The following is a 56339-nucleotide window of genomic DNA, read 5'->3' on the forward strand; positions in this document are numbered from 1 at the left end:
AGATACCGAAAAAATCTGAATAACTTTGGGCACAGACCGAAATATAGTGATAAAAATGGTACATTATTTCAGAATGAATTCTGGATTATTGTGAAAACTGGTTTCTGAATTAATGTGCTCGGTTACATCAATCCCTCATAGTTAAGATAAAAACGCCGCACAACCGAAACCATTTCTCCGTTAGAAACAAGGTTTCAATCCCTCATAGTTAAGATAAAAACTCATACCACCGAGATACGGTTGTTTTTGCCATTCGTGGTTTCAATCCCTCATAGTTAAGATAAAAACAAAAGACGCTCGTAATATTGATAAACAGCATGACTTGTTTCAATCCCTCATAGTTAAGATAAAAACACAAATTGGAATCTGCAGCAAGTGATTTTCTTGAATGTTTCAATCCCTCATAGTTAAGATAAAAACCCAAAAAATTGCTTATATTTTAAAAGTTCTTCATACTCCTAAGATTTCCTTTTTTCTATTCAAACAAAATATCAATTTTCTTAAAAGTACTGTTTTCACTTGATTTCTTTTATTCCCTTCATATTTATCTAAATTTGAAAATGTCGTCGACCTCCCAGAGTTTTAACGTTACTGAAGGTCGACGACTATAAAATGTGGCTTAATGTCGATTTCAAACAATTACGAATATTAAGGGAAGTATATCCAACACTAACGTTATACATAGATTACATTAAAAAGACAAAACTATCCAACCCCCTTCTCCCCCTTTAATCAATTGTCAAAACTTGACTAAATCCAGATTTCTTCAGTTGATCCTCGCCTCATCCAATAACGCACCTACATCATCCGGAAAGTAAGAATTAGATGAAATCATAATGTCAACATCATTTAAAACTAACACTTCCATACATCAATTTAGCTATAGACCAATCGGATGAATAAAAACCGTCAAAGTCCAAACCATTAAACAAACATCATATCCAATTACACTTTACTCTTCCGCTTCAAATATGCCTCTTCCATCCCAAGCACTTGATTAATGAGCAACTCCATCTCTTCTAAGTCTTCTCGATTCACAACGGGATCTAAATCTGACCATTTGACTTGATAAACAAAATAGTAATCTGTAATTTGTCTAAAAATAACGAGAGAATTTGGAAACTTTGAGAAATACGCTTTAATATTGTATCTTCTTGTGTAACCCCAATCTAAAAGTTCCATAGCATCACCTACATAATAGGTTAGACGATAACACATCGAATGCCAACTACAACACATCAAGAACAGATGAAACTTTTAAACGATCCAAACGTAATACCATTAAGGGAGGCGTTCACAATGAGTGAAACAAAAAAAGGTTGTATAAAATGTGGATGTACAGAGGCTGGTTCAAAGGAGATTTCCACTACTGGAACAGGCTTATCGAAAATGTTTGATATTCAAACCAATCAATTTTTAGTCATTTATTGCAAAAACTGCGGATATTCGGAGTTTTATAACAAAGAAGCTTCTTTAGGATCCAACGTATTAGATCTTTTCTTTGGTGGGTAATTGATAAAACATCAGAACGTACGAAAAAAACGAACAGGTGAGCACTAGATAGTAATCGCTCACCTGTTTGTGTTTTCATCAAACACGGTTATTATTGATGAGTGTTTTTGTTATAGTCTTTTGCAAGTTTTTCAAACACTTCTTTATAGGAGAGACCAGACTGTGCATTTTTCCTTTTTACTTCCTCAATATCCGTACCGACAACTGTATATTTTTTCTTTTCCATCGAATCACCTCAAAGGTAATTTCCCCAAACATGATTCGGTTATTCTTCTCCTGCCTGTAAATCGCAAACCTTTGTTTAGTTCTCCATATTCTATCAATAAATCCAGATAGGAAACCATTCGCTAGGTCATTACCTTGATAGATTTGATGTTCATTTTGACAGCCTTTTTGATCACCTATTCAATACTCTCCGCAAAATAGCATCTCGGTTTATATGAGTCTAGTTTAAACGATCAATCAAAAATTAGAGCCCCTAATAAAATAAGCAATTGAGATCAATTATCAAATATATTTCCTAAAACAGGTGACAAATGACCTATAAGTTCGAGAACACATTTAATAAAATAAACCGTTCATATTATTTCAATATAGATAAATCGACCCTGACAGATCGTAGTCTCATCATAACCTTTTCCTAAAAACCTTAACACATTACGATTTACCTATACCAAAATGATCAAAAAACGGTTGATCATATTACTATTTTAAAATAAAATAACAACATAGAGATGAAATTTTCTGAAAACTAAAGGAGGTTGAAAGTTATGGCAATCGCATTAGCAATTTTAAAATTTTTAGGTGGAGTAATTCCTTTAGTAGAAGAACTTATTAGAACACTCGCTTAAATGCATTTTGTCACATAACGTTGACTGTAAGAATGGTAAAACCCACAAATCATTTTGATTCTGTGGGTTTTACCAATTGTATAAACATATTTAAAAATTTTCTCGTAAAATATCATATTTCCCCGAAAATAATTGTCGAAATTTAAGAATTTGCTTTTTCTATTTCTTCAATAAGGAGGGATAGCTCCGTCCAACGCTCCATCGCTTGTTCTAGTTCTTCTTCAACCGCTTTTTGTTCCTCAAACAACGATTGAATTCGTTCGAAGTCACTTCCAGCTGCTGCAATTTCTTTATCTAGTTGCTCTTTTTTACTTTCCAATGCTTCGATGCGGTCCTCGATACCTTCCCATTCTTTCTGCTCTTTGTATGATAGCTTTTTGCGACGCTCTTTCTTTTGTGGTTCCTTTTGAACAGGTTTTTCTTTCAGTTGCTCTTGTTGCTTTTTCATTTCCAAATAGTCCGAATAGCTTCCTTGGAACCGGCTTATCATACCGTTTCCTTCAAATACAAGCAAGTGATCGACAACCCGATCTAAAAAGTAACGGTCATGGGATACGGTGACGACGACACCTGGAAATTGGTCTAAATAATCCTCTAGTACCCCTAATGTTTCGGTATCAAGGTCATTTGTCGGCTCATCTAGAAAAAGGACATTTGGCTCGGCCATTAACACGCGTAATAAATAAAGTCGTCTGCGCTCTCCACCTGAAAGCTTGCGAATATAGGTCCATTGATGGGAACGAGGAAATAAAAATCGCTCAAGCATTTGTTCAGCTGTAATGATCTCTCCATCCACTGTTTTAACAACCTCTGCCACTTCTTTTATATACTCCACGACACGCAAATTCTCGTTCATTTCTTCATGTCCTTGCGTATAGTACCCAATCGAGACCGTTTCTCCAATATCGATCGCTCCAGCATCTGGTTCAATTCTTCCTGCTAACATATTTAATAACGTTGATTTCCCCGTGCCATTTGGTCCAATAATGCCAAGGCGCTCACCCGGTGTCAGTAAATAGCTGAATTGGTCGACAAGCTTTTGGCTGTTATACGCCTTTGAAATCCCTTCTACTTCAATCACTTTTTTACCGAGACGCTTTGAACCAATCGCAAAGTCGAGCTCACCTTGTGTGACAACATTTTTATCTTCTTGAAGCTTTTCGATTCGATCAATGCGTGCTTTTTGCTTTGTCGTTCTTGCTTTCGCCCCGCGGCGAAGCCATGCGAGCTCACGACGTAAAATGTTTTGGCGCTTCAGCTCATTTTGTACCGCTACCGTTTCTCGCTCCGCTTTTTTCTCTAAGAACATTTCATAGTTTCCGTCATACGTATACAGATTTCCTTTATCTAACTCAAAAATTCGGTTCGTCACCCGATTTAAAAAGTAACGATCATGCGTGACCATTAAGATCGAACCTTTGTATTGGGCTAAATATCCTTCTAACCATTCAATCACTTCATTGTCTAAATGGTTTGTTGGTTCATCTAATATGAGCAAATCCGCTGGTTGGATTAATGAACGCGCAATCGCAACCCTTTTCTTTTGTCCGCCTGATAAATGCTCAACCGTTTGAGTAAAATTCGTAATGCCTAAGCGAGTTAAAATCGTTTTGGCGACTGTATTCGCTTCCCATGCTCCTAACGCGTCCATTTGCTGTTGGATGCGAAAAAGCGCTTCTTGTTTTTTCACATCCTCAGGATAACGTTCAAGTTCAGCTAGCGCCTTTTCATAGGAACGCATCGTTTTCATGACGTCTGAGTCTCCATAGTAAATCGTATCAATCACCGTTAAGCTTGGATCTAATTCAGGCTCTTGCGCTAAATATTCAATTCTCATGTTGTTGGAATGTGTTTTCGTTCCCTCTTCAACGGATTCGATATTCGCTAGTACTTTTAATAATGTCGATTTCCCCGTACCATTTGCACCGATGAGACCGATCCGTTCTTTTTCCGATATGGCAAAAGAGATATAATCAAATAACACTTTTTCACCGTACGTTTTATATAAGTTTTCTACTAATAAAATACTCATCTAACTTCCTACCTTTTCTAGTCGTTTCTAATTTATTAGTATAGCAGATGTTTGTCCAAGCAATTGAATAAAAACACTCATTATATATAGTATATCTTGGTATGAGGTGAAACGTATGCTTAAAAGGTGTATTCTTTCTACCGCTTCTTCATTCCTTGGAACGCCGTATCAGTTTAACGCAAAACCATACGAAACGGATACATTTGATTGCAGCTCCTTTACCCAGTATGTATATGGTCAATGCGGAGTCTATTTACCCCGAAACTCACGACAACAATTCCAAATAGGGACTTTTGTTCCCATTGATAAAATATCGTTGTGCGATCTTCTTTTTTTCACAACAAAAAAACGGCAGAACCTTCATGGTATTGACCGCATTGGACATGTAGCCATTTATTTAGGTGAGGGCAAAATGATTCATACGTATCCGAAAGGGAAAAAAGTAAAAGTGTCGTCCTTTACAGAAAATTGGCGAAAGCTTTACATTGGTGCAAAACGTGTCATACGTCAATAGAGCCCTCCTGTATAAAGGCTCGTTAAATGATAAACAATCTCATCAATTGTAAAGTTCTCCTTTTCCACAAGCTCCCACATGAACATTTCGTTTGCATAAAACCATGTTCTCGCAACGAGGGTTGGGTTCAATGCCGGTTTTGCTAATCCCTTTTCTTGAACATGTTGAACATCCTTTGTAATTGATTGGATAAAGCGATCGCGAATCTTGATCCACTTTTGTTCGACGACGGCTGAACATCCAATCGCTTCCTTCATAACTTTCATCATTTGACGTTCTTTGATCCCAAGCTCTAGAAAAAGCTGAACTTGACGTTGAATCATTTGAAAAGCTTCTTCTTTTGTCGAAGGTTCAAATGGGAGATCAGCCACCTCGTAGAATGTTTTCATGACATGCTCCATTAATTCTATAAATATTTCATCTTTATTTTGAAAATAAACGTAAGCGGTTCCGTATCCCGTTTTCGCTTCTTTAATAATTTGTGAAATCGTTGTCTTTTGAAAGCCTTGCTCTAAAAAAACTTTAAGACCGGCATCTAATAACTTTTGTCTCGTCTTTATTGCTTGCTTTTGACGAGGTGATAACTGTTCGGCATCCATCTACATCTTCTCCTATTATTCTCATTTACTGACATTATATCATTGACATAATGTCAATCAATATTTATAGTTAAACTATTAGAAAAATCCAGAATATTTGTGTTGGGGTGAAAAAAATGAGCTTGACGCGTGAGGACGCCATTCAATTAGATCAAAAGGATGAGCTATCCGCCTTCAGAAATGAATTTTATATCCAAGAAGGCACTATTTATTTAGACGGAAACTCGCTCGGCTTATTATCGAAACGAGCAGAACAATCTCTTCTCTCCGTCTTAAATTCTTGGAAGTCGTATGGAATTGACGGTTGGACGAAAGGAGAGCATCCTTGGTTTTTCTTATCTGAATCGCTTGGGGAAAAGATGGCTCCACTCGTTGGTGCTGAACGTGATGAAGTTATTGTAAGCGGTTCCACGACTGTGAACTTACATCAATTAGTTTCCACCTTCTACAAGCCTATTGGGAAGAAGACAAAAATTTTAGCGGATGAACTAAACTTCCCTTCCGATATTTATGCACTGCAAAGTCAAATTGAACTGAAAGGCCTTGACTATTCCGAGCATCTCGTTCGCGTGAAAAGTCGAGATGGACAAACACTTCATGAAGAAGACATTATCGAAGCGATGACAGATGATATCGCCCTCATTGTCCTACCAAGCGTGCTATACCGAAGTGGGCAACTATTAGACATAAAACGTTTAACAGAGGAAGCACATAAACGTGACATTTTAATCGGCTTTGATTTATGTCATTCGATCGGTTCGATTCCTCACAATTTAAGTGAATGGGACGTAGACTTTGCCTTTTGGTGTACGTATAAGCATTTAAATGGCGGCCCGGGTAGTGTCGCGGCTCTTTACGTCAATAAAAAGCATTTCGGTAAAAAACCAGGACTTGCCGGTTGGTTTAGTTCAAGTAAAGATAAGCAATTCGATATGGAACATACGCTAACACCTGCGGATCATGCTGGTGCCTTCCAAATTGGAACACCACACCTTTTAAGTGTTGCACCATTAATTGGATCGCTTGAACTATTTGAAGAGGCGGGAATTGAAAACATTCGAAAAAAGTCTCTTCAATTAACACAATTTATGACAGATTTAGTTTTACAAGAGTTGAAGGAATATGAATTTACAATTGGCCATCCTCTTGATGACAAACAGCGCGGTGGTCACATCTTCCTCGAACATCAAGAAGCAGCGCGTATTTGCAAAGCATTAAAGGATGCGAATATTATTCCAGATTTCCGTGCACCAAATGGAATACGCCTTGCACCTGTAGCTCTTTACAACACGTTTGAAGAAGTGTGGCAAACAGTGCAAACATTAAAAGACATTATGAAGCATAAACACTATAAAAAATATGAAAATAAACGAGATGTGGTGGCCTAGCTATGTGGATCGACATTTCACAAGTACTACACAATCAAATGGCCCACTGGCCTGGAGACACACCGTTTACGTATGAAGTGGCTTTTTCAAAAGCGGACACCGGCTCTGTCAATATCGGGAAAATCACAACAAGCTTGCATACCGGTACACATGTTGATGCACCGTTTCATTTTGATGACAACGGGGAAAAAATTATTGATTTAGATGTGAATGGATTTATTGGAAAAGCGATGATGATTGATGTTTCAAACTTTGAAGCCATTGGACCGGATCAATTAAAACATGTGCCCTTTAATGGGGCAGAACGGTTATTGCTAAGAACAACGTTACAACCAGTTCCAAACACATTTCCAAAGAAAGTACCACACTTACTGCCTGATCTCGCACCGTTTTTACAAGAGCAAGGCATTAAGCTGCTCGGTGTTGACATCCCTTCTGTTGATCCATTGGATAGTAAAGACATGGAAACACACCATGCCCTTCATAAGCATGGAATCGTTATAGTAGAAAACCTCGTTTTACACCACATTGAACCGGGAAGCTATGAATTCATTGCTCTTCCTCTTGCCATTCAAGGAGCAGATGGAAGTCCCGTTCGAGCTGTTGTAAGACGAATAGATGATAAAAGCCAATAAACTTAAATTGAAATGGAGGATCAATAATGAGTAAGCATCTTTCAGAAATGGAAAAAGAGAGCGGTATTCAAACAGATTTTAAAAATCGAATGACATACGGTGAATATTTAAGTTTAGACAAAATTTTATCCGGACAAAATCGGCTTTCCGACCACCATGATGAAATGTTATTTATTATCATTCATCAAGTGAGCGAGCTATGGATGAAACAAATTCTCCATGAATTACGTGAAGCGATTCAACGAATTGAAAAAGATGACTTGGATCCTGCCTTTAAAATGCTTGCCCGTGTATCCAAAATTCAGTCGCAAATTATTTCAGCTTGGGACGTTCTGTCAACCCTTACTCCTTCTGAATATATGGAGTTCCGTGATAAACTCGGTCAAGCATCAGGATTCCAATCGTATCAATATCGCATGATTGAATTCGCTTTAGGGTATAAATCCGAGCATGTCCTTAAAATTTATGAAAAGGACGCAAAGCTGTTAAAAGAGTTACAAAAAGCATATGAAGCACCAAGCATTTACGATGTTGCGATCAAACAACTGGCAAAAGCAGGTTTTGACATTCCAAAAGAGTTCATCGAGCGAGATTACACGAAGCCTTATAAAGGTCACCCATCGATTGAATCAGCGTGGCTTAGCGTGTATAAAGATGTAGAGAAATATTGGAGCTTGTATCAACTTGCCGAAAAGCTAATCGATATCGAAGATTGGATTCAACAATGGCGCTTCCGTCATATGAAAACGGTTGAACGTATTATTGGACACAAAATGGGAACAGGTGGATCTTCAGGCGTTACCTATTTAAAGAAGGTACTTGATCATAGTTTCTTCCCTGAATTATGGGACATTCGCACAAAATTGTGATATAGTTTGTAACTAGTTGTAGGAGACGATTTCTTTAAGGTAGCAACATGTCAATAAGACAAGCTGTTTTGAAGTTGATTCTTAAAAACTTCCGAACAGCTTGGTTAAATAGAATTGTCGTTGGTTTTTCCGTATAGACTTTAACACTTTAACAAGTCTTCACTTTATTACAAAAACTTAGTAAAGGGGTTTGAAAGGATTGGATGGGAGAAACGATCAGTGGTCCTCTAGAATTGGATTTATTCTTTCCTCAGCAGGTGCCGCCATTGGTCTCGGTGCCATTTGGAAGTTCCCTTATGTAACGGGTATGAGTGGTGGAGGTGCCTTTTTTCTTATCTTCATTGCCTTCACTTTATTAATCGGCCTGCCAATGCTCATTTCTGAGTTTATAATCGGACGAGGTGCCGGAAAAGAAGCGATTAGCGCTTATCAAAAATTAGCGCCGAATACACTTTGGGTATGGGTAGGACGACTCGGGGTCCTCGGATGCTTTTTACTCTTATCCTTTTATAGCGTTGTCGGCGGTTGGGTTCTTATTTATACTGGATTATCGATTCCCGGTATGATTATTCAGAACGGGGCTAGCTATCCAGATTTATTTGGAGCAATTACGTCTAGTCCATCCATTACATTTTTAGGATTATTCCTTTTTTTGCTAATTAATATTATCGTGTTATCTTTCGGGATTCAAAACGGAATTGAACGGGCAAACAAATACTTAATGCCGCTTTTATTTCTATTTTTTATCATTTTAGTCGTACGTTCACTCACATTAGACGGGGCGATGGAAGGTGTTCGCTTCTTCTTAACCCCAAGCTTTGAAAATATTACAAGTGAAGCGATTCTTTATGCACTTGGCCAGTCCTTTTTCGCTTTAGCTGTCGGTTTTTCATGTATGGTCACATATAGCTCCTATTTGAAAAAAGACGTCAGCATCCCGAAATCTGCCGGTTGGGTCGTATTTATGAACATCTTCGTTTCACTACTTGCTGGTCTAGCCATTTTCCCAGCTGTCTTCTCGTTTGGGCTTGAACCAGCTGAAGGACCTGGACTTTTATTTATTGTACTTCCAACTGTATTTAGTCAAATGCCGTTCGGTGAATTGTTTTTAAGCTTGTTTTTACTATTATTCTTATTTGCAACCTTGACAAGTGCGTTTAGTTTACTCGAAATTATCGTTTCTGCTTTTACAGCAGATGGGAAGCGATCGCGTCCGAAAGTTACTTGGACATCCGGTCTTGTCGTGTTTATCGCTGGAATACCGGCTGCACTTTCCTTTAGTACACTTGCAAACTTTCAGCTATTCGATAAAACCGTCTTTGACTTAACAGACTATTTAGTTAGTAATCTACTCCTTCCAATTGGTAGTATTTTAATCGCTCTTTTCATTGTTCACAAAATGGATAGGGAGCTTGTAAAACAAGAATTTTCACTTGCAGGTAATCTAAATCCAACCTTTTACGCAGTGTGGAGATGGCTGATGAAATGGCTTGTGCCAATCAGTATTGTCATTGTTTTTATCAATTTAATCACGAACTAGGTTTTTAGGGCCAGCGAAATGCTGCCCTTTTTCTTTTGCATAATGTATAATGCTTCCAGCTCTAATCTCAATCGTGATAGAATAATCCTAAAAAAACATAAAGGGGAGAATATGAATGGCCGATTTAACGGATTGGAAAAATGGTGCTCGCGGGCGCAAATTTATAACTTCTTTTAGCGGAGGAAAGGATAGTGTCTTAGCTTTATATAAAGCAGCAAAGGTTGGAGAAGCAGTTGGATTGATTGTTATGCTAGAAGAAGAAGGAAAACGTTCCAGATCCCACGGAATGCCTCCGGAGCTTATACGTGCCCAAGCTAAATCTATAGGTTTACCCGTATATACTGCAGCTGCAAGTTGGACAGATTATGAAAAAGTATTTATGCAACTTCTAGAAAAAGCAAAAAATCAAGGAGCAGAAGTGTTAGTAACTGGTGACCTCGATATGCCTGCTCATGGCTGTTGGCATGAAAAAGTTACGAAGAATGCTGGATTAAAGCTTGGGATGCCTTTATGGGAAATGAATCATCGTGAAACTGTTGAAGAGTTCATAAATCTAGGATTTGTCACGTTAATTGTAACTGTTAATTTATCATTAGGAATGCGAGAAGACGATTTAGGGCGAACGTTAACGCATGAATACGTAAAGGAGCTTGAAGCTCGAGGTATTGACCCATGCGGAGAAGGTGGAGAATTCCATACAACAGTCATAGATGGGCCGATTTTTAAACATCCAATTCCAATTCGTAAACGAGAGATTATTAAGGACGGGGAATATGCTTTTTTGCCTTTGGAGTTAGATCAGATGTCTGATATGGTTACATTATAAGTACCAAAAATACAGTTTCCACCTAGGAATACAGGATCTCGTCCCTAAATTTGCAGGTTATGTCTGTTGTTGGGCTCTTCAGCCTATTTGCAACTAAAAAACGGAGACACAATATAATGATTATTAAGGCCAAGATTACAAAAAGGGGCATCCAAGGTCGTATATCACATGAAAATTGATTCACACGACAACCAAAAACGGAGACACTTAAAGATTGTGAATTTTTTATTAGCACACTTAAGTCGACTTTATATGGAGAGACGAGCATGATACCTTTGTTAGGTGCGAAACCCTTAATTCTTATTCCGTTATCTGTATCTATTTTAAAAAGACACCATCTTATTCAAGAATGGTGTCCACAATCATTGCAAGCTGGTCCATCACTATTAAAAAATGGGGCTAATACTTTTTCACACTGGTAGGCAATCCTAGAGTAGCATTAATGTATCTGACAAAGTGTATTTAAGTACTTCACTCTAAAAGTATTACTAAATCATCCATTGTTTCTCTCAAACTACTTAATCTAACTGTAAAAATTTCAATATATTTCTCCTGCTTAGGCACTTGCCATTTTGGGAAATGAGCCTCCTCTGTTTTTGGATAAAGGAGCACACATTTGTCCGAAGCTTCGTAGGAGGTTATATAGGCATACATTTGATATAAGTCGCTTTGTTGGTATTGGAGTCGACCTTTATGAATGATGCTTTTCCATTTTGTGTCGACAATCATTTGAGCTCCCTTTCTTGTAATCACAAAGTCGGGCTTCAGCTTAATGTTTTCCTGACCGGAATGGACATTTATAAGTAGTCTCTTTTTATCATGCTGTGTTTGAACTTCTATATCTCTTCCATGTGCAACAAAACGGAATGCAGATTCGATATAATATTCAAAAAGCTGATTCATTTCAAACAGTAAGGAAAAGCTTTTTTGGTTGCTGAATTTAGACGTCATCATATCATTCGATAAAATCATCTTCGCAAGGTTAAATACTTGCTCAAAGCGACGATTTTGCCGATGGAATGTTACGTTGTCCAATTGATTTTTTTGAATCTGTACGTCTGTTACATGTTGAAAAGTATCCATTAAATAAAGTGTTTCCGTCTTTAATGAACCTTTTGTTAAGTATGGTAACATCACTTTTAATGCTCTTTTTAAAATTTGATTCAATAACACATCCTCTTGGAGCTCATCAAATTCACAATAAGCCTTTACCGGTTGAAAGGCATTCCGCTTAACATGTTCATCCAATAGAAATCGACCTTTAAGTGTTAAACTGTTTTCTTGCTTCAGTTTATACTCCTTAAAAACTCCTCGTCTAACTTCTTTTAATAAGAGTTGAATATAAACTTGTGCAAAGATGTGCAGCAAATCTGCTTTTGCCAGCTCGCTTAAGGTTGATTCATTGAGTGAAACAGGGAGATTTTTTGTTACATTTAACATGTTCAAGAGAGCTTCTCGATTGTTTTCTTCGCTCGTCTGATCGATTGATAGTTTAGGCAAAATTTCAATTCTCACTGTAGAAAGTTGAATCACTCCGACTAGATTAATCCAGCGAATTTTTCCATACCCGATTTCAACAAAAGACATATATCTTCCTTGTATATAAAGGAGAATTTCGTCCCATTCTGTTTGATTAATATGTTCTCCAAGATGTAGCCAATCGTAAGCTTCACGAATGGTAATGGTTTTCATTATTCATAAATCCTTTGTACATCTTGAAGTTTAATGTTTTTTTTCAATCGATATTTTATTGGGAGATCCGTAAGCACCGATGAATCTTTAAATAGACCATTTAAACTAATTTCTTCACGGTATAAGATGCAGGCTTCCTCTTCTGAGTTGCCAATTCCTCCAAGTACAAGCCCAATTTTTTCCCAATCATCATAAAAATATTCTTGGAGTAAAGGTACGATCTTATTTAAAAGAATGGTATATACATCTTCTTCAGTTTCTGCATTCATAAAGTATGCATGTCCGATTGTATGATCACGATCATACAACACTTCAATTCGCTTATTGATTTTATCTAAAAGGCTCGGTAAATCAATGTTTTCGATTGGTTGCAGAAGGGATGGTTTTGGCATCATTTCTTCAAATACGAATCTACGTCTTAAAGCAGTATCTAATAGTGAGATAGAGCGATCCGCCGTATTCATTGTTCCGATAATATAGAGATTTGGCGGAAGAGAGAAGATTTCCTTGGAATAAGGCAATTGAAGCCTGATTTCATTTTCGGTTGTTAGCCGTTTGTCATCTTCAAGCAAAGTAATTAATTCTCCGAATACTTTTGACATATTTGCTCGATTAATTTCATCAATGACAACGACATAACGAGGAGCCTTAGAGAAATCAAAGGCATCCTTTTCAGTTAAAGCCTTTAACACTTCTTTCTTTTTGTCTATGTAGCGATCAGCATGTATCTTTTGTTTAATTCCTTGGTACATGGCATTGATTGCAATTCGTTTCAATGCTCCGTCTTTCGGTTTGAAGCCGCCTTTACCATCTGACCTCAGTCCTTCTATGAAGTCTTCATAGGAAAAGCTTTGATGGAACGTAACGAACTGAACTTGCCCCTGTTTTTGCAATTCCTTGTAATGCTTTTTCACATCAATTTCTTCTTGGGTACTTTCAATGATTTCAACGACATGTTTAGCTATACTGTAGGTTTTTCCTGTTCCTGGTGGTCCATAGTAAATAACATTTAAAGGTCGTTGATGGTCATTTATTGAAATAAGTTTTGGTTCAGGTTGCCCTGCTCCCACTTCCGGCTTCAGTTTATTAAATATTACTTTAATATAACTTTTCTTTTTGATTTCATGGATATGATTGCGAAACCCCCCATATCCTGGAATGATCCTTTTCTCCTGATCTACCCATTCAACAGGTACAGTATGACCTAAAATTTCATCATACTCATATCCATCGACAGCCCTTCTTTTTAGTTTGCCAATTGCATCAATTCGTAATATGTATTTTAAGCTGCCATCATCTTGACGTTCTGAATAGGTTGTTTTTATTCCGACCACATCACCTTTTTCCATTTTTAAAAAGGATACAAGTGCTTCTTTCTCTTTTTCATCCTTCACTTCTTCTAAAATATCATTTAAATCATTGCTTGCAATATTGCTGGATAGGTCTCTATTAACAACCGGTAATGAAATGATTCCCTTTTTTAAAAAAGAAGATAAATAGCTTCGATTTTCATACTGATATTCAACTAGCCAATGGCTTGTTTGACCGGCAAGGCCATAACGGTTCCAGATAAATTCACTTAGCTTCACATAATGCCAATCCTTAAATGGTTCAAGCTCTCTCAGTTTTTTATATTCTAAATGTTGCAATAAAATATAATTCTTCGGCCGTTGATTAAGCAGTTCACTTGGAAGTTCTAAATCATTTCCTAATGGGTCTAATACTTTCCTGGCATAAACATTGAAAAACTGTTCAGGATAGTAAATGTTTAAGATTTTTAACATCACCATCGGCCACACTATTAATTGCTCAATTGAAATTTCTTCTATTTTCCCTTCAGCCGCAAGTCGTAAATTCATGACGATTTGATCTCGCAATTTATGAAATTCGCTTTGAAGCTCTTCCCCAAATATGCTTTTCTTTTTGGAAGCTGCACCCATGCAATATTCTCCGCTACCGCTCCGATAGATCCCGAACTTTGAGGCGTTTCCTCCACCTATACCACCGAGAATTTCTTTATGCTCTAACCAATAAATGAATGAATCTCTTGTTGACGTATCAGCATACTCTTCAATGGTCATTTCTGGTAATGACTCGATAGGGAACCGTTTAATAAATTGTTGACGTTTTTCTTCAGAATCTCTTATATATTCTTCATCTAGTGTATACTTTTTTGCAGCTTCTATAAGTGTTTCTAATGACATCTTTTCACCTTCCATTCTTCATTTTTTACTTTCACATTTTTATTCTTTTGTACTACTTTATAAGTTTATGTAAAAATGAAATATCACTTCTTTTTTATTATTAGGCTCTGTTAAACTTTAATGTTGATTTTTAACAATATTTTAGGGAAACCCATTAAGAGTAAGGTTTCCCAATTCCTTTTAAAGTGCAACTATTAATATTTAACAATAGTTGTCACTCCAAATTCTGTTAAATATTTTTTATGACTCAACTCTTCTACCCATTTTTTAGGGTTTAACTGATAAGTTCCATATTTATTTTGATAAGTTAAACTTTCAACGTTAATAAAAATTGGTTTGGGGGCTTCCATCAATCTTCTCTGGTAATAGTCAAAGTCGTGTTGATTAGGAATGTATAATAGTTCCAATACATCTCCTGTTTCCATATATTTTTCAAGATATAATAAGAATAATTTATTACCAGCACCAGAAATTTCATAAATGTATGGCATTGTAAAGAGTCCCGCTACATATTTCCTCCATCCAAATGTATCAACTTCATTTACCCATAACCTAATAAAGTCTTCCATTCGTTCAAAGACAGTGCGATTGTTATAGTCTTCAATTTCATCAGGTATTATAAAAGGTTTGGATGAGGCTAAAAATGTAATTTCAGACATAAGCAACCTCCTATTCAATTACAATAAGTTAAATTTTGACATGCACAAACTATCATAAGTATCCTTCATTTCAAATTGCATACGTCGGATTAACCCCCGTATTTTGGACAATATTTCTCTTAATCTAGCTTTTTCTTAAAAATACGTTAAATTTCTTTTCCTTTTGTCCTTTTTCATAGTTTAGCCATTTCTTCCATTCCATCAAGGGTAAAGGCTTCGCCCGACTATCGTCGCCCTTGATTCCACTCCAGAAATAGCTTTTTACCTTTTCGGGACAAAAAGGAAGAAAAAATAGAAGGGGGGTTAAACCCGAATCTCTTTGATTTCAACGTTCTGCTTCTTGTGTTTTTCGTAAAATTCCATAGGTGATAAGTCTAGAATACTAGAATGCATGCGTCTTTCGTTATAAAATTCCATAAACTCCGTTACGACTTTATAGGCCTCTGCATACGTCTCAAATTGCCATCTTGATAAACAGTCATCCTCAAATATTCGGTGGAATGATTCAATATGAGCATTTAAATTCGGTGTTTTAGGCGGAATTCTTTCGTGCTCCAATTTGATACTTTCACAAAACTTCTGGAAGGTATGGGAAATAAACTGTGGCCCATTATCCGTTCGAATCACAGGTTTTTCCAGTTTGTCGAATTGTTGACGCTTGAATAACGCTCGCTGCATCGCTTGTTTGACATCACTCCCCGTACAACTTAGACCAATATGATAGTCGACAATTCCACGATCATAGACATCAATGATAGACATGACAAAGAAATGGCGGTCTTCCCCTTCAATAAATCCGTATTTTATGTCCGCCTCCCACAATTGATTGGAGCTGGTTATGATCCGATTTCGTGCCAGTTTTCTAGGATGTGAAACTTTCTTTTGGCGTTGAGGACGTAAAATGCCTAATTCTTTGCATAATCGGTATACTTTTTTCTTGTTAATTTTGAGCTTGTATTTTCGTCGAATCACTTGGGTGAGCTTGCGGTAACCATAGTTATAGCCATCACCGGCAATCTCCTCCAACAAAAATTCCTTGATCTGCTCATCTGAAATTTTTTGACCGTCCTCTTTGAAGGAATAACCTGGTGCTGGACGTCCCTCACTTACTTTTTTCTCTTCCACACGGTACTTCTTCTGATAGTAGTAGGTGGAACGATGAATCCCGATGATTTTTAGCACCTTTGATACAGGGTAGCCTTTTTGAATCCATGCCTCAGCTACTTCAAGTTTTTCAGTAAGTGAGGGTTTTTCTTTTTTATAAGATCTCGTAATATCGCGATTTCAAGGTCTTTTTCACCCAGTAATGTCTTTAGCTTTTCGTTTTCTTTTGACAACTCTTTCGCATCAAAATCAGGTAAAACATCAATATTTACCTCTCCGTATTTACCATTTTTATATTCACTACACCAGCGACTTACCATGTTTGGATTTAGACTATATCGTCGGGCTACTAGAGACTTATTTCCAGTCTCCAAAGCCTCTTTGATTACTTGTAGTTTAAATTCTTTTGAGTGTTTTGTTCGTGTCATGATGTCAGCCTCCTTGGTACATTAAGTAGTATAAAAGATATTACTCTTATTGTCCAAGTTCATTCCGGGGCTTATGAGACGTCATATAAGCCCTCCACGCATCTGTTACAAGTACATTTTCAAATGTTAGTTTTGAACCAATCATACTATCAACTTTAGATTTGACAACACGCCCCATACAAGCAACCTTTGAAACAGTTGCTTTTGTACGGTCTCTGGCAACAAGAACACATACCTGTTCGTGACTAATACCTCTATGTTTAGATTTTCCTCCACGCTTTCGAGGTTTTCGTTCAGAAATGCCTCATTATCCTTTTTGAGAGTATAGGAAATAGGTCTCGTCAACTTCAACGATACCATGATAATTGACCTTATTAAATATCCAGCCAGTTAGTTTAATAATAAATATGTCTATTCGTATTCGCTTTTTGTCGGCTTAACAAAAGCAGGGAAGGTTTCACAGATAGTTTCATAAGTAGAAAAATTCGGGTTGTTTGAAAGTACAACAATACTATGTCCGTCATACCCTATCCAGAATACGCTTATATTCTTATCGATTTTTACCACCACGGCTTCGCTAATCTTTCCTTCCCAATTACCTTTCCATTGACGTTCTTCCACACGAAAAAAATCTTTATTTGTTGACCAAATAACTAAGTCATTACCACTGCCAATAGAAATAAAAATAGGGATAATCTCACGAAATTGGATTACATTCTGAATTACAGTAACCGTTACGGACAATTTAGGATTATTAGACAAGTATTTATAATTAATATTCCATTTCCGACATAACTCCTCATATCCCTCTTTCCAATATGAAGGAATTTCGACACAGAAATATATAGGAAATGCTTTAATACTTTCCATCCATAAAGGTAAAAAATTATCATTACATTCAGGCAGATAAATACCGTCCACTGAAAATACATATAATGGATTTCCCTCTATGGCAAACGGGAAATGACCACCAGCATCAGGCTCGGAACTATAATAATATTTTGGAAAATATCCAATTTCTACTTCCATCTTGGTTTACCTCTTTCAAGTCTTTTTAATCCTGATTATACACTCAATTATTTAAATTCATAATTCCAGAAAATTGTCCTTTAGTTTAAGTGATAACCTTCATAACCCTTTTATCCTTACAGAATACGTATGAATTCGATTTTTAATTGAATTAAGGAACTTTTCCTTGTTAAATAAAGGAAAACGCCCTTTAAAGGAATAATTAAAATATGGGCTAAGTACTTAGTCCTGAATTTACTTAATTACCTCATAACCCTTGGTAAACACATAATAAATCGCTCTCCTTATCTCCCCTAACACCCTATTAGTAAAGTAGAAGGTCCCAAGGAAAATAGCCGCATCCATTGGGTTTTCAAGCTAGTGAAAGCTATTTTATACCTTAATAGGAAAAATAGCTTTCGCTAATATCAATGAAGAAAAAGAAATGATCAAGTACAATTAATGGTTGGATTCCTCCACTCGGGTGCGGGTTTTGCTACTCTAATATTCTCTTTTAATCATAAAAAACGAGCCACGAATTGTTCCAGCTAGTTTAGACTTTTGCCTAGCAAACTTAAACTTCCCTTCTAACTCCTTTGGTACCTCCATCCCCTCAGAAAGCTTAAAACCAACGGCCCGCTTCTTTGGGTCATCAACCGTATACATGACGTTGACCACAAGACCGTCCTTATAAAAGACGTAGGAAAATTTGATATTTTCCACTTGAAAACGCGAAGTTTCTAAAGGTTTGGCCGCAAACTCAATATCACGCTCTTCTTTCAAAATTCGGTTCACATAATCAAGTGTCTCCTGGCTTTCGTTAGCAGGTACAACCGTAAATTCATGCTTGTATTTGTTCATAAAGTAACGCGCTTCATTCGCACGTAAACCAGCAAGCGCTTCTACTACAGGTGAAGACTCTAAACCAACCATAGACACATTTTTAAAATCAACAATATAGGACATTTTCATTCCTCCAATTATCTCTTTATTTCCTAACAACAGGAAGCCACATTTCACCAAAAACTAAACTGTTTCGCTGCCCCATCACAACCGTTGCATTTGGCCCACCAACATAGGCAAAATTCTTTACTTCTGGCAAGACTTGACCAAAGGCAATGCCAGCAAGTTTATATTCAATTCATCAGCCGTCTTTCCTTCCCCTTTCACAACTAGGTATTCCCCATTAGGAATATAGATAATCTTTGATTCTCCTAGTTCTGGTACCGATGCCTCTGTCATAACGCCAGCATAATGCACCATTTTGTTATTCACCGCTTCGTTCACGGCAAAAACGTAGTCATTTGCGGCAATAGCTTTTAAAGCGTCAAGCCTTTCATCTTGGCTGAAGCCCTGCCAAAAGTCTGATTTAGAAATCGATATATATTATCATTTCATATTCTACTAATATCATTTTAACCCTGCTTCTCCCTCCAACATAATTTATGAAACTTTTTCAACCTATTATTCGTAAATGTATTGTAAGAAAATTGAGACAACAAGTTCTGATGAATGATTGTTCACACCCATTGGGTGAGGCAATATAAAGAGATTTAAAGTTTGATTGGAGGAACATGTATGTTAGGAGCATTAGGGTTTTTGTTTTTTCTTATTCCACTCTTTATTTTAGTAGTCATTGGCGCAGTCGTTTGGTGGTTCATTATGAAAACACGTTATAAAACGGCGAAATCCAACCAAGCACTTATTATTGCTGGTCCGAAGTTAGGCGATCCGAACAAAGAGACGAATATTTTTACAGACACTGAAGGTAGAGCGATAAAAATCATTCGTGGCGGCGGACATTTATTGCGCATGCATCAAACCGCAACCCCGATTGATTTAACATCATTTCAATTAAAATTAACGACACCGAAAGTGTATACGAGCGGTGGTGTTCCGATTGTAGCAGATGCTGTAGCGATGGTAAAAGTAGCCGATACGTTAAAAGGGATTGCCATTTATGCCGAACAGTTTTTAGGGAAAAAGCAGGCAGAAATCGAATCAGAAATTGGCGAAGTGTTAAGTGCAAACCTTCGCGCAATTTTATCGAAAATGACGGTTGAAGAAATTAATGAAGACCGTGAAGCCTTTAATGCGCAAGTAACAGAAATTGCCCAACAACAGTTAGATGAAATGGGCTTTAAAATTACTTCTTTAGGACTTACTGATTTACGAGATGCTGACCCTGAAAATGGCTATTTAGAGAATTTAGGGCGCCCACGTATTGCCCAAGTCCGCAAAAAAGCAGAGATTGCAGAAGCAGATAGCGACAAAGAAACACGCATTCACCGAGCAAAAGCAGATCAAGAAGCAAAAGAAGAGGAATATAAGCGTCAAATCGAAATTGCACAGTCCCAAAAAGAAAAAGATTTAAAAGACGCCGCGATCAAAGAAGAGACTGAACGTGCACGCGCAAAATCCGAGCAAGCATATGAACTAGAAAAATCCATATTAGAAAAGCAAGTACAAGAAGAGCAATTGAAGCTCATGGCTCAAAAGAAAGAAGAAGAGCTTCGAATTAAAAAGCTTGAACGCGAGCATGCTGTGAAACTAGAAGAACAAGAAAGTGAAATTCGAAAAGCAAAAGCGGATGCGGAATATTACGAAACAACAAAGCGCGCTGAAGCAGAAGCACGTAAAGCGGAAATTGACGGTGCTGCCCAAGCGGAAATTAAACGGAAGCAAGGTTTAGCAGAAGCGGAAGTCATTCAAAAACGCGGTGAAGCCGAGGCGGAAGCGAAACGGAAATTGGCTGAAGCGATTGCCAAACATGGTGAAGTTGTCATCCTTGAAAAACTAATTGACATGTTGCCTGAATATGCTGAAAAAGTCGCAAAACCGTTATCGAATATTGAATCTGTTAAAATTATTGATACAGGAAATGGTGAAGGCGTAACCTCTTATGGAAAAAGTGTAACGAATACAATGCTTCAATTGCAGGAGCCTCTTAAAGAGTTAACAGGTGTTGATTTATCTAAGCTATTAAATGATTTAGCTAATCGAGGAAATACACACACAGTCGTTCGTACTGAAGTAGCAAGTACAAGCGAAGAGAAGGTAGATAATCAAGCGAAAGAGGAATTACAGGAAGAAACAAAGGACGACCATTAATAAAAAATAGTCGAAATTTTCTCAAATAGAAAAATCCCGTCAGAAACATTAATGATTTCTGACGGGATTTTCAGCTATTAGTGTTGTTTTTTAAGAAGAAATTCTTATATATTAAATTTCTTCATCCGCTTATAAAATGTGCTTCTTGGAATATCTATTAATTTTGCAGCTAAGGTAACATTCCCTTTTGTTTTATGCAATGCCTCTATCATTAAATCTTTTTGGATTTTTTCCCGAATTGTGGATGGAGCTTGTAGCTCTGTTTTTTCAAATTTTTCATTGAATGTTGGAGTTACTTTAATGTAGGTGTCCAAGAGATGCAAGAAGTTTGGATTGTCTTCCGTTAAATCTGCAGCTACAATTTTCATCCGTTCCAATACATTGAATAATTCACGAATGTTCCCAGGCCAATCATAGCTTTTAAGTCTATTAAAAAATTCATTTGGCCACTCTATATGCCATTGATGTTTTTGGCAAAAATATTGCACAAAATAAGGAATATCTTCCTTTCTTTCCCTTAATGGCGGAACGTGTATAGGGTATACATGAAGACGATAGTATAAATCTTTGCGAAAGGTACCTTCATTGACTAGGAGAGAGAGGTCTCGATGCGTAGCCGTAATGACTCGGACATTTATAGGAATCTCATTTTTCCCTCCAATCGGAATAACTTTACGTTCTTGTAAAACTCTTAAAAGAGCAATCTGCATGTTTGGAGGTATTTCACCAATCTCATCAAGAAAAAGTGTTCCGTTGTTTGCTTGTTCAAATTTCCCTTTATATCCGTGGCGCCTTGCACCTGTGAATGCACCTTCCACGTATCCAAACAGCTCACTCTCCATCAATTCTTGCGGAATCGCTCCGCAATTAATCGCAATGAACGGACCGTCCTTACGTGAACTATTTTCATGAATCGCTTTTGCAACAAGCTCTTTCCCTGTTCCGGTTTCCCCTAATATGTAAACAGTGGCGTCAGTAGGAGCCACCCTCTTAATGTCATTTAAAACGTGGCGGAAAGAGTCACTCGTACCAACCTCGCCTTCAAAATAAATATTTCTAGAAGTCGCAGAAGGAATATATGTGTAGTTTGTGTTATTGGCCATTTCTTCTGACAATCGTAAGGATGAACCAATGACACAATTGTGAACCTCTGAATAAAGAGGCGATTCCTTTTGAATTGAAAATCCGTATTGTAACAGTTCGTTAACCTTCATGCCTAAACAGTTCCGTATTTTTAACCGGACTAACTGGCTTGCAGCAACCACCTTTTTTTCGTTATTACAAATTATAACTAGTTCGCTTGTCTCAATTAAGTCCATACTTTTTTGAGCAAGTTCTAATTCGTTTTGGCGTGCCACACCCCTTAAGTCTTGTTCAATAGCATGTGCCATAGTAGCGACCATTCCAAGCATGTAAGGATGGGTGCGGTTCAACGGGCATGACACGTCGATCACACCGAGAAGCGTTCCATCATCTTTGTGAATTGGGGCAGCTGAACAACTCCAACCATGTGAAGCGATAGAAAAATGTTCCGTTCCATTTATCATAATGGGTTCTTTAATTTGTAACGCAGTTCCAATCGCATTCGTTCCAACTTCTCCCTCTGTCCATCGAACCCCTTCAATGAAGTTGATTTTCCCTGCATCCTGCAAAACACCTTGATTTCCTGTCAAGGATAATACATACCCTTCCGGATCAATCAATAAGGCAATCATTCCTAATTCTTTAACCATGTCCTCCATTTTATTTACATGAGGCAATGAGCTATTGAGAAATAAAGAATTCTTTTCCTTTTGTACAGCCAGCAAATTCTCAGATAAAACTTCTCTTCCTTTACTTAAGTATGGATTTACATCCTTTTTCTTGCAACGATACCAAGATTCCACAACTCTTTTATTTAGACGGGATTCATCAAGCACTCCTTCACTTACAAAGCGCTTCCACATAGTTAAATAACAGGATGTATCGACCATTCCATCCTCCTAAATTCGTATTATTTTGAACGTTGAAGTTGATTTCATGGTGATTAAAAAGAAAGAATAAAGGACTGGGGAAAAACTACGAGGCTTTTCCATCATTATAGTCGATAAAGAAACCGCTTTCAACAGAGTGAAAGATTCCTTCAATGGATGGTTTCTTCATCAATCTCCGAAAATATGATGTTAAAGTCCTTAATGTGGAACTTATAAAGCGAGTTTTTTATTTTCAACCTATTGAGCTATCCCTACTTAATTAGAGATTTGAGGTGAGGGTCTTCTCGTCTAATACGATAAAAAGAGGAGACCCCGAACAGGTTCCTCTTAGAAAATCACGATCATGTAACTCTACTAAACATGTACAGGATGGCCAACTGAGCTTAGTATTGCTTCATGGATCGCCTCGGATAATGTTGGATGAGCGGCAATAAAATCTCTCATTACATCCACGGTCATTTCTGTATGTAGCATAACGGTGCCTTGTCCGATTAACTCAGTGGCATGGGGGCCTACAATTGAAATTCCAACAATTTCATTATATTGAGGTTCAATGATTACTTTTACTTTTCCAATTGACTTATTAACAATAAGAGCTTTGCCGTTTGCTGCAAATGGAAATTCTCCGACTCTAACATTTCCGTAATGGTTTCTAGCTTGCTTTTCTGTTAATCCGACGCTTGCAATTTCAGGTGATGTATAGATGCAACGAGGAACGGCTTTATAGTTTACACTCGTCTCTTTACCACAAATATTTAAAGCCGCCACCGTTCCTTCATGAAAAGCGACATGTGCAAGTTGAATTCCACCGATTACATCACCGCATGCATATATATAAGGAATGCTTGTTTGCATTTGTTCATTCACAACAATCCCTTGTTTCGAATAATCAACTCCGGTGTTCTCTAAACCTAAATTTTCCGTCTTTGGTCTTCTTCCTATTGACACTAAAACATAATCAGCTTTAAGTTCATTCATTCCATCTTGATTTTCAAAGATTGCCTTCTTTCGATCATAATCCAATCCTTTCACAGTTGTAGACGTATAAAACGTTACCCCTTCCTTTTCTAATTCTGTTTGTAGTAAAGAGGCCATGTCTTTGTCTTCACCAGGGAGAATTTGATCAGCCATTTCAACAACAGTGACGTTCGTTCCCATTCGGCTAAAAATGCTTGCAAACTCACACCCGATGACACCTCCCCCTACAATAAGCATGGAAGAAGGAATCGATCCTAGAGATATGGCATGCCCACTATGGATAACCCATTCTCCATCAAAAGGAGCAAATGGCAAGCTAATCGGTTCTGACCCTGTAGCAATAATGAACCGATCAGCTTCAACGGCTTCCTCTCTGCCATGATTCGTTACGCATAAATGATCATCTGATTGAAAAAAAGCCTTGCCCTTCATTACTTTAATTTTATTTTTCTTCATTAAATAATCGATCCCATGAACAAGCGTTTGAACAATATTATTTTTACGTTGCTGAACTTGACTCCAATTAATTCCCACATGGTTGGATGAAAGGCTTACACCAAACTGTTCGGCTTTTTTGACCGTATCATAGATTTCAGCACTTTCTAGCAATGACTTGGTTGGCATACATCCCTCATTTAAGCATGTTCCCCCTAATGAACCTTCGTTAATGAGAATAACGTGTTGTCCCTCGTGGGCAGCCGTAATGGCTGCCACATATCCTGCTGGTCCACCTCCAATAACGGCAATAGTTGTCAAAACACCACCTTCTTTCTATAAAATTCAACCTCATTCAGTACAATCTCTCATCCATAACTGTTAGTCACTTTAGACCATTGGTCGTAATTACTTTCTTTTATTTTAAAATTGAGAGCAAATTCCCCCACCTGTTTTCTTTCCTTGAGGTTGTGGGATTACTCGGCTTACGAACCGGAAAAAAGAAGCAAAATTGGCTCTTCTAAATATTGTTTAATGGTGCGTAAAAATTCGGCAGCAGGTGCTCCATCCACTACACGGTGATCAAATGTCAAATTAAGAGGCAGTATCGTCCTTCTTTGTAATTCCTCCCCTTTATAAATCGGTGTATCATAGGCAGATCCAATTCCGAGAATTCCAGTTTCCGGTGGATTCAATATCGGAGTAAAATGCTCAATCCCGTAAGCTCCTAAGTTACTAATCGTAAACGTTGACCCTTTCAGCTCATCTGTACTAAGTTGTCCTTGCCGTGCCTTACGAGCAGCATCTTTTGCTTTTTTGGATAATTGGATTAATGAGGCAGTTTCAGCATTATGAATAACAGGTACGACTAACCCTTTTTCCAAGGAAACTGCTATTCCAAGGTGAATTGAATCAAAAACCTGTATTTGATCATCTATATAAGCACTGTTCATTTCTTTATGCCGCTTGAGAGAAAGAATAACTGCTTGAGCAATAAAATCTGTAACAGTCAGTTTTACATCATAATGTTTTAGTGCTCTTTCTCCTACTTGATTTTGGATAGCAAGAAGATCTGTTACATCGGCCTTCATCGTTAAAGTTAATTGGGCACTCGTTTGTAAGCTCCCCAGCATCCGCTCTGCTATCACTTTCCTCATACCAGATACCGGAATTCTTTGTATGTGATGATCGTTATGGACTTGACGATCTTTCGTTTCGTTTTCATCCATTTTTTCACGTGTATTCAGAGCAGATTCTTCCATTACTTTTTGGACATCCTCTTTCGTAATACGGCCTCCGGGACCTGTTCCTTGAATCTTGTCAATGTCAAGCTTTGCTGCTTCTGCCATCTTCCTTGCTACTGGGGAGATTTTAGCTTTATGCTTACGAATTTTTTGAATGGATGATTGCTGCGGCTCTTTTTCTTCCGCTACCGTAACAGCCGTTTCTATTTTCGCTGCTTGTAAGTTTCGTTCTACATCGTTAATTTTTTCACCAGACTGACCGATATAACAGATGACGGTACCAGGAGGGACTCCTTGTCCCTCAGGTACGATAATATCTAAAACGACTCCTTCTGCAGGGGATTCGATTTCCATTTCAATTTTTTCTGAATTGATACTGGCGATATATTCTCCTTTCTCTACAGAATCTCCAACTTTTTTATTCCAAGCCGAGACGGTTCCTTCCTTCATAGCCATACCTAATTTGGGCATTACGACCTCTACCGCCAATTTTCCTCGCTCCTTTCATTTCTGTGAAATTAAACATTAATAAGTGTTGTATCCCCCAATAATTCCGATACGACCTTCACCACTTTCTCAGGTGTTGGTAGATAAAGGTCTTCAAGTGGTGGGGAAAATGGTACAGGTGTATGTGGTGCTGTAATTTTTTTAATCGGTGCATCAAGCGTATCAAACCCTTTATCCGCTACGAGTGCTGCGATATCAGTGGCGATGCTGCACCTTGGATTGGCTTCATCAATAATAATGAGTCGATTTGTTTTTTCAACAGATGAAAGAATCGTATCTTCATCAAGTGGTGACAAACTGCGAGGGTCAATAACTTCAATTTCAATTCCTTTTGCAGCAAGTTGATCCGCAGCCGTTAAGGCTGTGTGAACTTGCTTTCCAATTGCTACAACAGTTAAGTCAGTTCCTGTTCGCTTTACGTCTGCTTTTCCTAATGGAATCGTATAATACCCTACAGGAACATCCCCTTCCATGTTGTAAAGTGTCTTATCTTCAAAGAAGATAACCGGGTCATTGTCTTCAATAGCTGAAAGCAATAGCCCTTTCGCATCATAAGGTGTAGACGGCACAACAACTTTTAGTCCCGGGATACTCGTAAACAATGCATATAAGCTTTGAGAGTGCTGGGCGGCTGCTCTAAAACCTGCTCCGTGCATTGTTCGAATCGTAACGGGCACTTCGGCTTTTCCACCGAACATGTACCGGAATTTTGCCCCTTGATTTAATACTTCATCAAGGCAGCTTCCGATAAAATCATTAAACATCAATTCAGCAATTGGCCGTAAACCAGTTGAGGCTGCCGTCATCGCTGCTCCTATATAGCCCGCTTCTGCAATTGGAGTATCTAAAATTCGGTCGCGCCCAAATTCTTGAACGAGCCCTTTCGTAACACCTAGGACACCTCCCCATGCTTCATCGTCCTGCAAATGATCGACTTGGGCACCGCCGGCTACATCTTCTCCCATTAGGATGACATTTTCATCTTTTCTCACCGCAATCTTCATCGCTTCATTAATGGCACTAGACATACTTAATGTTCTCGTCATATTTTTTTACCTCCTAAAAAAGTAATTAATAAGAAACGTATACATCTGTTAAAAGGTCAGATGGACTTGGATACGGGCTTTCTTCACTAAATTTCACGGCTTGTTTCACCGCTTCTTCAACTGAATCTTCCAATGCGGCTAATTCATTTTCTGCAAACAACTGCTTGCTTAATAAATATTTTCTAAAGTGAACAATGGCATCTTTTTCAAACTTATGTTCCTTCTTCTCTTCTTCCGGTTTATACTTCTGAGCGTCTCCCTCAAAATGACCATAATTTCGATATGTTACACATTCAATCAATGTTGGCCCTTCTCCTCGACGTGCTCTTTGGACTGCTTCTTCGGCTGCTTGATAAACAGCTAATATATCTTTTCCATCTACTCGAATACCTGGAATGCCGTAGCTGACTGCTCGGTCAGCAATTGTGTTACAACTAGAGGCATAAGAAAACGGTGTAGCTTCTGCATAGCCGTTATTTTCTGCAACAAAAATGGCCGGGAGCTTCCAAATGGCTGCTAAATTAATCCCTTCGTGGAATGTCCCATGATTGTTTGCACCATCACCAAAGAAGCAAACGCTTACATTATTCGTCTTTTTATATTTCGCTTTTAATGCAGCACCGCAAGCGAGAGGAAAGCCACCACCGACAATTCCATTGGCTCCGAGCATTCCTTTATCTAAATCAGCAATGTGCATAGAACCGCCTTTTCCTTTACACAATCCTGTCACCTTACCGTAAATTTCAGCCATCATCCCATTTAAATCACAGCCTTTTGCAATACAATGACCGTGACCACGATGCGTACTTGTAATGGTGTCACGATCATCAAGATGTGCACATACGCCAACAGCTACCGCTTCTTCACCCGCATACAAATGAACAAAACCAGGTAAAATCCCTTGTGCAAACAACTCATGTACCTTATCTTCAAACTTACGGATTTCTAACATCTTTTTGTACATCCAATAAGCCTTATCTTTATCCAACAACATTCCCATGCCTTCTGTAACTTTCAAACTTTTCATCCTCCTTTTTACTTTCTTCACTTTTATTAATTGCAAGGATCATACCAACTAAAATTTCGCCAAAGAGCGAGAATTAAACCATTTTCTTTTTATGAAACGAGACAAAACGAGACAATTGTCTCGTTTTGTCTCATTTTGTTCACTCCATATTGACAGGCGTTCGAGAAGCTTTCATATTTAGAAGATGGACCGTCTTTGTTTCAGTAATAAAAGATTTTAAAAGAGGTGGAAAAACGTGATAAACGAAGAATCAAAGGAGTCTTTATTACAACAATTAGAAATGATCCAAAAATGGGAAAAAGACCAAAAGGGGTTTTGGTTTTGGGAAAAGATTGGACGCATCCCCTTTAAACTATTAGACCGTCTTACACCGCAAGTGATTCATCAAAAAGTTGGACAAATGTTGGATGAAGTTGGCAGCTATATTCAAACGGGTGGAAAGTATTTAATCAATAAAAATGAAATTGTAAAACGCTTTATTAAAGTGACGGGAGAAAATGATCTTGATTTCTCTCGTATTTCTCAATTATCTATTTCAACAATGGATGAAGTGAGTGAAGGAATTATCCAATCTAGAAAGCGAATTGCGATGACGCAAGGGGCTACAACAGGAATTGGTGGCATTTTCACCTTAACCATTGATATCCCACTTATTCTTGGAATTTCTATTAAAACCCTTCAAGAAATTGCGATAAGCTACGGATACGATCCAAACGAAAAACAAGAAAGAATTTTTATCGTTAAATGTTTACAGTTTGCCTCATCAGATATTGTTGGGAAACAAGCCATTTTAGATGAACTCTCTTCATTCGCTTCGTCAAATGAGAATTTTAAAAAACAAACGATCTCCCAAATGCAAGGTTGGAAAGAGGTAATGATGAACTATCGAGATAATTTCGGGTGGAAAAAGTTATTTCAAATGATCCCCATTGCTGGTATTATTTTCGGTTCCTTCGTCAATAAATCAATGGTAGAAGACATCGGTGAAGCAGGTAAGATGTTATATAAAAAACGGCGTATTCTAGAGAAATTAGAGCAATATGATTAGGTTGTACAGTCCCCACCTTAGTAGGTGGGGTTCTTTTTGAATTTTATCTGCAGTCATCTTTTGAAGCAAATTCTTTAGAGACCGAATAGCCCATCAAACGATCGGGCTATTCGGTGTTTATCGGTTCAAAACATATACTTTGTAAGACAAATAGGAAGCAAACGTTGTCCATAGAGCATATGGGATAAGTAGGTATGAGCTCACTTTTGATAGTGGCTTTGCCAAAAACGTTAACCAAATGGATGTAATGGCGACAACGATTGTATCCAACATTCCAAGTAACCGTGACCTACATGTAAAAAACAAAAATCCAAATGCTTGATTGAACAAATAATTTATTCCAAACAAACTATAAAAACGTTTCGTTTTGTCACAAAACCCGTGACGGTAATGAATCATGCTAACGGAAAACGCAATCAACAAGTACAAAATACTCCACACAATACCGATTACATGCCCGGGCGGTGTTAAAGATGATTTTTTTAGTCGTCGATACCAGAATGGACGTTTGTTTGAAAAAATAGAAAAGATAAAAGAACCCGCATACACAATGAAAAAGACAAGTAAGGAAGATATCTTCATGTTGAACCTCTTTTCATCAATACATTTTTTATATTATTCCTTATTGCTAAATAAATAATAGTTGAAAAAAAGATTTTTCAATGTTGGAAAGTACGTTCCTTTTTCTTGCCACTTTGACCATTTTTTCATGTGTTTGCGGATTATTTTCAAAACTTGCGGGAAAGCTATGCTCCCCCCAAAAAAAGCCGATAGCTAAGTACTATCGACTTTGGGTGCTCGTTTTATAATAACGATCCAACTCCACAATCATCGCACCCATTCGTTCATGTTCCGGCATGACAATTCGCTGGATACCTCTTTCTGATAATTCACTTCCTGTAACCTTTCCAACAGCTAAGGCAACGATATCATTGTTAAAAGCATTAATGAGTTGGGCTAATACTCCTTTTTGTTCTGCCATTTGAAAAAGAACTCGTACTTGTGGGGAAGCGGTAAAAGCAACAGCATCAACTTCACGGCTAATGACTTCGTTAACTAGTTGCAAAACAACGTCAGGATTTGGAACGATAGTCTTATAGGGCAATACTTCTTGAACTTCTGCCTTCTGTTTAATAAAAAAATTCGTTAACTTTGGAACTGGTTCACCGTGTAATTGAATGAAAATACGTTTGTTTAAAAATGAGTGAGGTTCGAGTGCCCGAAGTAAGCCTTCATTTGTTCCGTCATCATCAATAGCTACCGGTTCAACGCCATGTTTTTTCAACACATTTAACGTTTTATAGCCTCTTACCGCAATTTTTGATCGTTTCAGCTGCTGAATAAATGGCTGTTTTATATGAAAATGTTCGGCAGCTTCTATTAATACCGATGTCCCTACTCCAGTAGTTAAGACAACCCAATCGGATCCGTTTTCGACAAATTGTTTAATGTCTTGTTCCATTTCACTGAACGGACATTTGATGGTTTCTTGTATCGGTCGCTTAATCGTCGTTCCACCTTTTTTCTCAATCATCGCTGAAATTTCATCTAATTTTCTTGATCCAGTCAATGCCACTCGTTTATTCGCTAACCCTTGCAACGCTCCATCTCCTCTCAACCATTTTCCTCTATGATAAGAAAAGGAAAGTCGATCCGTCTAGTATTTTCTAAAGTTTTCGAAAAATACATTCATTCTATTTCTCTTATAAACTTTTGTCACTTATTTTCAAATCGTTGTGTTTTATATTCGTTGGCCATCTGTCCTTATGCAACATTATGACAAAATGGTATCGGTTCTTTAAGGTTACACTATAGTTGCTTTTCTTATCACAAAAACTTCTATGAACATATCAGTATCATCCAGCATTTGACGAATTCGCTTTTTTTATAAATTTTCGAAAACAGACATAAACAGATCCGTTTTACTCTCTTATCATATGTTATAATAAAAGGGGTAAAATACATCCGTACATAGGGGGAATGGGAGAATGAGTTTTAAATACGAAAACATTGTTGTTGCGGTCGATGGATCTAAAGAAGCGGAAAAAGCGTTTAAAAAAGCGATTTCAATTACGAAACGTAATGATGCCAAATTAATTATTACGCACGTATTAGATGATCGTTACGGGGTTGTCATGGCTTATGCGCCAGGAATTGTCGATGAAGTAGAAGTTAGAGGAAAAGAATTACTTGAAAAGTATGAAACAGAGGCAAAAACTGCTGGAATCGAAAAGATTGAAACATTCTTGTCCCATGGTTCACCAAAAGTGAAGATTGCTAAAGAAGTGGCTCCAAAATTCGAGGCAGATTTAATTATTTGTGGTGCGACAGGATTAAACGCTGTAGAACGCATGTTTATTGGAAGTGTTTCTGAACACGTTACACGTTATGCTAAATGTGATGTACTCGTTGTTCGTTCCGATGAAAATATAGATTAATATAGAATAATATAGAATAATAAAGAGGCTTTCCCAACAGCTTTAGCTAAACCGTGCGAAGTGGGAAAGCCTCTTTTCCTTTTCTACTTGCAAAGTTTTTTCATATCGGTGAGCAGATCCTCTATCAACTCTTCCTGATAACCAGCTCTATGATTACTCCAAAGTGCTCCCTTAACAGGTTGCAACTCATTTACATCAACCATTTTCAATTTTGCCATTCGCTCAAGCGATAGCTCCATGTTTGACATACACTTTTCATAGTCTTCGATGCTATATCGCCACATTTTCACATGTTTCGGTGCACGCGAATAAATTCGTTGAGCCATTTGTAGCCCTTCTGGATCGAAGTCACCAGAGTAGTAGATGTTAACATTCCCTTTGGCGAGTAAATCTATTAAAAGGAGTGCAGCTAATTTAAATTGTCCGTTCGTACAAATAAGTGGTGGCGGAGTTGGAAATGACCATCGATCTAATAAAGTCGAGCAAACGCCGGAGTTTTCTACAACAAATACGCTATTTCCATACATCGGTTTGCAAGATGTAAATTTCAACACTTCCCGTAATGGTAAATTTAAGACCGCTTTTTCGTCATTTGCCGCCTTCATCATCCTACTCTCGTCCTGATTTATTTGACTAACTAAACCAATACACGTGACAAAATTTAGAATGTCATCTCGTAATAGATGAAAATTTTGCAAAAGGTCATTCGCTTCTTCAGAAGTTAAGTGATTCGTAATTTGAGAAATGATTCCCTCTTCATACCATTTATATTGAAGTGCATGTAAGAATGCTTTTCCTTGCTCCCCGTCAAGATCAAAAGCATGTGGATCTTTTGTTATCCTTTGGGCAAATACGGGTAGCCTTTCATACTGCGATTCTTTTGGCAATTGCCCTAAAGCATGACAAACACTCTCTAAAGTTTTAACGAAACGCCTCTTGTCCTCATCGTACAAAGAATGGAAAAAACGCGTTCCTTTTCCCTTCATCTGTATATAATCTAACCAAGATGCTGCATATGGGTATGCCTCTTGAATACGTAGGAATGTTTCCATTTTTTCATATTCATACTGTTTATTTTCTTCTTGTTTTGTAACGATTTCTTTTCCCGCATATGCTTCTAAAATGTCTTTTAAATCTAGTTCAGCATATTTCGTTTTTTGCAATGCTTTTTCAAATAAGGAAAAAGAAATCGTTGCTGATGACTGATGGGTGTAGTCTTTCCGAAAAAATAAAGTAAAGGCTTCTTTTTCTTTTGGGTGTAAATTGGATAGTTTTACACTCCCACCGATTCGTCCTAAACTAACATAACGATCAATCAATTTCGGAAGGAGCCGGTCAAAACCTGACTCCTCTTTTAAATAAGACACAAATTCATTCAACTTGCTCAAACTTTCATCCCTTCTTCACTCCACTCATTAAGTAAAAGCTTCTTCTTTAAACCGTTCCAATGATAACGAATCACCGTTACATATGGAGCGTTTTTTTGGTCTAACTAGTTCCGCAATGGATAGATTCGATACGGTATCATAGTCTCCCCAGATGGCTTGTGAATTCATAATGTAATTAAATCCTAGCTGCTCCACTAATTCGAACATATCACGAATATTATTTTCATCGACTCCAGCAAACGCTTCATCTAAGGAAATGATGTACGGTGCATCAGCCTTCGCCTCTTGATAACGAGAATATGCCGCTGAAAACAATGGAATATACATCGCCATCGCCTTCTCACCACCACTAAAGGTGAAAAAGACATGGTTGGTTAGTTCCCGCTTATTCTCATTCTCCCTTTTATAATAAAGTGTGAATTGGAACCATTTGCGATAATCTAAAATTTCTTTAATAACTTGATGTAATGTCGTTCCATACCCTTCTGCTAATGATAATTCTTTCGCTCTTGAGATTTTTGAACGGAAATGGTTTGTTACCCGCTTCATATCCTCTTCTTTTAATAACCTTGGGTCGGATCGTAATAAATCAACTAAGTCTTTCGTATCCATTTCATCTTCAGACTCGGCCGTTTTCGGTCGCCAACGAATCGAAAATGTTAATCCAGATGACGTATCTCTCATTTCCATTAAATCATTAATTTTCTTTACCCAACGTTCGGCGCGATGAATTCGACCGCGTAAAATACGGCCTACACTATTTAAAATTATTTCTTCGTAAAGTTCTCGATCCGTTTCGTTTAACACTTCTCGTTGAGTTGAAATATCATGTTTAATAGCTTTTAACACGTAATAAGGACTCACTCTTTTCCCTTTAAATTCCATCAACAAAATGGTTCTTCGCGCTTTTTCTTTTATGGCATTCCACTTGTACGCTAATTCTTCCGTAATCGGCTCTCGTTCTTCCACCTTGATGTCTTTTTCGTGCAATTCTTCTGTTAAACGGTATTCTACAAGCGTTTGTTGTTCTTTATAAAAACTTTTCGCCAGCTTTTCATGAACAGAGGAACGTGTTTCCTTTTTTAATAGCTCTTGAAATTTCCGCTCGATTTTTCTTGCGAGTTCTAGCGAATCGTCAATTTCACTTTCCTCTTCTACAACATAATATAGCCGAACTTCATCGAGGAACAATTCTTCTGAAAGGTTGAGAAGCTTTTCAACATGGTGAAGCTCTTGAATGACATTCTTATATCGTTCTTGCGCAATTTCTCCGTCTTTTTCGTATTTCACGGCTAGTTTTTGCAGTTCAGGCAATCGTTCTTCAATCCAATCAAGCTTTTCCGTAACTTCTTGAATTTGTCTGCGAATATCTTTTGCACCAAGTTCTTCAAGCCTTTTATTGAGTTCACTTAACTTAAATTGCTCTTTTTCCATTGAGTGGATAATGACATTTAATTCACCTTTTAACGAATCAATATCTTCCGTAATTTCTTCTAAATTGCTTTCTTGTGAAAAAATGTGCTTCCGGTTACTTTCATATTTCGCAAATGTTACTTGAAGCGAATTCAACTGTTTCATATACGACTGCATAGAAAAAATAGCCGATACGTATGCATCTTTCGTTGATTCAATGTTCATTTCTTTTGTGAGTTCATTTAGTTGATATCGGATCTTCTCCCAATCCCTAAACAACTCTTTTACTCTTTCATCTTTTTCTTGCACGAGTTCATCATCATGTTTTAAACGATGACGAACATGTTGAAGGTTGTCATAAGCAGTTTTAACATCCGAATCTTTTGGGAATTGGCGAAACGATTGCTCAAGCTTCTCTAAAAACTGGTTACACTCGTTGTATACTTGGTCAATTTCAGCTCTTTTTTCTTGCAATTGTTTTATCATCTGTTCAATGTGCCGAATCTTTTCTTTTCGAAAACGTTCCCGTGCTTGACTTCCGATATACTGAACTTCTGTTTTTGGCGCGTGGCCTTGCAATAGACCAATTTCGAAGCGTCCGTCAGAATAAATACTAACTTTTCCTTCCGTTGATTCAACGTTCACACAAATACTTGCTAATACTTTTTGAATATCATCCTTCATAATTGGTGAACCTTCTGGCAAGTCAGGGATAAGCCAATTGGCTAAAGTTTGATCGGTTTTCTCTAATGGGTTTGCTTTTAAGATTTTGTCACATTTCGGTATAAGATGTTCATCTTGTTTAGACACAATTAAAGAATCTAGTATTCCAGCAGCTTGAAGCGCAGATTCCAGTCTTTCCCTCTCTTCTTCCGTTACTGAATCTCGGAATTCAACAGCCCTATATAGAGGAATAAAAGCAATTCCTTTCGCTACTAATTCCTTTCTTGCCTCATTCGTTTCCGCATGTCTTTCAGGCTCAGGATCTTTTAATTGTTTCCACGATTCTAGTTCACGCTTTTTATCCTCGATCTCTATATCTAACAATTTAAGTTGATGAGCTCGGTCTCGTTTTTTGCTTTCATATGCTTCTTTTAAATTTTCATATTTTTCTAGAAAAGGTCTTCTCATTTCTTCGTACGAGTAGGATTCATATAAATCTTGAATACGATGTGCCGTTTGTTGAAGAACATCTTCATCCATGTCAAAAAAGTCATATTGTTTTAACCAATGAATGATCGCCTCTTGCAATGTATTTTTCTCTTCCTCTACATAAGAAGCCCATTTTCTTTCATCATCTCGTGTTTGATCAAGTCGTTTTTGAGCTTCACCTAAATCACGATTGGCATCTTCAAAACGTTGCTTCTCACGGTTAAATTCTTCCCACTTAGAAACAATGTCTTTCAAATGAATTTCGTAGATTTCCGCTTCTTTTTTCCAGACAGAAAAATCAAAATCTCTTTCAAGATGACGCTTAAAATCTTCTGCATTGATTGCATGACTTGCAAAAGAAGCATCACCGCTATCCGTTTCCATTTCCTCTAATAAATCATTTATTTTTCGTTCATGCTCATACTGCTCATCCTTTTGTTGACGAATCGATTCTTTTAGCTGCCGTTCTTTTTGCTCTTTTCCTTCAATCGCCAATTCTTTCTTTCTGGCATCATCACTTCGATCTGCTAATTTCTTTTCCGTATCCCTTTTTTCTTGTTCCATATCAAACACTTCATGCTTTTCTAGTTGCCTTTTTGATTCGATATGAACCTCTTTTTCTTGCTTTAACTTTTTTTCTTCTTTTAAACAGTCATGAAGTTTTTGTTGGTAGTCTTTTATATTTTCTTTTAGCGTTATTTCTTCTGCTTTTTTCGTTTCTAAAGCTTTATGAGCTTTTACGTACTCTGCCGCTTTTTCTCCTAACATGTACTCATTATACATATCATATTGACTACATAAGCGATCAAGCGCTTGCTCATCACGTTCTAACTGCTCAAGCTGTTGCTTCGTTTGATCCATATTTTCAATCGTATCTGAAAGAGGTCTTAGTTCATCATCGGATAATTCTGGTAAAGAGTTCTCTAAGATTCCATAAATAACCGTTGGTTTAAAGTCTTTTGATAGCTTTGGACTACGCAATTGAATAAGAAGTTTAATTAACTCATCATAAGCTTCTAACGTTTCAAATCCGAAAATATATTTATTGACAAGCTCCATGTATTCCTTTTGGGTGGAGACAATGCGGCCACCGTCGCCTATCTTTGTTTCAAGCTCTTTTTTCGTTAACGGAATTTTTTCTGTATTCGCCCCTACTCGTTCTTCTTTATACAAAAATAAGTCGTGTCCAACACGGCGATTGTCCGTAATGACAAATCCCCAAAAATCCATGTTTTTATGTCTTTTTGCACGGAGACCGATTCCTGTTGTGACATATTGATCCGTTTCTTTTCGTTTATATTCTAAAAATAAATAACCAGTCCGTTCATCTCTCCCTGTTATTTCTTTTTCACCTAGCAAGTAATCTTCCATTTTCCGTGCTTTTGAACCGAACGGATCAAGTCGATCCGGGCTTTTCTTCCCATCTAATAATACAGGGAGAAAGCTTTGCATCGTAACCGATTTGCCTGATCCATTACTTCCTCTTAATAAAAGTTTCCCATCCCCAAACTGGAACGTTTCATCAGCGTAATACCAAAAGTTGACGAGGCCTGCTCGATTCATTTTCCATTTATTCACACCATTCATACGTGTTCACTCCTCATGAAATCTTGTGGATATTCTCCGACGGTTCTTCCTAACAGCGATGTAATAATCATCATGTTAGTCTCCGCCTCTCGATAGGCCATCTTCCATTCGTTCATCACGTCTAATAATTCTTTTGCCAGTTGTTTCATTGATGCTTCTCGATACGCTTTGCTCCATCCGTGTCGATATTTTGCGATACATTCATCAATGATTTGCTCAAATTCTACTTGTGTCATGCGAATTGCCCCTAATTCATTGACTTCATATTGATCTATTTGCTCCCTTACAATGTTGGCAAACTGAAGGACAATGTCCATGACTGCTTTTTGATCGGGAAATAATAAAAAGCGTGAACGTTTTTCTTGTAATGTGAGTAGGGCGGCATTTTTAAATAGTTCAAATTGATAGTCGGTATGCTTTTCAATATCTTCTCGAATTCGATTTCGATAATTCCGCAAATAATAAAAGTCCGGATCATCTGTTGACGTTCTAAACGTAACGGGTGATAGAAATAACTTTCGATAAATGCGGTGTCGTCTCATCTCTGTTTGCGATGATTGCCATTCTTGTTCAAGAATTTCACTCATCGTTTGAAATTGAAATAGGTCTTTCGGATAGGATCTCATAAAATAGCGAGAAACGATCGGAACTTCATATAAAACCTCTTCCTCATTGTTCATTTGAAAGTCTAGTATTTCTCCATCGACTACTTTTACAATCCGAAATTCTTTTGCTACCTGCATGACACGAATTAATGACTTACGATGCTCATAATTCGTCCAATCAAGAGTCATATGACTTGGGTACATCCCTTGTAATTCTTCGCAAAGATCCGATAATAAAAATTGTTCATCGACTGATTTATTTTCTAAAAAAGCTAATAAACAACAAAACAAAGCATAGTCCATCGGAGTTTTAAAGCTTTGGATGCCCATCCAGCTTTCTGGTTCGACCGGTATTTTTTCGAGTTTAATAAAGTGACGGTGGACAATGAGTCGATAACCAAACTTATCCGAAATGTAGCGGCGTAAAATATGCTCTCGTTCCCGAATCATTTGATACCATTCATAATGTTCATCTCGTAAAATCCAAAAATGTTCAAATAATATTTCTAACGCTTCCTTCGCTTTTTCATCAAAACCTACTTTTTCCATTTCATCCTCCACGATTATAAAAAGATTATTTCGTAATTTGGCATTGTTAATTCACCATCTTCACATTGAACCGTAATTATCGTGTCATCTTTTTTGATAACTTTAACTTTTTTTCCTGTTTCAATTTTGGCTGTCGCCTCTTTGGTTGCAAGTGCTTTCCCAAGCCACGAAAGTAACATTTTTCTTACAGCCACATTAATTTCCGGCAACTGTTGAAACACAATTTTGTTTTCATTCATGTATTGCTGGATCATTTCTAGCTCTTTTTCTTTCGCATGTAAATATTCATTTAACATCATTTCTTTTTCTAGCTGATGGTCGATAATGGCAGTCGGTTTTGTTTTCTCTCGAAATTGACGGACTCTTGGTTTTATCGTGATAAACGTTGGTGTTTCATCCCAAATATCGCGATATATATTTTCTGTTGATTTTACGTCCGCATATAGATGCCTCGTGTGAAATACACCAAAAACGGTGGCTGATAGTTGATGTGCTTCATTCATATCATTCATTCGTGCGAACCATTCCGCAAGGTGTAAGTAGTCTTTTTTCCGACTCCTAAAATGATGATGTCTCTCTCCTAATCGCTGGGCAAATCGAGTCATGCGCCGTATCGTTTCATTTGTTTTAATTTCTAGTCTTGCAAGCTCGCTTTCATCACCATCACGTCCAAGGAACCATTCTTTTAAACTCGCCCAACTTTCCATCAACTCTTGTTCTAGTTCTTCACGTGATTGAGCAACTTGTTCAAGCCTTGGTATCTTTTGTTTATAATCGACAATTCGTTTAATCATTTGTGAAACAGTAGCTTGTTTCAAATCATCTAAGAGCAATTCAATTTGTAAAGATGTTTTTTGCAACGAAATAATAAAATCTCGTAAATATTCCGTTAGTGCATCCTTATAGGAGAGAAAGGCTTCTGTCATCATCCTTTCTTCAATATTCTCACTATTTAAGTAAGCAATGTAGTCAGCTGAGTTTTGAATAAGCTTTTTAAAATAATCAAAAATGTCCTCCCACAATCGATAGCATTGTTCATTACTAAATGATTTCATTTCATCTTTTTTATAAGCATCAAAGGCTTTTTTCAATGATTCGTAGAGTCGATCAAATAATGTTTTCTCCAGTGATCCTCCGAATGAGTCTCCAATTTTTTCGAGAGATTTCACCATCCGTTCCATTTCGACCGTATATGGACTACATTGATAGCGAAATCGCTTTTTCTTAAACTCTTCGATCGTACGAACTTTCCCTGTTTCTTGCCGAGCGATCAAGTTCTTCCATTTAACGAGTTGTTCTAAATCAGAAGTAAGCATTTCCATCGTATATTCTTTAAATGGTTCATGTTCTTTTAAATAAGCAAATACATCCTCTGGAAATAAATAGTGGCGCATTCGCTCATGTTGCTCATAAAAATAGCGTAAAATTGCTCGGTATCTCCACGCATTTTCAGTTGTCAAATACGTTGCTTCAACAATTGGTTTTAAAACAATATGATCCATTTTTCACCACTTCCTTTATTTTTTTATATCAATAAAGAAGTTAAAACTCTATAGAACCAAAAATATTTACAAATACACCCTTATTATAAAGTAACATAGGGATTAATCATATAAAGTGAGGTTTTTATGAAGATAATGGTAATATTTAAAACTTCTAGCAGCGTAAAGAGGAAGGTATTCGCCATATAAAGAAGTACTGAACTCAAATTTTTTACCTAAATTCAAGTTCAGCACTTTATATTACGAATTCGCTTTTTTAAATGACATGTCTCTTTTCTTTTTTACAAACATTTGATTCAACACTTCGGAAAAGACAAGTCCCATTGCAATGGCACCAGAAATCATAAAGGCAGCGGAAGCAAATTCAATGGCCTTCGTATAATCTTGGAGGACGATTTGGCGCATTGCTCGATAGGCTAGTCCACCAGGGACAAGTGGAATAATTCCGGCAACTGAATAAATGATCATCGGTGTTTTATACATTTTTGCAAAAATATGACTAATAAAAGCAACAATTAATGAAGCAATAAATGTCGCAAATACTTGGTCAAAGTGAAATCGAACAAGTAAAAAAAAGGTAATCCATCCGATGGCCCCCGCAAATCCACACTGAAGAAGTGTCCTTTTTGGGACATTAAAGATGATGCCAAAACCAGCCGTCGCGATAAAAGCAGTCACTACTTGCTCAATCATGAATATCCCTCATTTCTATTTAGAATGACAGTACAGCGGCAATTCCTGCTCCGATGGCAAACGCTGTTAAAAACGCTTCTGCCCCCTTCGACAGCCCCGATACTAAATGGCCTGCCATTAAATCTCTCACTGCATTCGTAATGAGCAATCCCGGAACAAGCGGCATGACTGACCCAATAATAATTAAATCCAAATTTGTCCCAACTCCCCACATCACAAGTATATATGCGGTAATACCAATGATAAACGATGCAATAAATTCTGCGAAAAATTTAATTTTTACTAATTGCTGCATATACAAAAGCGTGATAAAACCGAAGCCTCCTGCTATCATAGCAGGTATAAAATCGGACCACTCTCCTTGAAACATGATTAAAAAGCAACCGCTTGCTACAGATGCAGCAACTATTTGTAAAAAAGTCGAAAACTCATTCTTTTCTATTTCGACTCGTTTTAATTGATTGTATGCTTCTTGGACTGTAAGCTCTCCATTACTAATTTTTCGTGAAATTCCATTCACTAATACAACTTTATGTAAATCAGTCGTCCGCTCTGGAATACGAATGAGCTTCGTCTTTTCAACATCATTAATGGAAAAAATAATACCCGTTGGCATAACAAAACTTTCACACTTCGTCACACCAAATGAATGAGCGATACGCTTCATCGTATCTTCCACACGATATGTTTCGGCACCATTTTTTGACATAATGGCACCTGCTAGTAAGCAAACTTCCATAATTAATTTTGTATTTTGCACTGATACCCTCCGTTACATCATTTTGTTTTTTTATTATAACAAGAAATCGACAAAATCATATCTCTCCTTTTTTTCTTTACTGGATTACGCATTATTTACAAAAGAAAAGAGCCTTGAAAATCAAAGACTCTTTTCTGAACTATCGGTATCGATCTTTATTACCCTTGTATAGATTTCGGTATACGTAATCATGGTTTTTATGCATAGACCATTGACCGAGAAATGTGGCAAGAAACATAAAAATACCTGCTAACCCGAAGGCAACCTTATAATATTGCAAAAAGAATAGAACAAACGAGCCAATAATGGACAAAATCATTAGTATTAAAAGAGAAGTTTTCACCATTTCTTTTTTTCGGGCGTTCAACCGTAGATCCTCCTTCACAGAAGCATCCTCCTTTCCATTTAAAGGTATTACATCTTACAATATAACAAAATTTTCAAAATCATCAAACCTTATCGTATACTTAAATCCCAATTACACAGAATTTTCACTTAGTTCTTTTGACCTAAAAACGAATAAATAACAATATAAATATAGGATATTGTTTCCTTTTTAATTTTTTCTTAAGATGTTAATATATTACAAGTGTTTAATTAAAGAATGGAGGAATTCAAGTGTTTAGCAAAAAAATAGTAATTGCTGGCATCGTGTCAATTGGCCTTCTATTAAGCGGCTGTGGGGCTGAGAATACTGGAAAAACTGAGGATCAATCTAATGAACAAAGCGAAACTCCAAAAAAGGAAGAAAAGCTAAATGCTGAGCAAGTATTAACAAAAGCAAGTGAAGCTTCATCAGACATTAAGAATTTCGAAATGAACGCGAATATGGATATGACAATGGAAGCAAATGGCGAAGCAATGGATATGAAATCGAAAATTTTCTCACAAATGACGATGGATCCGATATTAGCTTATCAAAAAATAGAAATGTCAGGTGATGAACAACTTGGTAACATGGAGATGTACATGACAAAAGACGAAATCTTCATGTATTCACCTGAAAATGACACTTGGGTGAAAATGGAAAACACAGCCGGCGGAACATTGGAAATGGCTCAAAATCAGCAAAGTATGAATCCTGGTCAGCAAATTGAGCAAATGAAACAATTCACAGACAATTTAACCTTAACGGAACATGACAAAACGTACGAACTTAATTTTACAGGTAAAGGCGAAGAAATGAAGAAATTTGCAAAAGAAATTGCCCTACAAAATATAAGCAGTGATCAAGCAGAAGCAATTAAACAATCAATAGATCAAATTACTTTTGAGGACATTACGTATAAATACACTATAAATAAAGAAACGTTTTACCCAGAAAAATTAAAGATGGATCTTACAATGAGTATTGAGGAAAATGGAAATACCGTTACATTAATTCAATCCATGGATGCTACATTTGGAAAATACAATGAATTAAATGACCTTTCCATCCCTGAAGATGTGAAAAACAACGCTGAGGAAATTCAACTTGAAGAAGCTGGTTTATAAACATAGATGTGGATTCATTTTTTAGGTGCTGACATTATCGTTAGCACCTTTTTTATTGTTTCAAAATTAAAGCGTTAAAATGCAATGAACGGAATTGTTCATGTCCAGCGAAAGCCACCTATCACCCCCTCGAGGCAAAAACGTAACGCCATAAAAGCAAAAAGCACCTTTTCGTCAACATGAACATTTTTGTCTGAGGCTGATCAAGGCGCTTTTGCATTTCTTACTTCACGATCCCTATCCATTTCTATCATTTCCCAATAATTATCCTTCCCAATAAAGGTAGAACTATCCTAAAATAGATAACAGATACAATTATTACATAAGGGGGAAACGAAATAGATGAGAAAAGGGATATCTATACTATTTTTTACTTTTTTCTTATTGCTATCTGGTTGTTCAGAAAAACCGAATCCAGAAGATGCGTTTCATACGTTTATAACAGAGTGGAACAATCAAAAATTCGATAAAATGTATGATAGCTTATCATCAGAAGTGAAAGAGAAAATTTCAAAAAAAGAATTTGTAAACCGCTATTCTTCGATTTATGAAGATATTCAAGTTCAAAACTTAAAAGTGGAATTTCATAAGCCTGAGGAGGAAGTAAAACCAAATGAAGAAAACGAAGTAAAGCTTCCATTCTCTGTTTCGATGGATACAGTTGCAGGACCGGTATCGTTTGATCATGAAGCTGTCCTCCAATTAGAAGAAGAAGGTGACAACGAAAGATGGGGTGTTCAATGGAATTCTTCTTTTATATTTAAACAATTAAAAGATGGAGACTCAGTAAAGTTAAGTCACATCGCACCTATTCGGGGGCAAATTTTTGACCGAAATGGCCAAGGGCTTGCTGTCAATGAGCAAGTAACATGGATTGGTGTTGTACCTGCTAAAATGGGTGACCAAAAAGAAGAAATTATTCAACAGCTAAGTAAAACGATGAAAATGAGTTCGGAAGCAATTAAAAAGGAACTAGAACAAGGATGGGTAAAAAATAATCCTGAACAATTTGTACCTTTAAAAGGGGTTCCGTCTCATGAAAAGCTATATGATGGATTAGCCGATATCCCTTCTGTTCAAACGATGAAAAAAACTGAGCGCGTATACCCACTGAGTGAAAAAGCGGCTCATTTAACAGGTTTTATCCGGCAAATGTATGAGGATGAAGCAAAAGAATATGCGAAAAAAGGATACAGCTCCTACGAATTTATCGGAGCAAAAGGACTTGAACAAGTTTATGAAGATGTATTACACGGTGAAACAGGATGGACATTATCTGTTAAACAATCGGGTGAGGTCATTACAAGTAAGCCAAAAGTAGACGGAAAAGATGTTCATTTAACGATTGATCGTAACGTGCAAGAAGACCTATATACACAACTAAAAGATGTGTCAGGCACCGCTGTTGCCATCCATCCAACAACCGGTGAAACACTTGCAATGGTAAGCACTCCTGCCTACAATCCAAATGATTACATTTTAGGATTTGATGAAGGTGAGGTGGAACAACTAAAAAATGATCAAAATAAGCCATTTTCAGCGAAATTTAATAAAGTATTCTCACCTGGGTCTACACTCAAACCGTTGACAGCTGCAATTGGTTTAGAAGCCGGAACGTTAGACCCGCAAAAAGAAGAAGTGATAAACGGTAAGACATGGAAGAAGGACTCTAGTTGGGGTGGATATGCCGTTACCCGTGTCTCTGAAACCGATTCACGTGTAAACCTTGAGGATGCATTGGTTCGCTCTGATAATATTTATTTTGCACGCAAAGCGCTTGAGATGGGTGCCGATACGTTCGAAAAAGGGCTCGAGAAGTTAAAGTTTAAGGAAAAGTTTGATTTTCCATTTCCAATTACGCCTTCTAGCATTTCGAACGATTCGTTAGCTGAAAACGAAATTCTTCTTGCCGACTCTAGCTACGGACAAGGCCAAATTCAAATGAGCCCGTTTCACCTTGCTATGAGTTATACGATATTTGTAAATGAAGGGAAAATGATCAGCCCATACCTTCAAAAAGAAGGCGGCCCGGCAAAATCAGAACAAATGATTTCACCCAAAAATGCCGCTCTTATCCATCAACATTTACGACAAGTTGTCACAAGTCCGAACGGAACAGCACCTGAAGCAAATGTATCAGAAGTGGCGATTGCAGGTAAAACCGGAACAGCTGAATTGAAAAAAGCGGGCGAAACAAGCGGGCAAGAAAATGGCTGGTTTGTCGCTTATGAAGCAGAAAAGAAAAACCTCCTCATCGCCATGATGATTGAAAATGTGCCAGAAGGAAGTCATTCTGTCACGCCATTCGTGACAAAAGTATTTGAACAATATACGCCGTGAGCTATTAAAATTGATTAATAAATGCTAGTGTAAAAATAAGTAGAGTGTTAAATCATTTAGGTTAACACTCTATTTTTTGTATAAATCATATTCATGAAAACGAGACTATTTTTATGCTACTTTCTTCTCTTTACATACCATTTTCTCTTTTACGTCGTAAATCCATGAAAACTTTTTCATAATAAGAGATAAATTATTTTTGTGTATGATAAAAAAATAATCCCACCAAAAAACTAGGTAGGATCGACTAAATGATGTTTAAACGCATAAATGACCGCTTGTGTTCTGTCTTGAACTTCGAGCTTGCTAAGTATGTTGCTGACGTGTGTTTTAACCGTTTTTATGGCGATAAATAATTCATCGGCAATTTCTTGGTTCGTTTTCCCTTGAGCGACGAGGAGTAAAATCTCCAATTCACGGTTTGTCAGCTCTTCATGAGGAAGTCTTTTGGATGGCTGGCGCATTTTGGCCATAACTTTGTCTGTCACTTCAGGTTCGAGAACGGTTTGGCCATGGTATGTTTTCCGAATGGCTTCAGCGATATCACTAGCTTTCGATGTTTTTAATAAATAGCTGACGGCTCCGGCTTCAAGTGCTGGATATACCTTTTCATCGTCTAAAAAGCTTGTGACAATAATGATCTTCGCTTCTGGCCATTGCCTAACAATCTGTTTTGTCGCTTCAATTCCGTCCATTTCTTTCATGACAAGATCCATTAAAATGACATCTGGGCGAAGTTTTAAAGCAAGTTCAATCGCATCCTTTCCGTTTTCCGCTTCACCAATAACTTCGATATCTGGCTGTGTAGCCAAATAAGACGACACGCCAATTCTAACCATTTCGTGGTCATCAACGAACAATACGTTAATCAATGGTCTCCCCCCAATATTGGAATCTTCACTTCCAGTCGAGTTCCTTTTCCCGGTAGACTGACAACTTGAAAATTCCCACCAATTTCAAGCGCTCGTTCGCGCATAGTTTGTAAGCCGTATGAGGTCGTCTTCACTTCTTCCACATTAAAACCGACACCATCATCAACGACGCGTAAAATCGCCACTTGGTCACGAACAATCAATAATACATCGAGTGTCGTTGCTTTCGCATGGCGAAGCGTATTCGATACAGCCTCTTGTAAAATCCGAAACATATGGTCTTCAATGCCTTTTTCAAAGGAAAACGGTTCAATCTTCCATTTGATATTTATCGGCACTTTTTGCTTAAGTTCGGTTAGCAGATCAACCATCCCATCATGCAAAGATTTTCCCTTTAAGGGTACTGGGCGTAAATGGAGTAAAAGCGCACGCATTTCGAGCTGTGACTGTTGAACCATTTTCTCCACCATCTTAAGTTGCTTCGCTAAAGAGGGATTCGAACTTACATTTGTTTCATTTATGGCAGAAATAAGCATCGATGCCGCAAATAACTGCTGACTAACCGAATCGTGCAGCTCACGAGCGAGACGACTTCTTTCCTTCGTTACCGTTTCTTGCATTAATTTCTCTTGCCCTTCTGCCATTTGACTCGCTAATCTTTGCGCAACCTTTGTCTGCTCCTGAAATTGTTTATGTGACTTTTCGATTTTATGTAAAATGTCTTCTACTTCTGCGACCCGTATTTCACTTTCATTCGTTTTTGGAACATGACTTTGTAGCTGTGCTAACGACCGTTCAATCGTTAAGAATTGCTTTTTCCAAAACCAGCCGAAAAAAAGTCCTAATAAACTCCCAATCATAAGTAAAACAAATAAAACGGAGAGGACTAAAGGAATTCCAGCAACCGAAACCTTCCACCACGATGACCATTGTTCAATCGGAAACGTAAAGAAAAATAAACCAATGACACCAATCTCCATGAGAAAAGCAGTCACGATACCAAATAAAAGGTGACGTTGAATAACATTCATATCCGTTTCACCTCAATATGCCCCGCTATCATGGAGGTGAGAATTTTTACTTTTTGTTGTGCCGCTTGATAGTCCTTCGTTTGATAAAGGACAGACTCACTAAAAACTCGTTCATTCACACAATCAAAAATATCGACAGTACCTGCTAACAAAGAAACGTGAACCGAAACATCTAAATCATACGGAACGAGAACTTGCACATTTCCAAGCACATGGCGAACAAAAATGATTGCCTCGCCGTTTGCAAAAACGGTATGACTTAAATCAATGACTAAATCACCGACAAATCCTTGAACATTTACATCTTCCCATTCCTGAATGGCCTCTTTTGTACGTTGCCGTCCAATAAACTTATTTTGGAAAAATGGTTTCCGACAGATGATCTCTTCGTTCGTCGCTTCTTTCTCTCTTACTTCATCGATAATTACAACTGACTCCCTTTTCTTCTGCTTTACGTATTGAATAAAAATATAAATGATGATTGCAAACAAAAACCAGCGTACCGCCAACGATTGAAAAAGGGAAATGGAAGCACTGACGATGCCGAGCCAAAACACTATTTTCCCGATTAATCGATGATAATATTTTTTTCCGAAATAAATAAAAAGAAAGGAAAAAAACAGAGAGTAGAGAGTATCACCATTTAAAAAGATGATTTCAAACAGCAATAGCCCAACCGCAATATAAAACACCCAAGACCAATAATCGCGTTTTGACTTCATTAGACCTCTCTCCACCTTTCTGTCTAAACGTACCACCAGTGGTCATTGAACCACTGGTAGTAAAAACGAATACTACTCGTTTAGCATATCATGATTTAATCGTTTGATGGGGTAGTTTTCTTTGCTTTTAACTCTTTTTCGAGTTGAGTAATTTTGGAGTCGAACGTATTTTCCATATATCGTGCTTGGACTTTTTGTTCGAGTTCATCTAAATACCGCTCCATTTCTTCAAACCGAGTAAAAGTTTTTTCCTTGTAACTGTCTTCTTCTAACACCTGATTCATACGGTAATGTGCACGAGCACTATTTTCTCGTCCCATTAATTCGAGCTTTTTTACGTGCATATCCTTCAACTTATGCTTCATTTGCTCGTATTTTTGTTCAAGCTGTTCGAGCTCTTTTTCTGTTTGTTCTTTCAAAGTGAAGAGGCGACTTGCTCGTTCTTCGTACTGTTTTTCTTCTTTTATAGCATGCTCAAACAATTCGTCTGCTCCAGCTTCTTTCGCAACGGTTGCTTGATGTTTACGCTTTTCTGCCATTTTAACAGCTTCCCGCCACTCTTTTTCATATTGCTTTTCCAACGTTTCATGACGTTCAACAAGCTTTTTCGCTTTCTCTACTTCTTTTTCACATTGTCGTAAATAGTGGCTTAACATCGCAATTGGATTTTTTTGTTCCTTTTGATCAATCAATTCATACAAATCAGCTTCGACTACATTTTTTAAGCGAGTAAAAATTCCCATATTCATATCCCCTTTCAGCTATTTTGAAGTTTTCCCCATTCGCGTTCAAAGTTTGTAAACGGATCGCTTTCTTCAAATTTCTCTTTCTTTTGCCAATGCTTATAAACGTAATGCAATCCGATTAATGCAACAAGCCCTATTAATGCTGGTAAATTCGTAATGCTGACAAGCAGGGCAATGATGGCAATTGAACCAAGTAAAAATTTCATCCACTTACTCTCTGTTTGTTTGAACTTTCTAAAGGCGTAGTAACAAATGCCTGACGAAATGAGCAGGGCTATCATTGGTCCTAAATGAGCCAGCAATACACAAACAAGCACAATACCAAGTAGAACAAGCATCAATTTTTTCATTTTCGTTTCCTCCTTTCTTGATTTCATCTTACCTTTTTCACGAAGAAGCTATAACGAGCTTGAGCTTTATTTTCATCTAAGACTTGAGGCGTAGTTGGGTGTCTAATAAAGTAAATTCATAGAGCAATTACTTTCAGGCTTAATAGTATGTCCTAAATTTTCATCATGTATTTGATATACTAAAAGAGATGTATCTTACCGCCTTCGGTTTTGTTTTATTAAAATACAAAAGTGAGTCTGTACTCTTAACGAAGAAATACAAATTATCGGAAGGAAGCGATTGAGGTGAAGACGATTCAAACCGTATTAGATGAATTTTTAGCAGAGCAAAGAGTTCGTTTGAAAGATCGTACATATAGTGGGTATGAATCTGTGATCGAACTGTTCATTCACTATTTAAATGACTATGCTTATATGAAAACAGATGTGGATGAACAAGAATATGTGGAAATGTACAATGAGGGCAAAATGTTTGCCAAAACCTTATCGATTGAAAAGCTAACTACTTCGATGATTGAAGAATTTCTCGATTACTTCATGATTCGAAAAGTGATGGCAAGTGAGTCGTTTCTAAAAACCGCAGGGACAGTGATGAAAAAGCTAGTGAAGTGGCTTGGAGAAAATCATTACACATCAAAGGAAGAAAACAAAGCTCAGCTTGATAGTGTAAACGAGATAAAGAAGGACTTACCGTTAGCAGAAAGGGTATCGAGATTACTCTATGAACATAGCATGGGACATGCAGAACAATTTGAGGAGTACGAAGAAGATTACTACGTTGTCGAGAAAGTGGAAAAAGGAATTCTTTGGGCTGAAAACTCTTTAGATCCCGATTCATTAAAGCCAATCGTCGTACCAGAAGAAGTTAGCACCATCTGCAAAGAAGGATGGGAAATGTTTCTTGTAATCGGATTAAAAAATGGAAAATGGTATGTTTTAGAATCGGGGAATGTGTATCCTTAAAATGGTCCCCCTCATCAAGAAAGCGATGAGGGGTAACCTTTTACAATTCTACTGTATCGTAATAGACGTTTATTCCATCCTTTTGATTGAACGCGTAAAACGCAACGATTCTTTTGACAGACTCCAATTCGTGAGGTACTTTTTTCTGTAACTTTTTCAAACGATTGAATAGATAGTGTTGAATATTTGGATGAAAAACAAATGAAAAACCAGATGAAATATTGAATTCTTCTAAGCGAATGATTCGCGTAAATAATAATAACCCTGGTTTTATTGTTTCACTAAAGCCTGAATCAATAAAGTTAAGCTCTTCTCCCTTATTTTGCAAAATATCCTCTACATATATTTTATTCTCTACTTGAGAAACATTTTTCACCTGATATAGTGAAGGATAAGATTGTAGCAGACCTTCTAAAATCTTTTTCTCCATTTCATTCTCATACCGTTCCTCTTCAAAAAAGCGACGAGCAATAGAAATTTCATCAATTACCGGTTCATTAATTGCTGTATCCAACAATGGAATAAGTTGATCTCCACCGTAAACAGGCGCGACCGTTTTGAATAAATTTGATAGACGGATAAATTTTTCTTTATTTAATGACTTAAGCATTCGGTCATTCAAAAACATTCCGCTCGTACGATATGTCTTATATTGATTTAGTACATCACTCATTTTTATTCTCCCTACATTTGACATAATGTGTTGAATAGGCTTTTTCAACATACAATTTCCCCGATTTTGAAAACCGAAGCAGCTTTTTCGGTCCCTTTCCCCATGACCGATAGACCGTTTCTGACGGCTTTAAATGGTTACCTTCAGCAAATTTACGTAAAGTTTTTAAAATCGTATTCATTTTAGACAAGTTTCCAAGTACTACTCGTTCCAAGTAAGGAATTTTCCTGAATCTCCATTCTTCCACCTGTTTTATTTTCAACCGGCCGATTTCAACTAAAAGGTCGATTGGACTGACGTATCCTTTTTCCTCTACTAACTTCTCTGCTGCCACGTACACTTTAGCTTCAAGTTTTATTCTGTTCATCTTCTCACCTGTTAAAATGCTTTTCTGTTGATTCTCTCCTTTATCACATTTGTTCATAGTTTTTTTGAATAGCCATTAGGATGTAATCCGCAAAATAGTAGAAAGTACCTTCGCTATGAGAGACTTTTCTTCATTTACCATTCTTCCAAAAAACGGTTAAATAACAACCCTAACATACATCATTATCAACTAATTTTATATTTAACCTCTATTTATTACTGATTATATTATAACATCACATATTTGTATTCTTTTATACGTTCCCATCATTTGAAAACGAAAAAATTTTGAAACCATAGATATGCTTGCTGATATCATTTTTCTATGTAGGTTTTTCTGACAGTTTTGAAGATAGGTCATGTGGACGTTCTATTTTTAACAAATTAATAGCATTATTTGATTTTGAGAATGTTTATTTGATGAACTCATGTTGTTAACGTGTAGGACTCATCTCAAGCTCCTAAGTCAGAATACCGTTAAGTGTCGGAATTAATTTTGGTTATGTAGAGGAAAAGGAGAAAAGTAATAAATGATCGATATAAAAGAAAGACTTCACAAATCTATACAGACAAGTTTACTTCTGTTTGCCATAATGATGAGCACGTTAATGACCATAATACTAATTATCACCTTACTGTCAGTCCCTTTAAACGAGCTTTCGGAATGGTTGTTCTCTTTAACAATTTCGGTTTTTTTCTTGTACGGGATATCAGCTATTGCATTATTCGTTAGAACGAAAATTAAAAAAACAGAATAAACAGGAGTGTTAATAAGCGGAAGCGAAAATTTTCCTTTTCAGACAACACCGCTTCCAATCGGCAGTGTTGTTAAACTGAAGAATGTTCAAAAATTAGTTATGATCTACGGCCGTCATCAACGGGAAACATCCAGTGATAAAATATTTGATTATGTTTCAGTACCATATCCTGAAGGAAATATTTCAGACGATTTCAATTTGTTTTTCAACCGAAACATGATAGAAGATGTAAAATATATTGTCTTTGAAACACCGCAAGAAGATTTGAGAGAAAAAGGAACAGAAGAAATGAAGGTTTATTCTGAACAAGATCCAGAACAATAAGTTTATTGTTTATTCGTACTTAAGCACTGATATTTTAAGAGATAAAAAAGGAGAATGTTAAATGGCTAATTTCTGGATCCGATATGGGAAAATGATTACAATCATTCTTGGTTTAATCGCTGTTGTTTTTCAAGTTTTTGTTACCTATAGTATTTGGAAAGGTCACGAATTATTTTGGATCATGATGATTGGTCAAATTGTATTGACAGTCATTATTTTTCTCATTGGCTACGCGATAACAACTAAGATGTTAGAAAAAAATAGAATTATTATACATAGAAAAAGGAACCGACATTTATTTTTAATGGCGGTTCCTTTGTTTATATAACATGTTCTTTACTTTTTACTGATAACTCAATTCCTCTCATCATCTACCTTCACAAGAAAGACCTTTTCTTGAAAACCTCCACGTTTCTCTTTCTTCGCTTTCCGGACTCTCTCCACTTCTTCAATAGATAATCCATGACATTTGGCCAGGGCATAGATGACTTCAAGCAAATCTGCTAGTTCTTCAATGGCACTTTCATCATCCTTCGTGTTTAAGTACTCTTGCCATTCTTCTACACTTTATTTTCTTCAATTCTTGTAAATATTCCTTGTCGCTTAATATTTTGGTTGTGAACTTTTCCCTGAGTTCAGGTATCCTATCACGAACGAGTTTATTGTTGTAGATTGTCATGTATGTTATCATCCCATTATTATTTTCAACAAATTATTTCAAGAATTAATACCCCTTGCTTTGTCCCATTGAAATTGATAGGAATCTTTTAGCATAGTCGAGGTGCCGTACGTTTTTTCATTGCGATTGATTAATTCACGACCCGCTTCATACATTGAACCGTCTCTTAAATCAAAATCACCTGTTGCGTTTGAATACGTTTTTTGATTCACATAGTGTAAGTGATCAGTGCCTACTATGAAAACAACAAAATCTAATTCATTTGATCGCACATAGTTTTCTAGATAAGCTAAGTCACAGAATGCATTGTAACGATTGTTCGGTTCGTTAGATGCATCCATGGCATCCTTATTTCATTAAATACAATAACTGAGAATGAACTGCTCTCCTATTGGACCTATTTTTCTTTTTCCCGTATCTTGAAATCCAACTTTTTCATACAATTTTTGGGCTGCTATATTTTTATGGTTCACAGCTAAAACGATTTCATTACAAAGAGGAAAGTTTTGATTCACAAAAGGCTTTAATTGGTACATCCCTTCCTTAGCAAATCCTTTTCCTTGTTTAGAATGGTTAATAGATAGTGATGTTAAAAGCATTGCCTTATGATTATCCGTATATTCTTTAACTCTGTCAGTTGAATGTAACAAGAAAACACCAACAGGTTCATGATCAGCTAAAATGACAATACGGTGCTGTCCTTTTGTTATGTCTAATACATCAGTTGGTAATGCAGTAAATTGACCTTGTTCTTTAGGCAACGTAAACTCCTTTAAGGACTCCAAATGTTCGGGTTTATAAAATGCTAAATCAACATTACTTTGTTTCATAATTGGTCTCCCTTCTATATCACAACAAGAACATACATTCTCTAATAATTCTATCTTTCATATTCAAATCCTTCCTGTTTATTTATTATTTTTTGTTCGTTTACACTCAACAAATCTTGGAAGATGAATGTAACTAATCTCGTATGTCTACTTACATGAACTTATGAAGCAAATACGATATTCGATTCACATAAATTAAATTTAAGAAAAGCACAAACGCCTTGCTCACCCAGAATGCAAATGTCCTTAAGATAAAAAGACACTTTTGCCTTTACGGCGTAAGGTTATTTGACTCGAAGGGCTAGACGCTGGAGCTGGAAAATGAAGACTCCGTTTACTCCTGAAAACTTTATCAGAATGATAAAAATTCTGGGCCTATAAAAAAACTTGAAAGGCATATAGCCAATCAAGTTCACATTTTTATCAAATTATTTCCTCACTCTCAAAAGTTTGAATCAACTAAGGTATACCTATAATTTTTTTCACAACCATGAGAATTATTTATCCTAAACATACAATTTCTTTACAAAAGAATTGTTTCAAATGCATTACTCAACATAGAATCAAAACTATCAAATGACTGAATTAGAGTTCCTGAGGGTTTATCAAGTTCTACATACACACTCTTTTTTAAGTCGTAGCAATACCACGCTGTATCAGAATCTCCAAAAAATATATATTGTTTTTGCCAATCATTTTCATACCAAAGCTCGTTTGTCTCAATAAACCCATGGAGTTCTTCGTCTGCTTCCTTATCAAGTAGAACTTCATCAACACCATAGATCACTAATCCATTAAAGTCTAATCCATTTACTTTCTTTAGAAATTGAATATATGACTTAGGTAATACAATGTTCCCAAATTTCTGCTGTAATTTTGTTTCATTTTTTATTCCTGTATCTGATGCCGACCTTCTAAGTGAACTTCCGTATTTCTCCTCTATTTTTTCTATTTCTATCAACAAGTCTTTCCACTGAGACATATCTATTCTTCCCTTCATTTCAAAGGTTTTGGTTGGTAAACATCATGCTCAAACTTCTCACACAAACAATTTCCATATAACCCACTCGAATATTAGCTGATTTAGAGTAAAAAACCTTGAAAGGCATTTAGCCAATCAAGGTTCCATTAAATAGTATTTTTACTTTGTTTTTACTGCTTCTTGCATTTGTTCTACTAATTTACATAGCCACTGTAGAGGAGTTAATTCAATAGCTGGAAAATAAATTTCTGTATTATTTTGAATAAAGTCTTCTTTCTCTTGTTTTGTTAAATTACTATTCAAAAGCTCCTCACAATCCTTTATTGTAGACAACAGACATTCTTTGCTAACTTCGTTTATAAACTCATCTAATGCTTGTTTAGGAGAACTGATATCTTGATGAAATGTTCCTCCTAAAAAATCTTCCAACTCCTCTAAATATTCATAACTTTCATCCATAAATATTCCCCTTCTTTCTATTTAACAGGATATCCTGTTAAAATAAAACTACCATCATTATTCTTTTTTAGAATAATTTTTGCGTTTGTTACATTCTCGACTACTTCAGAATTTCTTGAAACACTTCTGCCAATTATTTCTCCATCACCCTTGTATTTTAATGGTAATGTAGGTCTACTATTTGGGTCAGACAGCCATTTTTGGATTTTCTCGATATTCTTAGAGTCACTAAGAACTGCATTAGCAACTTTTTCTGCTGTCATTCTATCCTTAAAAGTTGAAGAACCAGTAATTTTAGGATTAGTTTTCAATCTTTCTAAAAGTTGTTCATCAGTTTTCCCAACATGCCTCTCTATTAAATGCCCACCTTTTAGTTCATGTGCAGCTAATCCACCACCTGGCGCTAGAGAACTTTTATCTCCTTGCTTAACATTTTCTATACCCTTACCAACTCCCCCAACACCCTCAGCCTTCATCATTAAATTTTCTTTTGGCACGTGCTGAACCGTGTCTGCCGCATTTGATCTCGTAATCCCTTTCGCTCCTGCAAAGCTAAGGCTGTCGGTACGATCAAGTTTTAAAGCTCGGGATGTATCTCCAATAACTTGACTGCCTTTTGCTTGGATGTCTTTCCCGACGTTCTTGAAGTCTGTTGCTAGGTTGGTGGCGTCTTTTGTGACACCGTCTGCGCCTTTTACCGTGATGTAACCGGCGCCTAGTCCGAGAAGTCCTTGGACAAAGCTTGCTTGACGCTGTTCTTCTGTTAATTTGTTCCCAAACATGTCATAGCCGGTGATGTATTCACCGAAGCCATTGGCACTGGCCAGGCCGTATAGGCCCATTTCTGTTTTTTGCAGAATGTCAAAGGTTTTCGTTGTTTTATACGTATCGAGTGCGTGGGAAGCGGAGTTGATGACTTTTGTCGTTTTGTAAATCGCTTTTCCGCCTTTAAAAGCTTTTCCTGCCCAACCTATGAGCGGAATGAAGCCCGCAGCTGCCATGGCGGCTGCTTTTACGCGGTCAGCCTCGGATAGTTTTTCGCCGGTAATGGGGTCGATTCCTTCTTTTGTTCTCTTATAATCATAATACCCGGTTAACTCACCTGTAAAGGTTGCAATCCCATCCCACGTTTTTTCATACCAAGGTTTGTTCGCTTCTTCCTCTGCTTTCTCTTTCAGGTCACGAACTTCCGCTTGCTCTTCTTTCGCCTTTATGTATGCTTCGGTCGCTTGGTCAACTTCATCTTTTACTTGGTAAATGTCACTGCGATGATAAGCCTTTTCATCAAAATACATCGGGGAAGTAACGCCACCTTTTGTCGTTGCGTTCATTAGCTCCCGATATAAGTTGATGACAAGCCCTTGATTTTTTTCCGATACGGCATATTCATGTAGCCATTGTTGGTCAAGCTCCCCAACCTGTTGTACCGTTTC

53 protein-coding genes, 3 pseudogenes and 1 CRISPR repeat array are annotated in these 56339 nt (G+C 37.1%); of the genes and pseudogenes, 16 read left to right on the plus strand and 40 right to left on the minus strand.

The window, feature by feature from the left end:
* Positions 1-127 precede the first annotated feature (127 nt).
* A CRISPR array of direct repeats spans positions 128-420; the repeat unit is 27 nt; unit sequence TCAATCCCTCATAGTTAAGATAAAAAC.
* A 525-nt stretch (positions 421-945) separates the two neighbouring features.
* Positions 946-1182, minus strand: coding sequence for a hypothetical protein (locus MLD65_RS14680; RefSeq protein ID WP_243292608.1), 237 nt, complete (start codon positions 1180-1182; stop codon positions 946-948).
* A gap of 117 nt (positions 1183-1299) precedes the next feature.
* On the opposite strand from MLD65_RS14680, the gene MLD65_RS14685 reads away from it, so the two are divergent.
* Positions 1300-1512 carry a zinc ribbon domain-containing protein gene (locus tag MLD65_RS14685; RefSeq protein WP_243292609.1) on the plus strand — a complete coding sequence of 71 codons (213 nt, stop codon included), beginning with the start codon at positions 1300-1302 and terminating at the stop codon, positions 1510-1512.
* A gap of 91 nt (positions 1513-1603) precedes the next feature.
* On the opposite strand, the gene MLD65_RS18165 is transcribed toward MLD65_RS14685, so the two are convergent.
* Positions 1604-1738: a hypothetical protein gene (locus tag MLD65_RS18165; RefSeq protein WP_279326101.1), complete on the minus strand. Its 135-nt coding sequence runs from the start codon at positions 1736-1738 to the stop codon at positions 1604-1606.
* A gap of 767 nt (positions 1739-2505) precedes the next feature.
* Positions 2506-4395: an ABC-F family ATP-binding cassette domain-containing protein gene (locus tag MLD65_RS14690; RefSeq protein ID WP_243292610.1), complete on the minus strand. Its 1890-nt coding sequence runs from the start codon at positions 4393-4395 to the stop codon at positions 2506-2508.
* Between the two features lie 115 nt (positions 4396-4510).
* Between MLD65_RS14690 and MLD65_RS14695 the strand changes: the two genes are divergently transcribed.
* Complete coding sequence (locus MLD65_RS14695) at positions 4511-4909, plus strand: C40 family peptidase (RefSeq protein WP_243292611.1); 399 nt, start codon at positions 4511-4513, stop codon at positions 4907-4909.
* Here the strand turns inward: MLD65_RS14695 and MLD65_RS14700 are convergent.
* A complete protein-coding gene (locus tag MLD65_RS14700) occupies positions 4903-5508 on the minus strand; it encodes a TetR/AcrR family transcriptional regulator (protein ID WP_243292612.1) in 606 nt (201 codons plus the stop codon). The two genes, MLD65_RS14695 and MLD65_RS14700, sit on opposite strands and share 7 nt — an antisense overlap.
* Before the next feature lie 116 nt (positions 5509-5624).
* Between MLD65_RS14700 and kynU the strand changes: the two genes are divergently transcribed.
* From kynU to MLD65_RS14730, 6 genes are all read left to right on the plus strand, one after another.
* Complete coding sequence (gene kynU, locus MLD65_RS14705) at positions 5625-6896, plus strand: kynureninase (RefSeq protein ID WP_243292613.1); 1272 nt, start codon at positions 5625-5627, stop codon at positions 6894-6896.
* 2 nt (positions 6897-6898) lie between these two features.
* Positions 6899-7531, plus strand: coding sequence for an arylformamidase (gene kynB / locus MLD65_RS14710; RefSeq protein ID WP_243292614.1), 633 nt, complete (start codon positions 6899-6901; stop codon positions 7529-7531).
* A 26-nt stretch (positions 7532-7557) separates the two neighbouring features.
* Positions 7558-8400: a tryptophan 2,3-dioxygenase gene (gene kynA, locus MLD65_RS14715; protein WP_243292615.1), complete on the plus strand. Its 843-nt coding sequence runs from the start codon at positions 7558-7560 to the stop codon at positions 8398-8400.
* Between the two features lie 199 nt (positions 8401-8599).
* Positions 8600-9940 carry a sodium-dependent transporter gene (locus tag MLD65_RS14720; RefSeq protein WP_243292616.1) on the plus strand — a complete coding sequence of 447 codons (1341 nt, stop codon included), beginning with the start codon at positions 8600-8602 and terminating at the stop codon, positions 9938-9940.
* Between the two features lie 115 nt (positions 9941-10055).
* Positions 10056-10766, plus strand: a complete 711-nt coding sequence (locus MLD65_RS14725) for a Dph6-related ATP pyrophosphatase (RefSeq protein ID WP_243292617.1) — start codon at positions 10056-10058, stop codon at positions 10764-10766.
* Between the two features lie 266 nt (positions 10767-11032).
* Positions 11033-11188, plus strand: coding sequence for a hypothetical protein (locus MLD65_RS14730; RefSeq protein WP_243292618.1), 156 nt, complete (start codon positions 11033-11035; stop codon positions 11186-11188).
* Between the two features lie 49 nt (positions 11189-11237).
* On the opposite strand, the gene MLD65_RS14735 is transcribed toward MLD65_RS14730, so the two are convergent.
* The 9 genes and pseudogenes from MLD65_RS14735 to MLD65_RS14770 form a co-directional block, all read right to left on the minus strand.
* On the minus strand, positions 11238-12458 hold the full coding sequence (locus MLD65_RS14735; protein ID WP_243292619.1) for an McrC family protein: 1221 nt from the start codon (positions 12456-12458) through the stop codon (positions 11238-11240).
* Positions 12458-14662, minus strand: a complete 2205-nt coding sequence (locus MLD65_RS14740; protein WP_243292620.1) for an AAA family ATPase — start codon at positions 14660-14662, stop codon at positions 12458-12460. The genes MLD65_RS14735 and MLD65_RS14740 overlap by 1 nt, the downstream gene beginning before the upstream one ends.
* Positions 14663-14856: 194 nt before the next feature.
* Positions 14857-15321 carry a hypothetical protein gene (locus MLD65_RS14745; protein WP_243292621.1) on the minus strand — a complete coding sequence of 155 codons (465 nt, stop codon included), beginning with the start codon at positions 15319-15321 and terminating at the stop codon, positions 14857-14859.
* 303 nt (positions 15322-15624) lie between these two features.
* Positions 15625-16503, minus strand: a complete 879-nt coding sequence (locus MLD65_RS14750) for an IS3 family transposase (RefSeq protein WP_481748537.1) — start codon at positions 16501-16503, stop codon at positions 15625-15627.
* A gap of 38 nt (positions 16504-16541) precedes the next feature.
* Positions 16542-16853, minus strand: coding sequence for a transposase (locus tag MLD65_RS18480; protein WP_481748538.1), 312 nt, complete (start codon positions 16851-16853; stop codon positions 16542-16544).
* Positions 16854-16917: 64 nt separating this feature from the next.
* Positions 16918-17217: pseudogene (locus MLD65_RS14755) on the minus strand (IS1595 family transposase); the annotation flags it as partial.
* A gap of 47 nt (positions 17218-17264) precedes the next feature.
* A complete protein-coding gene (locus MLD65_RS14760) occupies positions 17265-17882 on the minus strand; it encodes a hypothetical protein (RefSeq protein ID WP_243292623.1) in 618 nt (205 codons plus the stop codon).
* Positions 17883-18362: 480 nt separating this feature from the next.
* Entirely contained in the window at positions 18363-18827 is a 465-nt protein-coding gene (locus tag MLD65_RS14765) for a phage tail protein (RefSeq protein ID WP_243292624.1), read from the minus strand.
* A gap of 22 nt (positions 18828-18849) precedes the next feature.
* Positions 18850-19244: pseudogene (locus MLD65_RS14770) on the minus strand (GyrI-like domain-containing protein); the annotation flags it as partial.
* Between the two features lie 195 nt (positions 19245-19439).
* On the opposite strand from MLD65_RS14770, the gene MLD65_RS14775 reads away from it, so the two are divergent.
* On the plus strand, positions 19440-20972 hold the full coding sequence (locus MLD65_RS14775; RefSeq protein WP_243292625.1) for a flotillin family protein: 1533 nt from the start codon (positions 19440-19442) through the stop codon (positions 20970-20972).
* A gap of 104 nt (positions 20973-21076) precedes the next feature.
* Here MLD65_RS14775 and MLD65_RS14780 read toward each other — a convergent pair whose 3' ends face one another.
* From MLD65_RS14780 to MLD65_RS14800, 5 genes are all read right to left on the minus strand, one after another.
* The gene (locus tag MLD65_RS14780) at positions 21077-22945 is read right to left on the minus strand and encodes a sigma-54-dependent Fis family transcriptional regulator (RefSeq protein ID WP_243292626.1); all 1869 of its coding nucleotides are present in this window, start codon (positions 22943-22945) and stop codon (positions 21077-21079) included.
* 354 nt (positions 22946-23299) lie between these two features.
* The gene (gene lpdA, locus MLD65_RS14785) at positions 23300-24679 is read right to left on the minus strand and encodes a dihydrolipoyl dehydrogenase (RefSeq protein ID WP_243292627.1); all 1380 of its coding nucleotides are present in this window, start codon (positions 24677-24679) and stop codon (positions 23300-23302) included.
* A 164-nt stretch (positions 24680-24843) separates the two neighbouring features.
* Positions 24844-26091 (minus strand): dihydrolipoamide acetyltransferase family protein, encoded by a 1248-nt coding sequence (locus MLD65_RS14790; protein WP_243292628.1) that lies wholly within the window; start codon positions 26089-26091, stop codon positions 24844-24846.
* A gap of 29 nt (positions 26092-26120) precedes the next feature.
* Positions 26121-27155 (minus strand): alpha-ketoacid dehydrogenase subunit beta, encoded by a 1035-nt coding sequence (locus MLD65_RS14795; RefSeq protein WP_243292629.1) that lies wholly within the window; start codon positions 27153-27155, stop codon positions 26121-26123.
* A gap of 25 nt (positions 27156-27180) precedes the next feature.
* Positions 27181-28155, minus strand: coding sequence for a thiamine pyrophosphate-dependent dehydrogenase E1 component subunit alpha (locus MLD65_RS14800; RefSeq protein WP_481748539.1), 975 nt, complete (start codon positions 28153-28155; stop codon positions 27181-27183).
* Positions 28156-28462: 307 nt separating this feature from the next.
* On the opposite strand from MLD65_RS14800, the gene MLD65_RS14805 reads away from it, so the two are divergent.
* Entirely contained in the window at positions 28463-29230 is a 768-nt protein-coding gene (locus tag MLD65_RS14805) for an EcsC family protein (RefSeq protein WP_243292657.1), read from the plus strand.
* Positions 29231-29347: 117 nt separating this feature from the next.
* Here the strand turns inward: MLD65_RS14805 and MLD65_RS14810 are convergent, their stop codons facing one another.
* Both MLD65_RS14810 and MLD65_RS14815 read right to left on the minus strand, forming a co-directional pair.
* Entirely contained in the window at positions 29348-29812 is a 465-nt protein-coding gene (locus tag MLD65_RS14810; protein ID WP_243292631.1) for a TspO/MBR family protein, read from the minus strand.
* Between the two features lie 199 nt (positions 29813-30011).
* Positions 30012-30848, minus strand: coding sequence for a uroporphyrinogen-III synthase (locus tag MLD65_RS14815; RefSeq protein ID WP_243292632.1), 837 nt, complete (start codon positions 30846-30848; stop codon positions 30012-30014).
* A 370-nt stretch (positions 30849-31218) separates the two neighbouring features.
* Between MLD65_RS14815 and MLD65_RS14820 the strand changes: the two genes are divergently transcribed.
* Positions 31219-31668 carry a universal stress protein gene (locus MLD65_RS14820; protein ID WP_243292633.1) on the plus strand — a complete coding sequence of 150 codons (450 nt, stop codon included), beginning with the start codon at positions 31219-31221 and terminating at the stop codon, positions 31666-31668.
* A gap of 83 nt (positions 31669-31751) precedes the next feature.
* Here the strand turns inward: MLD65_RS14820 and MLD65_RS14825 are convergent, their stop codons facing one another.
* From MLD65_RS14825 to MLD65_RS14855, 7 genes are all read right to left on the minus strand, one after another.
* A complete protein-coding gene (locus MLD65_RS14825) occupies positions 31752-33056 on the minus strand; it encodes a TIGR02679 family protein (protein WP_243292634.1) in 1305 nt (434 codons plus the stop codon).
* 27 nt (positions 33057-33083) lie between these two features.
* Positions 33084-37208 carry a TIGR02680 family protein gene (locus MLD65_RS14830; protein WP_243292635.1) on the minus strand — a complete coding sequence of 1375 codons (4125 nt, stop codon included), beginning with the start codon at positions 37206-37208 and terminating at the stop codon, positions 33084-33086.
* Complete coding sequence (locus MLD65_RS14835; protein ID WP_243292636.1) at positions 37205-38362, minus strand: TIGR02678 family protein; 1158 nt, start codon at positions 38360-38362, stop codon at positions 37205-37207. The genes MLD65_RS14830 and MLD65_RS14835 overlap by 4 nt, the downstream gene beginning before the upstream one ends.
* A gap of 14 nt (positions 38363-38376) precedes the next feature.
* Positions 38377-39864: a TIGR02677 family protein gene (locus MLD65_RS14840; RefSeq protein ID WP_243292637.1), complete on the minus strand. Its 1488-nt coding sequence runs from the start codon at positions 39862-39864 to the stop codon at positions 38377-38379.
* A gap of 240 nt (positions 39865-40104) precedes the next feature.
* Positions 40105-40557 carry a threonine/serine exporter family protein gene (locus tag MLD65_RS14845; protein WP_243292638.1) on the minus strand — a complete coding sequence of 151 codons (453 nt, stop codon included), beginning with the start codon at positions 40555-40557 and terminating at the stop codon, positions 40105-40107.
* 19 nt (positions 40558-40576) lie between these two features.
* Positions 40577-41296 carry a threonine/serine exporter family protein gene (locus MLD65_RS14850; protein ID WP_243292658.1) on the minus strand — a complete coding sequence of 240 codons (720 nt, stop codon included), beginning with the start codon at positions 41294-41296 and terminating at the stop codon, positions 40577-40579.
* 160 nt (positions 41297-41456) lie between these two features.
* Entirely contained in the window at positions 41457-41684 is a 228-nt protein-coding gene (locus MLD65_RS14855) for a hypothetical protein (RefSeq protein ID WP_243292639.1), read from the minus strand.
* Positions 41685-41935: 251 nt separating this feature from the next.
* On the opposite strand from MLD65_RS14855, the gene MLD65_RS14860 reads away from it, so the two are divergent.
* Together MLD65_RS14860 and MLD65_RS14865 are read left to right on the plus strand one after the other, a co-directional pair.
* Positions 41936-42811: a DUF6612 family protein gene (locus tag MLD65_RS14860; protein ID WP_243292640.1), complete on the plus strand. Its 876-nt coding sequence runs from the start codon at positions 41936-41938 to the stop codon at positions 42809-42811.
* Positions 42812-43153: 342 nt separating this feature from the next.
* The gene (locus MLD65_RS14865; RefSeq protein WP_243292641.1) at positions 43154-45151 is read left to right on the plus strand and encodes a penicillin-binding transpeptidase domain-containing protein; all 1998 of its coding nucleotides are present in this window, start codon (positions 43154-43156) and stop codon (positions 45149-45151) included.
* 233 nt (positions 45152-45384) lie between these two features.
* Here MLD65_RS14865 and MLD65_RS14870 read toward each other — a convergent pair whose 3' ends face one another.
* From MLD65_RS14870 to MLD65_RS14890, 5 genes are all read right to left on the minus strand, one after another.
* A complete protein-coding gene (locus MLD65_RS14870) occupies positions 45385-46023 on the minus strand; it encodes a response regulator (RefSeq protein WP_243292642.1) in 639 nt (212 codons plus the stop codon).
* Complete coding sequence (locus MLD65_RS14875; RefSeq protein WP_243292643.1) at positions 46020-47054, minus strand: sensor histidine kinase; 1035 nt, start codon at positions 47052-47054, stop codon at positions 46020-46022. Before MLD65_RS14875 ends, MLD65_RS14870 begins: the two co-directional genes overlap by 4 nt.
* Positions 47051-47776, minus strand: a complete 726-nt coding sequence (liaF, locus tag MLD65_RS14880) for a cell wall-active antibiotics response protein LiaF (protein WP_243292644.1) — start codon at positions 47774-47776, stop codon at positions 47051-47053. The genes MLD65_RS14875 and liaF overlap by 4 nt, the downstream gene beginning before the upstream one ends.
* A 95-nt stretch (positions 47777-47871) precedes the next feature.
* Positions 47872-48519, minus strand: coding sequence for a PspA/IM30 family protein (locus MLD65_RS14885; RefSeq protein WP_243292645.1), 648 nt, complete (start codon positions 48517-48519; stop codon positions 47872-47874).
* 14 nt (positions 48520-48533) lie between these two features.
* Positions 48534-48872 (minus strand): lmo0954 family membrane protein, encoded by a 339-nt coding sequence (locus MLD65_RS14890; protein WP_243292646.1) that lies wholly within the window; start codon positions 48870-48872, stop codon positions 48534-48536.
* A gap of 285 nt (positions 48873-49157) precedes the next feature.
* Here MLD65_RS14890 and MLD65_RS14895 point away from each other — a divergent pair, with 285 nt between their 5' ends.
* The gene (locus tag MLD65_RS14895; protein WP_243292647.1) at positions 49158-49835 is read left to right on the plus strand and encodes a hypothetical protein; all 678 of its coding nucleotides are present in this window, start codon (positions 49158-49160) and stop codon (positions 49833-49835) included.
* Positions 49836-49875: 40 nt separating this feature from the next.
* Here the strand turns inward: MLD65_RS14895 and MLD65_RS14900 are convergent, their stop codons facing one another.
* A complete protein-coding gene (locus MLD65_RS14900) occupies positions 49876-50508 on the minus strand; it encodes a DUF7986 domain-containing protein (protein WP_243292648.1) in 633 nt (210 codons plus the stop codon).
* A complete protein-coding gene (locus MLD65_RS14905) occupies positions 50501-50875 on the minus strand; it encodes a hypothetical protein (RefSeq protein ID WP_243292649.1) in 375 nt (124 codons plus the stop codon). The genes MLD65_RS14900 and MLD65_RS14905 overlap by 8 nt, the downstream gene beginning before the upstream one ends.
* Positions 50876-51638: 763 nt before the next feature.
* Between MLD65_RS14905 and MLD65_RS14910 the strand changes: the two genes are divergently transcribed.
* Positions 51639-51956, plus strand: coding sequence for a DUF4176 domain-containing protein (locus MLD65_RS14910; RefSeq protein ID WP_243292650.1), 318 nt, complete (start codon positions 51639-51641; stop codon positions 51954-51956).
* A gap of 61 nt (positions 51957-52017) precedes the next feature.
* Positions 52018-52284, plus strand: coding sequence for a hypothetical protein (locus tag MLD65_RS14915; protein WP_243292651.1), 267 nt, complete (start codon positions 52018-52020; stop codon positions 52282-52284).
* A 26-nt stretch (positions 52285-52310) separates the two neighbouring features.
* On the opposite strand, the pseudogene MLD65_RS14920 reads toward MLD65_RS14915, so the two are convergent.
* The 6 genes and pseudogenes from MLD65_RS14920 to MLD65_RS14945 form a co-directional block, all read right to left on the minus strand.
* Positions 52311-52635: pseudogene (locus tag MLD65_RS14920) on the minus strand (pyrophosphohydrolase domain-containing protein).
* A gap of 38 nt (positions 52636-52673) precedes the next feature.
* Entirely contained in the window at positions 52674-52976 is a 303-nt protein-coding gene (locus MLD65_RS14925) for a hypothetical protein (RefSeq protein ID WP_243292652.1), read from the minus strand.
* A 15-nt stretch (positions 52977-52991) separates the two neighbouring features.
* The gene (locus tag MLD65_RS14930) at positions 52992-53465 is read right to left on the minus strand and encodes a GNAT family N-acetyltransferase (RefSeq protein ID WP_243292653.1); all 474 of its coding nucleotides are present in this window, start codon (positions 53463-53465) and stop codon (positions 52992-52994) included.
* Positions 53466-53988: 523 nt separating this feature from the next.
* Positions 53989-54447 (minus strand): YrhA family protein, encoded by a 459-nt coding sequence (locus MLD65_RS14935; protein ID WP_243292654.1) that lies wholly within the window; start codon positions 54445-54447, stop codon positions 53989-53991.
* A gap of 159 nt (positions 54448-54606) precedes the next feature.
* Positions 54607-54906: a contact-dependent growth inhibition system immunity protein gene (locus MLD65_RS14940; RefSeq protein WP_243292655.1), complete on the minus strand. Its 300-nt coding sequence runs from the start codon at positions 54904-54906 to the stop codon at positions 54607-54609.
* Positions 54907-54923: 17 nt separating this feature from the next.
* On the minus strand, positions 54924-56339 hold a 1416-nt coding region (locus MLD65_RS14945; protein ID WP_243292656.1), incomplete at its 5' end, for an RNase A-like domain-containing protein.

Origin of the sequence: Bacillus sp. FJAT-47783, from assembly GCF_022808615.1 — a bacterium.
Taxonomy (GTDB): Bacteria; Bacillota; Bacilli; order Bacillales; family Aeribacillaceae; genus Bacillus_BZ.

What these genes read in the sequence shown, in the direction of transcription:
- MLD65_RS14875 (WP_243292643.1), bottom strand. Translation starts at nt 47,054, where the DNA reads ATGAATGTTATTCAACGTCACCTTTTATTTGGTATCGTGACTGCTTTT.
- MLD65_RS14890 (WP_243292646.1), bottom strand. Translation starts at nt 48,872, where the DNA reads ATGAAAAAATTGATGCTTGTTCTACTTGGTATTGTGCTTGTTTGTGTA.
- liaF (WP_243292644.1), bottom strand. Translation starts at nt 47,776, where the DNA reads ATGAAGTCAAAACGCGATTATTGGTCTTGGGTGTTTTATATTGCGGTT.
- MLD65_RS14735 (WP_243292619.1), bottom strand. Translation starts at nt 12,458, where the DNA reads ATGAAAACCATTACCATTCGTGAAGCTTACGATTGGCTACATCTTGGA.
- kynA (WP_243292615.1), top strand. Translation starts at nt 7,558, where the DNA reads ATGAGTAAGCATCTTTCAGAAATGGAAAAAGAGAGCGGTATTCAAACA.
- MLD65_RS14845 (WP_243292638.1), bottom strand. Translation starts at nt 40,557, where the DNA reads ATGATTGAGCAAGTAGTGACTGCTTTTATCGCGACGGCTGGTTTTGGC.
- MLD65_RS14820 (WP_243292633.1), top strand. Translation starts at nt 31,219, where the DNA reads ATGAGTTTTAAATACGAAAACATTGTTGTTGCGGTCGATGGATCTAAA.
- MLD65_RS14830 (WP_243292635.1), bottom strand. Translation starts at nt 37,208, where the DNA reads ATGAATGGTGTGAATAAATGGAAAATGAATCGAGCAGGCCTCGTCAAC.
- MLD65_RS14865 (WP_243292641.1), top strand. Translation starts at nt 43,154, where the DNA reads ATGAGAAAAGGGATATCTATACTATTTTTTACTTTTTTCTTATTGCTA.
- MLD65_RS14935 (WP_243292654.1), bottom strand. Translation starts at nt 54,447, where the DNA reads ATGTCTCAGTGGAAAGACTTGTTGATAGAAATAGAAAAAATAGAGGAG.
- MLD65_RS14850 (WP_243292658.1), bottom strand. Translation starts at nt 41,296, where the DNA reads ATGGAAGTTTGCTTACTAGCAGGTGCCATTATGTCAAAAAATGGTGCC.
- kynB (WP_243292614.1), top strand. Translation starts at nt 6,899, where the DNA reads ATGTGGATCGACATTTCACAAGTACTACACAATCAAATGGCCCACTGG.
- MLD65_RS14775 (WP_243292625.1), top strand. Translation starts at nt 19,440, where the DNA reads ATGTTAGGAGCATTAGGGTTTTTGTTTTTTCTTATTCCACTCTTTATT.
- MLD65_RS14885 (WP_243292645.1), bottom strand. Translation starts at nt 48,519, where the DNA reads ATGGGAATTTTTACTCGCTTAAAAAATGTAGTCGAAGCTGATTTGTAT.
- MLD65_RS14915 (WP_243292651.1), top strand. Translation starts at nt 52,018, where the DNA reads ATGGCTAATTTCTGGATCCGATATGGGAAAATGATTACAATCATTCTT.
- MLD65_RS14835 (WP_243292636.1), bottom strand. Translation starts at nt 38,362, where the DNA reads ATGGAAAAAGTAGGTTTTGATGAAAAAGCGAAGGAAGCGTTAGAAATA.
- MLD65_RS14725 (WP_243292617.1), top strand. Translation starts at nt 10,056, where the DNA reads ATGGCCGATTTAACGGATTGGAAAAATGGTGCTCGCGGGCGCAAATTT.
- MLD65_RS14760 (WP_243292623.1), bottom strand. Translation starts at nt 17,882, where the DNA reads ATGGAAGTAGAAATTGGATATTTTCCAAAATATTATTATAGTTCCGAG.
- MLD65_RS14780 (WP_243292626.1), bottom strand. Translation starts at nt 22,945, where the DNA reads ATGGTCGATACATCCTGTTATTTAACTATGTGGAAGCGCTTTGTAAGT.
- MLD65_RS14810 (WP_243292631.1), bottom strand. Translation starts at nt 29,812, where the DNA reads ATGAAGATATCTTCCTTACTTGTCTTTTTCATTGTGTATGCGGGTTCT.
- MLD65_RS14690 (WP_243292610.1), bottom strand. Translation starts at nt 4,395, where the DNA reads ATGAGTATTTTATTAGTAGAAAACTTATATAAAACGTACGGTGAAAAA.
- MLD65_RS14685 (WP_243292609.1), top strand. Translation starts at nt 1,300, where the DNA reads ATGAGTGAAACAAAAAAAGGTTGTATAAAATGTGGATGTACAGAGGCT.
- MLD65_RS14840 (WP_243292637.1), bottom strand. Translation starts at nt 39,864, where the DNA reads ATGGATCATATTGTTTTAAAACCAATTGTTGAAGCAACGTATTTGACA.
- kynU (WP_243292613.1), top strand. Translation starts at nt 5,625, where the DNA reads ATGAGCTTGACGCGTGAGGACGCCATTCAATTAGATCAAAAGGATGAG.
- MLD65_RS18480 (WP_481748538.1), bottom strand. Translation starts at nt 16,853, where the DNA reads ATGACACGAACAAAACACTCAAAAGAATTTAAACTACAAGTAATCAAA.
- MLD65_RS14930 (WP_243292653.1), bottom strand. Translation starts at nt 53,465, where the DNA reads ATGAAACAAAGTAATGTTGATTTAGCATTTTATAAACCCGAACATTTG.
- MLD65_RS18165 (WP_279326101.1), bottom strand. Translation starts at nt 1,738, where the DNA reads ATGGAAAAGAAAAAATATACAGTTGTCGGTACGGATATTGAGGAAGTA.
- MLD65_RS14800 (WP_481748539.1), bottom strand. Translation starts at nt 28,155, where the DNA reads ATGGGAATGTTGTTGGATAAAGATAAGGCTTATTGGATGTACAAAAAG.
- MLD65_RS14700 (WP_243292612.1), bottom strand. Translation starts at nt 5,508, where the DNA reads ATGGATGCCGAACAGTTATCACCTCGTCAAAAGCAAGCAATAAAGACG.
- MLD65_RS14765 (WP_243292624.1), bottom strand. Translation starts at nt 18,827, where the DNA reads ATGTCCTATATTGTTGATTTTAAAAATGTGTCTATGGTTGGTTTAGAG.
- MLD65_RS14745 (WP_243292621.1), bottom strand. Translation starts at nt 15,321, where the DNA reads ATGTCTGAAATTACATTTTTAGCCTCATCCAAACCTTTTATAATACCT.
- MLD65_RS14795 (WP_243292629.1), bottom strand. Translation starts at nt 27,155, where the DNA reads ATGACGAGAACATTAAGTATGTCTAGTGCCATTAATGAAGCGATGAAG.
- MLD65_RS14900 (WP_243292648.1), bottom strand. Translation starts at nt 50,508, where the DNA reads ATGAGTGATGTACTAAATCAATATAAGACATATCGTACGAGCGGAATG.
- MLD65_RS14940 (WP_243292655.1), bottom strand. Translation starts at nt 54,906, where the DNA reads ATGGATGAAAGTTATGAATATTTAGAGGAGTTGGAAGATTTTTTAGGA.
- MLD65_RS14730 (WP_243292618.1), top strand. Translation starts at nt 11,033, where the DNA reads ATGATACCTTTGTTAGGTGCGAAACCCTTAATTCTTATTCCGTTATCT.
- MLD65_RS14740 (WP_243292620.1), bottom strand. Translation starts at nt 14,662, where the DNA reads ATGTCATTAGAAACACTTATAGAAGCTGCAAAAAAGTATACACTAGAT.
- MLD65_RS14680 (WP_243292608.1), bottom strand. Translation starts at nt 1,182, where the DNA reads ATGGAACTTTTAGATTGGGGTTACACAAGAAGATACAATATTAAAGCG.
- MLD65_RS14695 (WP_243292611.1), top strand. Translation starts at nt 4,511, where the DNA reads ATGCTTAAAAGGTGTATTCTTTCTACCGCTTCTTCATTCCTTGGAACG.
- MLD65_RS14905 (WP_243292649.1), bottom strand. Translation starts at nt 50,875, where the DNA reads ATGAACAGAATAAAACTTGAAGCTAAAGTGTACGTGGCAGCAGAGAAG.
- MLD65_RS14925 (WP_243292652.1), bottom strand. Translation starts at nt 52,976, where the DNA reads ATGGATGCATCTAACGAACCGAACAATCGTTACAATGCATTCTGTGAC.
- MLD65_RS14805 (WP_243292657.1), top strand. Translation starts at nt 28,463, where the DNA reads ATGATCCAAAAATGGGAAAAAGACCAAAAGGGGTTTTGGTTTTGGGAA.